At 48.9% G+C, this 57,671-nt stretch carries 51 protein-coding genes and 1 pseudogene (1 of these 52 running past the window's edge); 50 read left to right on the top strand and 2 right to left on the bottom strand.

The annotated features are described in order from the left end of the window. The 49 genes from PEL01S_RS26305 to PEL01S_RS26065 all read left to right on the top strand — a co-directional run. Positions 1–6, top strand: part of the annotated coding region (locus tag PEL01S_RS26305; protein WP_174807010.1) for an NADH-quinone oxidoreductase subunit C (this coding region is incomplete at its 5' end). Its footprint begins 468 nt before the window's first position; 6 of its 474 annotated nt are in view. 6 nt (positions 7–12) lie between these two features. Then, a complete protein-coding gene (locus PEL01S_RS26300; protein WP_063183376.1) occupies positions 13–1,116 on the top strand; it encodes an NADH-quinone oxidoreductase subunit D in 1,104 nt (367 codons plus the stop codon). Further along, positions 1,116–2,123, top strand: coding sequence for an NADH-quinone oxidoreductase subunit NuoH (gene nuoH, locus PEL01S_RS26295; RefSeq protein WP_063183373.1), 1,008 nt, complete (start codon positions 1,116–1,118; stop codon positions 2,121–2,123). The genes PEL01S_RS26300 and nuoH overlap by 1 nt, the downstream gene beginning before the upstream one ends. 45 nt (positions 2,124–2,168) lie before the next feature. Next, complete coding sequence (nuoI, locus tag PEL01S_RS26290) at positions 2,169–2,612, top strand: NADH-quinone oxidoreductase subunit NuoI (RefSeq protein ID WP_090672266.1); 444 nt, start codon at positions 2,169–2,171, stop codon at positions 2,610–2,612. Next, positions 2,612–3,139 (top strand): NADH-quinone oxidoreductase subunit J, encoded by a 528-nt coding sequence (locus PEL01S_RS26285; protein WP_063183367.1) that lies wholly within the window; start codon positions 2,612–2,614, stop codon positions 3,137–3,139. The genes nuoI and PEL01S_RS26285 overlap by 1 nt, the downstream gene beginning before the upstream one ends. Before the next feature lie 3 nt (positions 3,140–3,142). After that, positions 3,143–3,460 (top strand): NADH-quinone oxidoreductase subunit NuoK, encoded by a 318-nt coding sequence (gene nuoK / locus PEL01S_RS26280; RefSeq protein WP_010499416.1) that lies wholly within the window; start codon positions 3,143–3,145, stop codon positions 3,458–3,460. Between the two features lie 113 nt (positions 3,461–3,573). Beyond that, entirely contained in the window at positions 3,574–5,469 is a 1,896-nt protein-coding gene (nuoL, locus tag PEL01S_RS26275; RefSeq protein WP_127462359.1) for an NADH-quinone oxidoreductase subunit L, read from the top strand. Further along, a complete protein-coding gene (locus PEL01S_RS26270; protein WP_063183361.1) occupies positions 5,459–7,090 on the top strand; it encodes a complex I subunit 4 family protein in 1,632 nt (543 codons plus the stop codon). The genes nuoL and PEL01S_RS26270 overlap by 11 nt, the downstream gene beginning before the upstream one ends. A gap of 4 nt (positions 7,091–7,094) precedes the next feature. Next, positions 7,095–8,609 (top strand): NADH-quinone oxidoreductase subunit N, encoded by a 1,515-nt coding sequence (locus PEL01S_RS26265; protein ID WP_127462358.1) that lies wholly within the window; start codon positions 7,095–7,097, stop codon positions 8,607–8,609. Between the two features lie 202 nt (positions 8,610–8,811). Beyond that, complete coding sequence (locus PEL01S_RS26260; protein WP_127462357.1) at positions 8,812–11,331, top strand: S8 family serine peptidase; 2,520 nt, start codon at positions 8,812–8,814, stop codon at positions 11,329–11,331. A gap of 74 nt (positions 11,332–11,405) precedes the next feature. Beyond that, positions 11,406–11,657 carry a DUF1146 family protein gene (locus PEL01S_RS26255; RefSeq protein WP_010499421.1) on the top strand — a complete coding sequence of 84 codons (252 nt, stop codon included), beginning with the start codon at positions 11,406–11,408 and terminating at the stop codon, positions 11,655–11,657. Between the two features lie 145 nt (positions 11,658–11,802). Further along, the gene (gene murA, locus PEL01S_RS26250; protein ID WP_127462360.1) at positions 11,803–13,128 is read left to right on the top strand and encodes a UDP-N-acetylglucosamine 1-carboxyvinyltransferase; all 1,326 of its coding nucleotides are present in this window, start codon (positions 11,803–11,805) and stop codon (positions 13,126–13,128) included. A 169-nt stretch (positions 13,129–13,297) separates the two neighbouring features. Next, positions 13,298–14,353: a stage II sporulation protein D gene (spoIID, locus tag PEL01S_RS26245; protein ID WP_174807009.1), complete on the top strand. Its 1,056-nt coding sequence runs from the start codon at positions 13,298–13,300 to the stop codon at positions 14,351–14,353. Between the two features lie 67 nt (positions 14,354–14,420). Continuing rightward, on the top strand, positions 14,421–15,152 hold the full coding sequence (locus PEL01S_RS26240; RefSeq protein ID WP_010499425.1) for a M23 family metallopeptidase: 732 nt from the start codon (positions 14,421–14,423) through the stop codon (positions 15,150–15,152). A 194-nt stretch (positions 15,153–15,346) separates the two neighbouring features. Beyond that, positions 15,347–15,634 carry a sporulation transcriptional regulator SpoIIID gene (gene spoIIID / locus PEL01S_RS26235; protein ID WP_010499429.1) on the top strand — a complete coding sequence of 96 codons (288 nt, stop codon included), beginning with the start codon at positions 15,347–15,349 and terminating at the stop codon, positions 15,632–15,634. Positions 15,635–15,913: 279 nt separating this feature from the next. Next, positions 15,914–16,912 carry a rod shape-determining protein gene (locus PEL01S_RS26230; RefSeq protein ID WP_127462355.1) on the top strand — a complete coding sequence of 333 codons (999 nt, stop codon included), beginning with the start codon at positions 15,914–15,916 and terminating at the stop codon, positions 16,910–16,912. Between the two features lie 15 nt (positions 16,913–16,927). After that, complete coding sequence (locus PEL01S_RS26225; protein WP_127462354.1) at positions 16,928–17,821, top strand: flagellar hook-basal body protein; 894 nt, start codon at positions 16,928–16,930, stop codon at positions 17,819–17,821. A gap of 55 nt (positions 17,822–17,876) precedes the next feature. Beyond that, complete coding sequence (locus PEL01S_RS26220) at positions 17,877–18,752, top strand: flagellar hook-basal body protein (protein ID WP_127462353.1); 876 nt, start codon at positions 17,877–17,879, stop codon at positions 18,750–18,752. Beyond that, complete coding sequence (locus PEL01S_RS35610; protein WP_010499434.1) at positions 18,745–18,999, top strand: DNA-directed RNA polymerase subunit beta; 255 nt, start codon at positions 18,745–18,747, stop codon at positions 18,997–18,999. The genes PEL01S_RS26220 and PEL01S_RS35610 overlap by 8 nt, the downstream gene beginning before the upstream one ends. A 131-nt stretch (positions 19,000–19,130) precedes the next feature. Next, on the top strand, positions 19,131–19,652 hold the full coding sequence (locus PEL01S_RS26210) for a CDP-alcohol phosphatidyltransferase family protein (RefSeq protein ID WP_127462352.1): 522 nt from the start codon (positions 19,131–19,133) through the stop codon (positions 19,650–19,652). Between the two features lie 166 nt (positions 19,653–19,818). After that, the gene (gene fabZ / locus PEL01S_RS26205; RefSeq protein WP_127462351.1) at positions 19,819–20,241 is read left to right on the top strand and encodes a 3-hydroxyacyl-ACP dehydratase FabZ; all 423 of its coding nucleotides are present in this window, start codon (positions 19,819–19,821) and stop codon (positions 20,239–20,241) included. 57 nt (positions 20,242–20,298) lie between these two features. Then, on the top strand, positions 20,299–22,011 hold the full coding sequence (locus PEL01S_RS26200) for a phospho-sugar mutase (RefSeq protein ID WP_371860727.1): 1,713 nt from the start codon (positions 20,299–20,301) through the stop codon (positions 22,009–22,011). A 33-nt stretch (positions 22,012–22,044) separates the two neighbouring features. Continuing rightward, positions 22,045–24,090: a DUF5693 family protein gene (locus PEL01S_RS26195; protein ID WP_255320166.1), complete on the top strand. Its 2,046-nt coding sequence runs from the start codon at positions 22,045–22,047 to the stop codon at positions 24,088–24,090. Then, entirely contained in the window at positions 24,066–25,190 is a 1,125-nt protein-coding gene (csaB, locus tag PEL01S_RS26190) for a polysaccharide pyruvyl transferase CsaB (RefSeq protein WP_082867012.1), read from the top strand. Before PEL01S_RS26195 ends, csaB begins: the two co-directional genes overlap by 25 nt. A 220-nt stretch (positions 25,191–25,410) precedes the next feature. Continuing rightward, entirely contained in the window at positions 25,411–26,529 is a 1,119-nt protein-coding gene (locus PEL01S_RS26185) for a glycosyltransferase family 4 protein (RefSeq protein ID WP_063183333.1), read from the top strand. Between the two features lie 266 nt (positions 26,530–26,795). Next, complete coding sequence (locus PEL01S_RS26180; RefSeq protein WP_063183331.1) at positions 26,796–30,578, top strand: S-layer homology domain-containing protein; 3,783 nt, start codon at positions 26,796–26,798, stop codon at positions 30,576–30,578. A gap of 468 nt (positions 30,579–31,046) precedes the next feature. After that, a complete protein-coding gene (locus PEL01S_RS26175) occupies positions 31,047–34,226 on the top strand; it encodes an S-layer homology domain-containing protein (protein ID WP_127462348.1) in 3,180 nt (1,059 codons plus the stop codon). An 88-nt stretch (positions 34,227–34,314) separates the two neighbouring features. Further along, positions 34,315–34,908 (top strand): hypothetical protein, encoded by a 594-nt coding sequence (locus PEL01S_RS26170; protein WP_127462347.1) that lies wholly within the window; start codon positions 34,315–34,317, stop codon positions 34,906–34,908. Between the two features lie 88 nt (positions 34,909–34,996). After that, positions 34,997–35,266, top strand: coding sequence for an alpha/beta-type small acid-soluble spore protein (locus PEL01S_RS26165; protein WP_063183326.1), 270 nt, complete (start codon positions 34,997–34,999; stop codon positions 35,264–35,266). A 194-nt stretch (positions 35,267–35,460) separates the two neighbouring features. Continuing rightward, complete coding sequence (gene metK / locus PEL01S_RS26160) at positions 35,461–36,666, top strand: methionine adenosyltransferase (protein WP_063183324.1); 1,206 nt, start codon at positions 35,461–35,463, stop codon at positions 36,664–36,666. Positions 36,667–36,824: 158 nt separating this feature from the next. After that, positions 36,825–39,443: a stalk domain-containing protein gene (locus PEL01S_RS26155; RefSeq protein ID WP_127462346.1), complete on the top strand. Its 2,619-nt coding sequence runs from the start codon at positions 36,825–36,827 to the stop codon at positions 39,441–39,443. Between the two features lie 88 nt (positions 39,444–39,531). Further along, the gene (locus PEL01S_RS26150) at positions 39,532–40,686 is read left to right on the top strand and encodes a sensor histidine kinase (protein WP_063183320.1); all 1,155 of its coding nucleotides are present in this window, start codon (positions 39,532–39,534) and stop codon (positions 40,684–40,686) included. 5 nt (positions 40,687–40,691) lie between these two features. Further along, the gene (locus PEL01S_RS26145) at positions 40,692–41,417 is read left to right on the top strand and encodes a response regulator (protein WP_010499452.1); all 726 of its coding nucleotides are present in this window, start codon (positions 40,692–40,694) and stop codon (positions 41,415–41,417) included. A gap of 89 nt (positions 41,418–41,506) precedes the next feature. Continuing rightward, positions 41,507–41,905 carry a hypothetical protein gene (locus tag PEL01S_RS26140; protein ID WP_063183318.1) on the top strand — a complete coding sequence of 133 codons (399 nt, stop codon included), beginning with the start codon at positions 41,507–41,509 and terminating at the stop codon, positions 41,903–41,905. A 30-nt stretch (positions 41,906–41,935) separates the two neighbouring features. Then, entirely contained in the window at positions 41,936–43,798 is a 1,863-nt protein-coding gene (locus PEL01S_RS26135; RefSeq protein WP_127462345.1) for an ATP-dependent helicase ComFA, read from the top strand. A gap of 16 nt (positions 43,799–43,814) precedes the next feature. Next, entirely contained in the window at positions 43,815–44,594 is a 780-nt protein-coding gene (locus tag PEL01S_RS26130; protein ID WP_127462344.1) for a ComFC family protein, read from the top strand. A 110-nt stretch (positions 44,595–44,704) separates the two neighbouring features. Then, positions 44,705–45,130 (top strand): flagellar protein, encoded by a 426-nt coding sequence (locus tag PEL01S_RS26125; RefSeq protein ID WP_127462343.1) that lies wholly within the window; start codon positions 44,705–44,707, stop codon positions 45,128–45,130. A gap of 93 nt (positions 45,131–45,223) precedes the next feature. Continuing rightward, positions 45,224–45,487: a flagellar biosynthesis anti-sigma factor FlgM gene (flgM, locus tag PEL01S_RS26120; protein ID WP_108535292.1), complete on the top strand. Its 264-nt coding sequence runs from the start codon at positions 45,224–45,226 to the stop codon at positions 45,485–45,487. 20 nt (positions 45,488–45,507) lie between these two features. Then, entirely contained in the window at positions 45,508–46,008 is a 501-nt protein-coding gene (locus PEL01S_RS26115) for a flagellar protein FlgN (RefSeq protein ID WP_127462342.1), read from the top strand. A gap of 28 nt (positions 46,009–46,036) precedes the next feature. Beyond that, positions 46,037–47,650, top strand: a complete 1,614-nt coding sequence (gene flgK, locus PEL01S_RS26110; protein ID WP_127462341.1) for a flagellar hook-associated protein FlgK — start codon at positions 46,037–46,039, stop codon at positions 47,648–47,650. Positions 47,651–47,669: 19 nt separating this feature from the next. Further along, on the top strand, positions 47,670–48,566 hold the full coding sequence (flgL, locus tag PEL01S_RS26105) for a flagellar hook-associated protein FlgL (RefSeq protein ID WP_127462340.1): 897 nt from the start codon (positions 47,670–47,672) through the stop codon (positions 48,564–48,566). A gap of 18 nt (positions 48,567–48,584) precedes the next feature. Further along, positions 48,585–49,151 (top strand): DUF6470 family protein, encoded by a 567-nt coding sequence (locus tag PEL01S_RS26100; RefSeq protein WP_127462339.1) that lies wholly within the window; start codon positions 48,585–48,587, stop codon positions 49,149–49,151. 48 nt (positions 49,152–49,199) lie between these two features. Then, on the top strand, positions 49,200–49,631 hold the full coding sequence (fliW, locus tag PEL01S_RS26095; RefSeq protein WP_127462338.1) for a flagellar assembly protein FliW: 432 nt from the start codon (positions 49,200–49,202) through the stop codon (positions 49,629–49,631). Beyond that, complete coding sequence (locus PEL01S_RS26090) at positions 49,625–49,852, top strand: carbon storage regulator (RefSeq protein WP_127462337.1); 228 nt, start codon at positions 49,625–49,627, stop codon at positions 49,850–49,852. The genes fliW and PEL01S_RS26090 overlap by 7 nt, the downstream gene beginning before the upstream one ends. A gap of 141 nt (positions 49,853–49,993) precedes the next feature. Continuing rightward, positions 49,994–50,806 carry a flagellin N-terminal helical domain-containing protein gene (locus PEL01S_RS26085; protein ID WP_127462336.1) on the top strand — a complete coding sequence of 271 codons (813 nt, stop codon included), beginning with the start codon at positions 49,994–49,996 and terminating at the stop codon, positions 50,804–50,806. A 65-nt stretch (positions 50,807–50,871) separates the two neighbouring features. Further along, a complete protein-coding gene (locus tag PEL01S_RS26080; RefSeq protein WP_127462335.1) occupies positions 50,872–51,924 on the top strand; it encodes a glycosyltransferase in 1,053 nt (350 codons plus the stop codon). 69 nt (positions 51,925–51,993) lie between these two features. Continuing rightward, complete coding sequence (locus PEL01S_RS26075) at positions 51,994–52,374, top strand: flagellar protein FlaG (protein WP_127462334.1); 381 nt, start codon at positions 51,994–51,996, stop codon at positions 52,372–52,374. 6 nt (positions 52,375–52,380) lie between these two features. Continuing rightward, positions 52,381–52,773: a flagellar export chaperone FliS gene (gene fliS / locus PEL01S_RS26070; protein WP_127462333.1), complete on the top strand. Its 393-nt coding sequence runs from the start codon at positions 52,381–52,383 to the stop codon at positions 52,771–52,773. Next, a complete protein-coding gene (locus PEL01S_RS26065; RefSeq protein WP_163768276.1) occupies positions 52,719–53,138 on the top strand; it encodes a hypothetical protein in 420 nt (139 codons plus the stop codon). Before fliS ends, PEL01S_RS26065 begins: the two co-directional genes overlap by 55 nt. 104 nt (positions 53,139–53,242) lie before the next feature. Here PEL01S_RS26065 and fliD read toward each other — a convergent pair whose 3' ends face one another. Continuing rightward, positions 53,243–55,111, bottom strand: a complete 1,869-nt coding sequence (gene fliD / locus PEL01S_RS26060) for a flagellar filament capping protein FliD (RefSeq protein ID WP_127462331.1) — start codon at positions 55,109–55,111, stop codon at positions 53,243–53,245. A gap of 105 nt (positions 55,112–55,216) precedes the next feature. Continuing rightward, positions 55,217–57,151 (bottom strand): glycosyltransferase family 2 protein, encoded by a 1,935-nt coding sequence (locus tag PEL01S_RS26055; protein ID WP_163768271.1) that lies wholly within the window; start codon positions 57,149–57,151, stop codon positions 55,217–55,219. 240 nt (positions 57,152–57,391) lie between these two features. Between PEL01S_RS26055 and PEL01S_RS26050 the strand changes: the two are divergent. Next, a pseudogene (locus PEL01S_RS26050) lies at positions 57,392–57,671 on the top strand (glycosyltransferase family 2 protein); the annotation flags it as partial.

The following is a 57,671-nucleotide window of genomic DNA, read 5'->3' as shown; positions in this document are numbered from 1 at the left end:
GTGTGATGAAGTTTGGCCATTAGAACGGAAGAACTGCTGCTGAACGTAGGCCCGCAGCATCCGAGTACGCATGGAGTGTTTCGGATCGTCGTCAAGCTCGACGGCGAAATCATCACGGAAGCAATCCCGGTCATGGGATACCTGCACCGGGGAACGGAGAAGCTGGCCGAAAATTTAACCTACACCCAAATTATTCCTTATACCGACCGGCTGGACTATGTATCGGCGATGACGAACAATTACGTGCTTGTCAATGCCGTGGAGAAGCTCATGCAGTTGGAAATCCCGGAGCGCGCAGAATTTTTGCGATTGATCGTGATGGAACTCCAGCGGATCGCCAGCCATATGGTCTGGTGGGGCACGTATTTGCTTGATATCGGGGCGATGAGCCCGTTCTTGTTCGCGTTCCGCGACCGGGAGATTATTATCGATCTGTTCAACGAGCTATGCGGCGCCCGGCTGACGTACAACTATATGCGGGTCGGCGGGGTCAAGTGGGATGCGCCGGAAGGCTGGATTCAGAAGGTGCGCGAGTTTGTCCCTTACATGAGGGGCAAGCTGGACCAATATAACGATTTGGTGAGTGGGAACGAAATTTTTCTGGCCCGGATCAAGGGCGTCGGCAAATACGACGCGGAGACGGCTATTGCCTACGGGCTGAGCGGCGCAAATCTGCGCTGTACGGGGGTAAACTGGGACCTGCGGAAGGACCAGCCTTACAGCATTTACAATCGTTTCGATTTCGACGTCCCGGTAAGCACGGGCGGCGATTGCTACGCCAGATATTTGCTGCGGCTGGAGGAAATCACCCAATCGCTGCGCATTCTGGAGCAGGCGGTCGAGCAGTTCCCGGCGGAAGGCGAGATCATGGGCAAGGTGCCTCGTGTGCTTCGTCCCGCCGAAGGAGAGGTATATGCCGGTATCGAATCGCCGCGCGGCGAAATCGGCTGCCATATTATTTCCAAAGGAAAAGATAAGCCGTACCGCCTGAAATTCCGCAGACCGTCATTCGTCAATCTGCAAATCCTGCCGAAGCTGCTGGTCGGCGAAACGATGACGAACCTGATCACCATTCTCGGAGGCATCGATATCGTTGTCGGGGAGGTAGATAGCTGATGCCGGATTTATTGCAAGAGCCGTTAACATGGACGAATACGGCCATTTTTTTCGCATGGGGCGTCGTGCTGCTTTTGATCGTGCTTGGCTTTGTGACGTATGCGATCTACTTCGAGCGCAAGGTCATCGGCTGGATGCAGATGAGGATCGGTCCGAATCGCGTCGGCCCCCTTGGACTGCTGCAATCCGTCGCGGACGTATTCAAACTCTTGATCAAAGAAGACACGATTCCGAAAAAAGCCGAGCGCGAGCTCTTCATCCTCGCTCCGGTTATTACGTTTATTCCTGCGTTTACGGTCATTGCGGCCATTCCGTTCACAGACCGGCTGATCAGCAGCGACCTGAACGTCGGAGTGCTGTACTATGTCGCACTTTCCGGAATCTCCACCATCGGCATCGTGCTCGGCGGCTGGGCTTCCAATAACAAATATGCTCTGCTCGGCGGAATGCGCTCCGCTGCGCAGATGATCAGCTACGAAATTCCGCTGGTCATCTCCATCGTAGGCGTCGTGATGATGTCCGGCAGCATGAACCTTCGCACGATCGTGGAAGGACAGGCGGGCGGGTTCTGGCACTGGAACTTTTTGCCGCAAATTATCGGCTTTGCCGTGTTTGTCGTTGCTGCCGTTTCGGAGCTGAACCGGACGCCCTTCGACTTGCCTGAGGCCGAGTCGGAGCTGGTTGCAGGCTACCACGTCGAGTACAGCGGCTTCCGCTTTGCCTTTTTCATGCTTGCCGAATACGTCTATGTGTTCGCTATTGCCGGCTTGACGACGACCGTATTTTTGGGAGGATGGCAGGCACCGCTTCCGTTCCTCGATTTTATCCCGGGGATCATCTGGTTTTTGCTGAAGTTTGCGTTCATCGTATTCTTCCTGTTCTGGCTGCGCGCAACGATGCCCCGGATTCGGGTGGACCAGCTGATGGGACTCGGCTGGAAAGTACTGCTGCCGCTGGCGCTGGTTAATATTTTTGTAACGGCCATCTATATGGCGATTGCGATGTAACAAGGACCCGGCAGCCGGATGCCGAGGATGAAAGGGTGATTGACTATGAAGGGCATCATGAAGGGACTGGGCGTGACCTTTAAATCCATGACCCAGAAAAAAGTGACCTACGCTTATCCCGACGTTCCGCTTCAAATGCCGGACCGGTTCCGGGGCATCCAGCATTTTGACCCCGAGAAGTGCATTGTCTGCAACCAATGCGCGCGCATTTGCCCGACGGAGTGCATCAATTTGGTCGGTAAGCCGAACCCGGACCCCGAGAAAAAGGGAAAAGTGATCGATACGTACGATATTAACTTTGAAATTTGCATTTTGTGCGATCTGTGCACGGAAGTATGTCCGACCGAAGCGATCGTAATGACCAACAACTTCGAGCTGAGCACGTATAGCCGCGACGATTTGTTCAAAAACCTGCAATGGCTGAACGAGAACAATCACAACGTGCGCAAGGAGAACAACTCGGCGCTTCCGAAAGGCGGGGCGAAATAATGTTCGGAAATATCGTCGACTTTTTGTCCCGCGGCGAAAATATCGCATTTTTCATCTGTGCGCTGCTTGCCATCGGCGGGGCGATTTTCATGCTCAGCTTCACCAAAGTGGTCCACATGGTCGTGGCCGTGGCGCTGACGTTCATCAGCCTGGCCGGGCTGTACATCGTTCTCGAAGCGGAATTTGTGGCCGTCGTTCAGATCTTGATCTATGCGGGCGCCATCTCCATTCTGATGATTTTCGGGATCATGATGACCAAGCATACGAAGGAAGAGGAAGAAGAGCCGAAGCGGCCGTGGCATAACGGACTGTTGTTCGTCGGGGCAGCGGGACTGTTCGGCATCATCTTCTACGCGATCCAGAAATCGCAGCTTCCTTCCGGCGAATACCCGTCGATGCAGGACAATACGATGGAGATCGGGAAGTTGTTATTTTCCAACCATGTGATCCCGTTCGAGTTGATGTCGGTGCTACTGACGGTCGCTTTCATCGGTGCGATCATCGTGGCGAAGAGAGAGGAGGACTGAGGGATGGGAGCTACCGGGCTGGCTACGCCTTACTTGACGCTGGCAGCGATTCTATTCTGCATCGGATTGTATGGAGCGCTGTCGAAAAAGCATGCCGTTATCGTCTTGCTGTCTGTCGAGCTGATGCTCAACAGCGTCAACCTGAACCTCGTCGCTTTTTCCAAGCTGGGCGTCAACCCCGGATTAACCGGGCAAATTTTCTCGCTGTTTAATATTACGGTGGCCGCGGCGGAAGTGGCTGTCGGCATTGCGATACTGATTGCGCTGTACCGCAACAAAGGAACAACGGATGTCAACGAGATGGACTCGATGAAGCGATAGCGCAGCTTCCGCAAGCGCTTGTCCGGAGACCGGGAAGGGTTATCCGGACAAGAAATCAGAGATCGTGTTCTTAGGCAAGCTTGCGGCAATCTCTTGGAGGAGGACTTAAGCCCATGGTATCGGCTTATTCGCAATACGCTTGGCTCATCCCGTTGTTCCCTTTGCTGTCGTTTCTCATTTTAACGGCGGTGGGGCGCAGCTTGCGGGAGACGGGCGTTTATATCAGCATAGTGGCCGTGTTCGCATCGTTCGCGCTGTCCGTCCTTATTTTCTGGGAACGGATCGGCGGGAACGTTGAAGATTTCACGTGGAACAAATTGCAATGGCTCCATCTTGGCAACGTTACGTTGAACATGGGCTTCGAGGTTACGAATTTGAATGCGCTCATGCTGGTCATCGTGACTTTTGTCAGCTTGCTGGTCAATATTTATTCCAAAGGCTACATGCACGGGGACGAGCGAATTAATGTGTTTTTCGCTTATATCGCCCTGTTTACGTTCTCCATGCTCGGACTTGTGATCTCGGAGAACCTGGTACAGTTCTACATATTCTGGGAGCTGGTCGGCGTCTGTTCGTTCCTGCTCGTAGGTTTCTGGTATTTCAAGCCGGAAGCCCGGGCGGCCGCCAAGAAGGCGTTCATCGTCACCCGGATCGGCGACGTCGGGTTGTTTCTCGGCATTCTGCTGCTGTTCTGGGTTATGCCGAGCCATGCACTCGACTTTAGCTCGATTCATAATGCGCTGTCCGGCGGAAAAATTTCCGGCGATATGGCGACTTGGATCGCCATTCTGATCTTCGTCGGCGCCATCGGCAAATCCGGCCAATTCCCGCTGCACACGTGGCTACCGGATGCGATGGAAGGTCCGACGCCGATCAGTGCGCTGATCCATGCCGCGACCATGGTCGCCGCTGGTGTGTATCTCGTAGCGCGGACATTTGATATTTTCACGGCATCGCCCGTGGCTTTGACCGTGGTCGCTACGGTCGGGGCGTTTACGGCGATTTTCGCCGCCACGATTGGTACGGCGCAGAACGATATTAAACGGATCTTGGCTTATTCTACGGTCAGCCAGCTCGGCTATATGATGATGGCGCTGGGTATTGGCACGACCGTGGCGTATACGGCCGGCATTTTCCACTTGTTCACGCACGCGTTCTTCAAGGCGCTGCTGTTCCTCGGCGCAGGCAGCGTCATTCATGCGGTGCATACGCAGAACATTCATGAGATGGGCGGCGTCGGCAGCAAAATGAAAATTACGGCGTGGACGTTCGCCATCGGCGCGCTTGCGCTCAGCGGGATTGTGCCGCTGTCCGGCTTCTGGTCCAAGGATGCGATTCTTGCTGAAGCGTATAACACCGGACATACCGGATTGTTCTGGGTCGGGCTGATCGCAGCATTTTTTACGGCATTTTATATGTCGCGCCTGTTCTTTCTGGTGTTCATGGGCAAGTCCCGGCAAAAGGAAAATCACGGTCCGGTTCACGAATCTCCCGGCTCCATGACTTTCCCGCTTATCGTGCTGGCGGTTCTTGCCGTCGTGGCCGGCTTCGTCTTCACGCCGTTCAATCCGTGGCTTGGCTCGTGGCTGACCGGACATGCGGAAGAAGAGCATGCTTCCTGGTTCGTCATGGTGATGTCCAATGTCGTCGGTTTGCTCGGGATCGGACTGGGGTATCTCGTCTATCTCAAGCGCGTGATTTCGGCGGATGCCTTCACGGCTGGTGTGCCTTGGCTGTACCGGCTGCTTAACCGCAAGTATTACATCGATGAGCTATATCAAGCGATCATCGTGCGTCCGCTTCAGGGAATCGGGTCTTTGCTGCACCTGTTCGACGTCTACGTGGTCGATGGCGTTGTTCGTTTGGCCGCCTATACCGTAACCGGCCTCGGACGTCTCGGGTCCCGGATGCAGAACGGACAGGTACAATCGTACGGGCTGATCACGCTGCTCGGGCTGTTGATTTTGATGCTGGCCATTGCGGGAAGGAGGTTCATCGATGCCGGATAGTATTCCTATTTTATCGCTCATCGCTTTTTCGCCGCTCATCGGTGTGCTGATCCTGATGTTTATGCCTAAGACGCAGGGCCAGTGGATCAAAGCGACGGCGATTGTCGCGACGCTCATTCCGCTGGTGCTGTCCGCCTGGCTTTACGGGCAGTTCAACCATAATCTCGAAGGCATGCAGTTCAGAGAAGAGGTACCGTGGATACTCGTTCCGCTGAACAAAGAGACGCAGGGACTCAGTCAATTGACGGCTTACTTCTTCGAGTTCAAGTATACGATGGCTATTGACGGTCTTTCGCTGCCGCTCGTCTTATTGACCGCGATAGTCGCAACAATGGCTGCGCTGGCTTCGGTGTACATCAAGAAGCGTTGGAAATCGTATTTTATTTGGTTCCTGCTCCTCGAAACCGGCATGTTCGGCGTCTTTATGGCGCAGGATCTGTTCTTGTTCTTCGTCTTCTTCGAGCTGACGCTAATCCCGATGTTCTTCCTGATCGGCATTTGGGGATATATGGACCGGGAACGGGCGGCAAACAAGTTCTTAATCTATAACGGAATCGGTTCGGCGATTATGCTGATTGCTTTTCTCATCCTCGTCAGTACGGCGGGCTTCGGCCAAACGATGGGCGATAATGGCATCTCGATTCATTATTCCGGGGACATTAACGTGATTATGGAGCATCTCTTCCAGAGCGCAGATTCGTATGTGAATCAAGGCGATTTGGAGGGCAACCCGTTCTATTTGAGCGAAACGATGAAATGGGTGCTGTTCCTGATGATGCTCGTAGCCTTCGGCATCAAGCTGCCGATTTTCCCGTTCCATACGTGGATGCTGAAAGTACATACGGAAGCGCCGCCGTCGATCGTTATGATTCACTCCGGCATTTTGCTGAAAATGGGCGCTTACGGCTTGATCCGCTTCGGGATTCTGCTGTTCCCGCAGCAGGCGGTGCAGTGGGCTGCCGTACTGGCGATTCTCGGTGTGATCAACATCGTGTACGGTGCGATTCTGGCCTTCGTGCAAAAGGAGTTCAAGCTGGTTCTGGCCTACTCCAGTATTAGCCATATGGGCATCGTGCTGGTCGGCATTGCTGCGTTTAACCCGGCAGGTCTGGAAGGAGCCGTATTCCAGCTCGTCTCTCACGGTCTCATCTCGGCGCTGCTGTTCCTGCTTGTCGGGAGCATCTATGAGCGTACGCAGACGACGGAGCTTGACCAACTGGGCGGCTTGGCCAAATCGGTGCCGTTCATTTCCGGCATTCTGCTTGTAGCCGGGATGGCATCGCTCGGTCTGCCCGGATTGTCGGGCTTCATCGGCGAGTTCCTGGCCTTCCTGGGCTTGTTCGAAAAGTATAAGATCATTACCGCCGTCGGGGCGCTTGGGATCATTCTGGCTGCGGTCTACGTGCTTCGCGGGGTGCTCGGTATCACGTACGGACCGCAGAAGACGACGCTGCCGGAGATGCGGGACGCACGACTGATCGAAGCGATTCCGATGATTGCGCTTGTCGCTTTCATCGTGGTACTCGGGATTTACCCGGGCGTGCTGAGCAACCCGCTGCATCAAACCGTCAGCAGCTTCGATCAATTCATTCACAGCGTTTCTGCGAAGATAGGGGGTTAGACCGGTGGAACCGATACGTCTTGAGCTAAGTGATCTGGGTCTGCTGGCTCCGGAGCTGACGCTTGTCGCCGCCGCTGTGGTGTTGTCGCTGCTGGACCTGCTGCTGCCGCGTCAGATGAACCGGACCTGGCTGGGCTGGCTGTCGCTGGTGGGCATTATTATTGCTGCTGTATTTGCGGCCGGGCAGCTCAATCCTGCAGAACCGAAGCAGCTGCTGAACTTCAGCTACCGGGTCGACGATTTTGCGGCTATCCTGAAGCTGGTGCTGCTGGCAGGAGCCGGGCTGATTACGCTAATGAGCATTGGCTCGGTAAAAGAAGATGAAATTCCGCATATTGGCGAATTTTATTATTTGCTTCTGCCTGCCACGCTCGGCGGTATGATTATGGCTTCGTCCGGCGATCTGATCACCATCTTCGTCGGCTTGGAGCTGCTCAGTATCACCTCGTATATTTTGGTAGCCATGCGCAAAAAAGACAAGCGCTCGAACGAGGGAGCTTTCAAATACCTTGTGCTGGGCGGTGTATCGTCAGCCGTCATTTTGTACGGAATGTCCTTCTTGTACGGTATGACAGGCTCGACGGTGATCAAGGAAATTAACGCGGGACTCGGGCAAGCGTCTCATGGAATGCTCCCGCTCGTTTATTTAAGCTTTTTCCTGCTGCTTGCGGGCTTCGGCTTCAAAGTGGCGGCGGCGCCATTCCATATGTGGGCGCCGGATGTATACCAAGGAGCGCCGACGCCGGTTTCCGCATTTCTCGCGGTCGTGTCGAAGGCGGCGGCATTTGCGATTCTGTTCCGGTTCATATATAACGTCTATGCGATCGGGGATCTGATGAATCTTCCATTCCATAAGGACGTCCTGCTATCGCTAATGGTCGTGGCGGCCGCTGCAATGATCGTCGGTAACTTCGTTGCTCTGCGGCAAACGAACATGAAGCGGCTGCTGGCCTACTCCGGGATTGCCAACTCGGGCTACTTGATGGTGCCGATCGCGATTCAGTTCTCAATGATGCATTATTCGAATTTCGCCGAGTTCGCTTTTTACCTGATCGCCTATCTGTTCATGAACATCGGGATTTTCGCGGTGCTGATGATCATCGAACGCTCGACGGGCGACGACGAGATCAAAGGCTTGGCCGGCTTGTATTACCGGGCGCCGGGAACGGCTGTCGCGGCCGTGCTGCTGGTGTTGTCCTTGGCAGGGCTGCCGGTGTCCGGCGGCTTCTTCGGGAAGCTGTACATCTTGCTCGGCACGCTGCAAACGCAGCACTACTGGCTTGCGGCGGTCATGATCGGAACGAGCGTCGTTTCGTACTATTTCTACTTCGGCTTGATCCGCCAAATGTTCATGCGCAGTGAGGACGGAGTGCAGCCGATCCGCACGAGTGTTCCGCTTAGCATAACGATGTGGCTGTGCGTAGCCGCGAGCGTAGTGCTCGGATTGTTCCCGCACTGGGTGCTCGGCTACTTGGAGCGCATCTTCTCGCTTACGCAGGATTTGTTCATATTTAGCTAGTCCGGGTGGACGTATGGTTCCACTCGCCCATGCAAACCCCGCTTTTCCTTGACCGGAAAGGCGGGGTTTTTCGGCGTATATGTCTGAATGGTGAAAATTTGTTCTAAGGCTTTCAATTCCAGTTGCAGGGATTCGGCTTAAAGCTTAGAATGAGATAATGGGGTTAGGCTGAAGAAAATCATGATAAAGGATTCTGAATGCGATGAACAGCATACATCTTAAACATACAATATACTCATCATTCTTAGGCCTCACGATTTTCCTCACCAGCACCGGTACGGTTTATGCCTTGGATGCGGATGATCCGTTCTATCCTAAGCAGACTTACCTTAAGCAAATTCATATGAACGAAGCCTGGAATGTGACGCAGAGCAACAGCGGCATGATTATCGCGGTCGTCGATACCGGAGTGGATTTGGCGCATCCCGATTTGAAACCCAATTTGGTACCGGGCGTCAACTTGATTCATCCGAAACAGCAGCCTACGGATGACAACGGCCACGGCACCAACGTAGCGGGTGTCATAGGTGCTGTAGGAAATAACGACCGGGGCGTTGCCGGCATGCTGTGGAATGGCCGGATCATGCCGATCAAAGCGCTTGAAGCGGACGGGTCCGGCGGCGAGCAGAAGCTCGGCGAAGGGATTCGTTATGCCGTCGATCATGGCGCCAAGATTGTTGTTCTCTCGCTCGGCCTCAATAAATACTCCGCCTACATGAACGATATCGTACGGTACGCGGAGGAAAGAGACGTGCTGCTCGTAGCCGCTACAGGCAACGAAGGCAACCGCGTTAAATATCCGGCGGCGTATCCTACCGTCCTCGCGGTTGGCGGAGTGAATGCCAACGGTTCGGTAAACGAATTGTCCAACACGGGACCGGAGGTCGACGTGGTCGCGCCTTGGGATGTGTTCACGACGGCGATAGGCGGCTCGTACGAAGCGAAGGACGGGACGTCGATGGCTGCGCCCCAAGTCGCGGCTGCGGCCGCACTGTTGTGGGGACGGAATCCGGAGATGAAAGCGTATCAGATTCGTCAAAAGATCCGCCAAACCGCGGAGGACTTAACCGGAAAAGGCTGGAATCCGGGCACCGGCTACGGCTTACTTCGGGTAGACTGGTTGCTCAATGAGCCTTATTTGGCCGACATGTATGAACCGAACAACCGTAAGGATCAGGCCAAAGTGATCTCCGTCAGCAAAAAAATTACCGCGTCCTTCTCGGACGGTTCGGACAACGACTGGTATGCCACGGATGCTTCTTACGATGGAACCGTAAATGTTACGCTGGAGCTTGATAGCAGTTTATCGGTGAACGTCCAGCATACGGATGCTTCCGGCGTGCTGACGACCAAAACCGTGCAAGGAGGCCAGACGGTTCCGTTCAAAGTAACGAAGGGGCGCAGCTATTTTCAACTCCAGCTGAGCGACCGCAACCGCAAAGTGGACACACCTTACGGGCTCACGACTTCCTTTGATATTTACCGCGATCCGTACGAAGACAACGACCGCCAGTTCAAAGCATTCGTGCTGCCTTCCCGGAGCGTCAAGGTCAAGGGAACATTTCACCAATACAACGATGTGGACTGGTACGAATTTCCGGTTCAGCAAACCGGTTCGATGCGTATTCATGTGACGACCGATACGGCACGAATCGACCCGGTGCTTCTCGTGCAAAAGCAGGGAGAGAAGTCGGTGACGATCGACGAAGGAGACGACGGCGCAACGGAGTCGTACAACTTGCCCGAAGTGTTTCCCGGCACTTACTACATTCGGGTGACCAACGTGAAGGATTATACGAATCCGATTGTTGGCGAATATACGCTCGCGATCGAGTACGACGCGAAGCTGATCGATCCGAACGAACCGAACAACCGCTCTTATCAAGCGACCGCCATCTCGATGGATACTCCGTATAACGGTCTGATCGATAAGTCGGACGACGTGGATTGGTTCCAGTTCAAGGTAGACGAGGAAAGCTTCGTTCGGGTCGGACTTAGCGACATCCCTTCCGGCGTGAGCATGTATATGCATTTATACGACGGTTCGATGAATTCGATGGCGACTTCAATGAACAACGGCTCATCCGACTCGCAGGAGCTGTCCGGCCGCTTCAAGCCGGGGACGTACTATCTGAAGCTGACTGCAAACCGCCCGTTCGATAACCGCATGTATCAGCTGCTCGTTAACGCCAAGCCGCTGATCGGCGGCTATACCGATATTCGAGGGCATTGGGCGCAAAATGCGATCTTGAATTTGACGGGCAAACAGGTCATTAACGGATACGACAACTATACGTTCCAGCCCAACCGGCCGATCACCCGTGCCGAAGCGACGGCGGTTATCTCGCGGGCTTTCCGGCTGTCGAAGCAAAAAGCGATTAGCTACTCGGATTTGCCGGAGACGCATTGGGCTTACGATCATGTGGCCCGGGCGACACAGGCGGGTATTATCGAAGGTTACCCGGATCGTACATTTGCGCCGGACCAGCCGGTCACTCGCATGGAGATGACGGCGATGCTGGCACGCAGCATGAACATGACGGGCAAACGAAGAGGCGCTCTTCCGTTCACCGACGTGGATGAAGAGTACTGGGGCACCGGTCTGCTCAAGCAGATGAAAGCCGAAGGACTCATCGGCGGCTATGCAGACGGCTCGTTCCGGCCCGAGCAGCAGGCAACCCGGGCCGAATTCGTCCAGATGCTGATGGGGATTCTGAAATAAACCGGGTCCGGAAGCGGCTAACGTGGCTTTTTCCGGACTGGCGGAACATTTCGGTGAAAGCGGGGAATGCTTCCATGGATTATTTGGATCAAATGAGCGCGTCGATGGGTCTCAAAGGGATGATCAACATTGTGGTCGTCCTCGTATTCATCGGCGTCTCTTGGTGGGCTCTGCAGGAGCTGAAGCTGGAGATGATGCTGCGACGCCCCAAAAGCGCCCAGGCCAAAATGCTGCAAATCCTGCTCTCGATCGCGCTAGGGTATCAGATCGCCCGCTTCGTGATCGACTATTTGGAGTGGTCGACTTGGTTCTCCGGAATGTTCTGAAAAAACATTTTTTCGAATAACCGAGGAGAATGTTGTCAACAATGGTTAGTACAACCGTTAAAAAATCCGCTCGGGCCACGAATGGTATCGTGACCGGCTAAAGACTATGCAACCGCAAGCAGAAATTACGCGGAGGGGGATCATGATGAGCAAAATAATCGTCCGCGGCGGCAAAAAGCTATCCGGCAGGGTAAAAATAAACGGCGCGAAAAACGCTGTCCTGCCGATCATCGCAGCCTCGATCTTAGGAACGGATGGAGTCAGCGTCATTCACGACGCGCCTCCCCTGGATGACGTCCTTGTCATTAACAAGGTGCTTGAAAGTCTGGGAATCAAGATTGAATATAAACATGAAACGGTCCGTATCGATGCATCCAAAATCGATACGTGCGAGGCCTCCTATGATCTGGTAAGAAAAATGCGGGCGTCGTTTCTGGTCATGGGCCCGCTGTTAGCCCGTGTCGGCCAAGCGCGCATATCGCTGCCTGGGGGATGCGCTATCGGTACGCGTCCGATCGACCAGCATCTGAAAGGCTTCGAAGCAATGGGCGCAGAGATTGAACTCGGTCAAGGGTATATTGAAGCGAGGGTGAGCGGACGATTAAAAGGCGCTAAGGTATACCTCGATGTCGCCAGTGTAGGGGCGACGGAGAACATTATGATGGCCGCGGCGCTTGCCGAAGGCACGACCTTAATTGAGAATGCCGCCAAGGAGCCGGAGATCGTCGATCTGGCGAACTATCTTAACGCGATGGGCGCCAAAATCCGCGGAGCGGGTACGGGCATCATCCGCATCGACGGCGTATCGAAGCTCACCGGTGCAGTACATACGGTTATTCCCGACCGCATTGAAGCAGGTACATATATGATTGCCGCCGCCATCACGCACAGTGATTTGTACATCGAAGGAGCGATCGGCGACCATTTGCGTCCGGTCATTTCCAAGATGCAGGAGATGGGCGTGCAAATTCAAGAAGATGAGAACGGCCTCCGGGTGTATACGGATCGCCCTCTCCGTGCGGTAGATCTTAAAACGCTGCCTTATCCCGGCTTTCCTACCGACATGCAGTCGCAGATGATGGCTCTTCTGCTGATGGCGGACGGGACCAGCCTAGTTACCGAAACCGTGTTCGAGAACCGTTTTATGCATGTGGAGCAAATGCTGAACATGAATGCGCAGATTAAGGTGGAAGGCCGTACGGCGGTCGTCAGCGGCGGCAGCAAGCTCCAAGGGGCCAAGGTGTGCGCGACCGACCTGCGTGCCGGAGCGGCGCTTGTTTTGGCCGCGCTTGCGGCCGACGGCGATACGGAGATTACCGGTATTCACCACATTGACCGGGGCTATGTAAATATTGCCGAGAAGCTCAATGCACTGGGGGCGGATATTCGCCGGATTCCTGTCGAGATCGTCGAGACGGAAGAAGAGGAACAAGCGCTCCCGCTGTTCGCCGTGCAGCCAAGCCTCGCTTAACGCTTATAACTTCTATTCTCTTGGAACGGGAACCGACTCTTTCATTCGGAAAGGGCAGGTTCTCTTTCTTTTTGAGGTTCTATTCTATCTTTTCGGTTCATAAGATGGTGTTACCTGCAGCCGCAGCGCTTGATTATGGAGAGCCGACAAAAGATGGAGGAACCCGTTGATGAAGTACAAGCTGACCCGGACGCAACAATCTTGGATTCGCTGGCTGGCCGTATGGCTGACCAGCTTCACAGCTGTCGTCGTGCTGGTACCCGGCCTGCTCGTACGTACGGGGCCCGGAAAGGCGCCGGTGCCTGCGCCACCTGCAGCAGAGCAGCCGTCCGCAGCACGGCAGCAGGACGAACTGCTTATTCCCGTTTACCGGGCGAAGGAGAAGAGAACGGAAAGAATGGCCCTCGAGCAGTATGTGCGGGGAGTCGTCGCGGCGGAGATGCCTATCGAATTCGAGCCGGAAGCGCTCAAAGCCCAAGCGATGGCAGCACGCACCTATATCGTTCGAAGGCTGCTCGACGGCGACCAGAGCAATGTCCCGGATGCCAATGCGCTCGTGACGGATACGATCAGCCACCAGGCTTACGTCACCGATGAGGAGCTAAGGCGGCGCTGGGGCGACGATGTGTTCCTCTCCCACATGGACAAGCTGAAGCGGGCGATAGAGGAAACAAGAGATCTTGTACTAACCTTTCAAGGGAAGCCGATTGAAGCGAGCTTTTTCTCTACCAGCAACGGATATACGGAAAATTCGGAAGACTACTGGAATTTTACCGTTCCGTATTTGCGAAGCGTACCGAGCCCTTGGGATGCCAAGCTGTCGCCTCGCTATAAAGAGACGGTAGCTTTTACGTCCAAGGAGCTGCAAAGTAAGCTGGGGTTACCCGGCGCCGTGCCGGTATCGGCCGGGAGTCCTCTCGGCATCAAGGTGATAGAGAAGAGTCAAGGAAAACGGATCAAGAAGCTGTCTATAGTCGGAAAGCTATTTACCGGAAGAGAGGTTCGAGAGAAACTCGGATTGAATTCCAGCCAGTTTCAATGGACATGGAGCGGCGTAGAATGGCGGTTTACGACATTCGGCTACGGGCATGGCGTAGGGATGAGCCAATGGGGAGCCAATGGGATGGCGATGGAAGGACGCAAAGCGGAGGACATCGTTAAATACTATTATGCCGGCATAGCCATCGACCGGGCTTCCAATCTATTGAAAGGAAAAACTTTCTAACAAAATAGGTTTTCCCGCGTATAAATCTCGCGAACCTGGCAAGAATGGTTAGCGAGGTGATATACAAATGAGTGAACAAAAAAGAGATTTGGTCCAAGAAGAAGCTCCTAAATCTACCGAAGGAGCCCAAAGCGGCACATCGTCATCCTGGAAAAGATTGCTCGCCAAGAAGTGGGTATTTCCGGCAACGTACATGGCAGCTGCGGCAATCATCTTAACGTTAATGTGGTGGTACCAAGGGTCTGGCATCACGAAGCCTGACAAAAACGTCAGTCTTGATGCTACGAAATCCGGTACGGTCACAGGAAACGTCTCGGGTACCGATGCGGTAGCTACCAACGCGAAACAGGAAACGATGCAATGGCCGGTCAAAGAACGCAGCGAACTGGATGTCGTACTTCCTTTCTTCGATAACAAAGCGTCGAACGAAGTGCGGCAAGCCGCGATGGTCGAATACGGCGACACCTTCACCCCACATATGGGTATGGATTTCGCAAGACACGATAATCAAGTATTTGACGTATTGGCCGTCATGGGCGGTAAGGTCACGGCGGTACAGAAAGATCCGGTCGTCGGCAACTTGGTGGAAATTACGCACAGCAACGGACTTGTTTCGGTCTATCAAAGCTTAGCCGAAGTCAAGGTGGCCAAAGACGCCGAAGTGAAGAAGGGCGATGTCATCGCCAAGGCGGGACGCAACGAACTGGAAAAAGATCAAGGCACCCATTTGCATTTCGAATTGCGCCAAGGTCAAGGCGGCCCGGCGGTTAATCCGGAGCAATACCTCGGAGATCATTAATATCGGCGGATCGGCAGGCAGGGGATCGTTTCCTCTGCCTTTTTGTTTTTCGCGGAACGGATGTCTCTTGCGAAAAAACGCTTGTCCTTGAAATAATTGTTCGCTGCGGGCTTGTCAGCCTTCCGAAACAAAGAATATAAGCGTGCGCCCCTCATATAATGTACCAAACTAACTCGAGTAGGGAGGCGAGGGGAGTGCACGATTACATCAAAGAGCGAACCATTAAGATAGGCCGCTGCCTGGTGGAGACCAAGCATACGGTTCGCACCATAGCCAAGGAATTCGGCGTTTCCAAAAGCACGGTGCACAAAGACTTGACGGAACGTCTGCCGGAAATTAATCCGGAGCTTGCCAATCAGGTGAAGCATATTTTGGAATACCATAAGTCCATCCGTCACCTGCGCGGGGGAGAGGCCACCAAGATTAAATACCGGAAAACCCGCAACCCGAAGGCGCAAGAGAAGCTCGTTACCGTTAAGTAAACCGGCCCCGTTGCAGGGCGCGTTTCCAGCCGTACCGTGAGCTGTATTTCCCAACGCGGAGGTAGGCCTATAGCCCTTGGACGCAAACGGGCCTCCGCGCCGCTGACGGTACGCCCCTTCTCCCGAACCGGCCGGAGACGAAGCGATATTTGTCGAAAAATCGTTCAAAAAAAAGAGGAATTTTGAAATACATGGCGAATTTACCTAAGTAACGTATATAATAGAAGTGCCGCTTCTTTTACAATAAGGATGGACGGTTGGTTAGGGAGGATCATAGGAATGTTAAGCAAGGATATCGGCATAGATCTCGGGACTGCGAACGTCCTGATTCATGTGAAGGGTCGGGGCGTTGTCCTGGATGAACCGTCCGTCGTCGCCATCGAAAGCGATATAAAGCGAGTGCTGGCCGTGGGCGAAGAAGCGCGCCGCATGGTTGGCCGGACGCCCGGCAATATTGTGGCGATTCGTCCGCTGAGGGACGGCGTTATAGCCGACTTTGAAATTACGGAAATGATGCTGAAGTATTTTATCAATAAAGTCGGCGGGAAGAACTGGTACAGTCACCCCCGCATTTTGATCTGCGCTCCGACGAACATCACGTCTGTAGAGCAGAAGGCCATTCGGGAAGCGGCCGAACGGAGCGGGGCGCGCGAAGTATTTTTGGAAGAAGAGCCTAAGGCTGCGGCCATCGGCGCCGGAATGGATATTTTCCAACCGAGCGGCAACATGGTCGTAGATATCGGCGGAGGTACGACGGATGTGGCCGTATTGTCCATGGGCGATATCGTTACCTCCTCTTCTATTAAAATCGCAGGGGACAAGTTCGACTCTGCCATCATGAAATATATTAAAAGCAAGTACAAGCTTTTGATCGGCGAACGAACAAGCGAGGATATTAAAGTCCGCATCGGAACGGTGCATCCGGACGGCAAGCGCGAGACGATGGATATCCGCGGCAGAGATATGGTGAGCGGACTGCCGTTAACGGTGACCATCAATTCGCAGGAAATTCAAGAAGCGCTGTCGGAGCCGGTATCGTCTATCGTGGCGGCTGCCAAGAGCGTGTTGGAACGTACGCCTCCGGAGCTTTCGGCCGATATTATCGACCGCGGCGTTATTTTGACCGGCGGCGGCGCGATGCTGCACGGCATCGATCAATTGCTGGCGGACGAGCTTAAGGTGCCCATCCTGATTGCGGAAGATCCGATGCATTGCGTTGTAAAAGGAACCGGCATTATGTTGGACAACCTGGATAAAGTAACCAAGCGCAAATTTTAGGAGGGTAACCATTCGATGTTAAGAGGCCTGTATACCGCCGCTTCCGGCATGATCGCACAGCAGCGCAAGCACGATATCGTTACCAATAATATTGCCAACCTCAACACCCCCGGCTTTAAAAGCGGCAACGGAATTAACCGGTCGTTCCCGGAAATTCTCATTTCCCGGGTACGCAGCGGCAAGGACGAACCGGGTTCGGTGCCTGTCGGCCGGATTAATACGGGGGTTATGGCGGAGGAGAACGTTTCTCTGCATGCGCAAGGCGATATTCAGGAAACGAAGAACCCTTTTGACTTCGCCTTGATTTCGGATATTCAGGTGCCGGGAGCCCGCTTTGACAGCTCAGGCAAATACGTGGATCAGAATGGACAGCGGGTGATTCAGCCCCAAGCTTTCTTTACGATCTTGAACGCAGCCGGCGAACAGCGCTATTCCCTGAACGGCAAATTTTCGCTGGATGCCAACGGACGGCTGATCGATTCGGAAGGCCATTCGGTGTTAGGCCGCGGTGGACAACCTATCGTGCTAATGGATGCGGGGACGCCGGTCACGAATTTCCGTATGACCCGAGCGGGACAATTCACCAACGCAGAAGGCCAGCCGATATTGGATGCGAACGGACAACCGATGACGCTGCTTATTACCCGGGTGGAAGATCCGAACCAGTTGGTCCGCGAGGGCAACGGGCTGTACCGCTTAAATACCCAGGATCAAGGTGCGTTCCGGCCGATTGACGCTCAAGACCAGGTTGAAGTGCGGCAAGGCTATGTCGAGCGCTCCAACGTGGATTCCGGCCAGTCCATGGTCGATATGATGTCGGCTTTACGGGCTTATGAGGCTAACCAAAAGATGATTCAGTATTACGATAAAAGCATGGAAAAAGCAGCCAACGAAATCGGCCGCGTCTAATCCGCCTAGATATAGCTCGTCCAGCTGAGAAACACCCCTTACAGGAGGAGTTCACGTGAATCATTCGATGATCAATTCATCCGTTTCGATGCATGCGCTTCAGCAAAAGCTCGATCTGCTTGCAAACAATATGGCCAACGTCAACAATACGGGGTACAAGCGCCGGGAAGCTTCGTTTCAAGACGTGTTGACTAACGTGAAGCAGCAGCCCCGCGGTTTTCAAAAAGAAGGCCGGCTTACGCCGCTTGGCTACAACCAAGGGTGGGGGGCCAAGCTTGCAACAGCTCAATTGAATATGAGTCAAGGCTCGCTGAAGCCAACGAGCAACCCGCTTGACGTGGCAATTGAAGGGGCGGGACTGTTTGAAATATCAACCGCTTCCGTAGATGCAGCGGGCAATCCAGTTAGAGAAACCCGTTGGACGCGGGACGGTTCCTTCGAGCTGTCGCCTTCGGGCGATCCGCAAAACCCTGACGGTTTAGTTTTGACTACGAAGGACGGTCATTATGTGATGGGGGCCGATAACAACCCGCTTCGCGTGCCGAACAACCACCAGATACAAATTCAAGCGGATGGAACGATTCTGGCCCATGATGAAGCCGATCCTAATGCGGAGGCGGTTCCGGTCGGGCAAATTAAAATGGTGCGCGTGGTTCGTCCGCAGCTTTTGCAGCAGCTGGGCGATAATGTGTTCGGATTGCCTTCTGATATTACGGCACAGCAGCGGGACGACATCTTGGAACCCGTAACGGCCGGGAACAACACGGTAGACCCGATTACGGTGCGCCAAGGCTTTTTGGAGCAGTCAAACGTCAGTCTTGCAGACGAAATGTCCGAGCTCATCTTGGTTCAGCGGGCGTTTCAGTTGAATTCCCGCGCAGTAGCATCGTCCGATCAAATGATGAACTTGGCCAACAACTTGCGTGGCTAACGGCATTACGCAAAGCGAGGTAGGGAACTTGAGCGATAACCGAAAAAAGGCGCCTACAGAATCAAAAAGATGGAAAAAAGCGGTTTTTACGTTCCTGAAGTGGACGTGGATTCCGTTCACCGGCATAGTGGCGCTTTTAGTAGGGCTTGCGATCGGGTACGTTTATATAGGAAAACAAGATTATCATGAGGTTTTCAATTTAAATACGTGGCGTCATGTGTTCGATTTGATCTTTGCTGATACGTAGTGATAAACTCCCGGGTAAGGGAGTTTTATTTTTTTTCTGATAAAGGTATAATGTATGGATGGGAAGCGTTATAGAGAGAGAGAATCGAGCTGCGCCGATAACTCAAGCGGCTCAGAGGGGGACGCTATTTCGTGTGGAACTTGCCCAATGTACTGACCGTATGCCGCTTTGTTCTGATTCCCGTCTACCTCGTGGTATTTGGAGCAGGATATATCAAAAGCGCCTTTTTCGTCCTGCTTATTGCAGGGCTTACCGACGTACTGGACGGCTACATCGCACGGAAACGAAATTTGGTCACCGAGCTTGGCAGTATGTTGGACCCGCTCGCGGACAAGCTGATGATGATCACCGTCATCTTGTCGCTCGTTTTCTCCCAGATGATTTCATGGCAGGCTGCAGGCGCCATGTTTTTGCGGGATGCGGGCATGATCGTAGGATCAGCGATTTTTCATTTTCGGGGCAAAAAGACCGTTCCGGCGAATGCGATGGGTAAATTGACGACCGTCTTGTATTATGTTGCCATTCTGCTGATCGTTTTCGAACTTCCGTACGCTCATGCATATTTATGGTTTGTCATTGCCGTATCGTTCATTACGTCTATTATTTATATTCTTCAGTTCAAGCTGCTGAACAAACGTGGATTACATTCATAAGGGAACCCTCCTTGAAATAAAAAGAGCTCATGCCCGGATTCACCCACCGGCAAATCCGTACATAAGCTCCCTTATATCAACCTTCACTGCTGCAGCTCATGAAGGGACATTTGTATTGTAAGTTGAACCAGGCGTTTTTATACCCACCAAGAAAGGAGCATCTGCAATGTTAGATGCCACTCAAATTCAAAAGATTATTCCGCACCGTTACCCGTTTTTGTTGGTAGATCGTATATTGGAAACAGAGGTTGGTGTGAGAGCCGTCGGTATTAAAAACGTTACGATCAACGAACCGTTTTTCCAGGGGCATTTTCCGGAGTATCCTGTGATGCCGGGGGTATTAATTATTGAAGCTCTTGCGCAGGTTGGCGGCGTAGCTTTATTGCAAGTGGAAGCCAACCGCGGAAAAATCGGAATGCTTACGGGGGTCGACGATTTCCGATTCCGGGGTCAAGTTAAACCAGGGGATACGTTGACGTTAGAAGTTGTTATTACCCGAATGAAAGGCATCATCGGCAAAGGGCGGGCAACAGCCAAAGTCGAAGATAAAGTTGTCGCGGAAGGCGAAATTATGTTCGCTCTTCAGTGAGAAGGATACCGATCATAATTGACATAAATACATAAAATTTCGGGTAGAGGAGATGGAATGATGAATACGGGGAAGCATGTGCAGGAGCAATACGAGCTTTGGTTGAAGGATCCGGCGATTGACGAGAGCACCAAAGAAGAGCTTAAACAAATCGCAGGAGATCCCAAAGAAATCGAAGATCGGTTTTACCGCGATCTGGAATTTGGAACCGGGGGCCTGCGCGGCGTCATCGGAGCCGGCACGAACCGAATCAATGCGTATACGGTAGCCCGTGCCACCCAAGGGCTCGCGCAGTTCATGCTTGCTTCCGGCAAAGCATCGCTTTCCGCGGTGATTGCCTATGATTCCCGGAACCAGTCACCCGAATTCGCCCTTGAAGCGGCTAAGGTGCTGGCAGGCAACGGAATCAAAGCGTATGTGTTCGAATCGCTTCGTCCGACGCCGGAGCTCTCGTTCGCCGTTCGACATTTGAAGGCCGATGCCGGTATCGTTATTACGGCGAGCCACAATCCGCCCGAATATAATGGATACAAAGTATACGGAAACGATGGCGGACAGCTTGTTCCGGAGCAAGCCGAGCAAGTCATCGCTGAGATCCGCGGAGTGCAGTCGTTTGCTGACGTGAAAAGAAAGTCGCGTGCGGAAGCCGAGAATGCCGGCTTGTTGCAATGGATCGGCACGGCGGTGGATGCCGAATACATTCGTGCGGTCACGGCTATCAGTCGCAACCCGGAGCTGGTAAAGCAGACGAGCGATAACTTCCGCATCGTGTTCACACCGCTGCATGGAGCAGGCAATTTATCCGTGCGTGCGGCATTGGCCGGCATCGGCTTCGATCAGGTGCAGGTGGTTGCCGAGCAGGAACAGCCGGACGCTAACTTCTCCACCGTCAAGTCGCCGAATCCGGAGGAACGGGAAGCGTTCGCTTTGGCGATTAACGAAGCCAAGAAAACGGACGCCGACATCATTATCGGAACGGACCCGGATTGCGACCGGATGGGCGCGGTTGTGAAGGATGCGAACGGCGAATATTTCGTGCTGACGGGCAATCAGTCCGGCGCGATTATGGTCGATTATCTGCTTAGCAGCCGTAAGGAGCGCGGTGAGCTTTCAGCTAACGGAGTCGTGATCAAAACGATCGTCACCAGCGAGATGGGTGCGGTCATTGCCGAGCATTATGGGGCTAAAGTATTGAATACGCTGACAGGTTTTAAATATATCGGCGAAAAAATGACACAGTTCGAGCGGACCGGAGAAGCCGAATTTTTGTTCGGCTACGAAGAAAGCTACGGATATCTCGCCGGCAACTATGCCCGCGATAAGGATGCGGTGATCGCGTCGATGCTGATCTGCGAAGCTGCAGCTTATTACAAAAGCCAAGGCAAAACCTTGTACGATGTTCTGCAGGAATTGTATGCGCGTCACGGCTACTTCTTGGAAAAGCTTGAATCGCGCACGCTCAAGGGCAAAGACGGCGTCGAGAAAATTCAAAGCATCATGAGCGATTGGCGCAGCGCTCCGCCGGAAGAGCTTAACGGATTGCGGATCGTTAAGGTCGAGGACTTCTCTCAAGGATTGTACGGACTTCCGTCGGAAAACGTCCTAAAATATACGCTTGAAGACGATTCTTGGTTCTGTCTCCGCCCGTCGGGCACGGAGCCGAAGATCAAAGTATACTTTGCCGTTAGAGGCACCTCCGCGCAGGCCGCTTCCGAAGCGATCGAACAACTGGTGCAGACTGTTATGTCCCGCGTGGACAATCACAACTAACTTTGGGAGTGGGCAGTGTTGAAGGGAACGTACATGAAATGGAACCAACGGTCGCTTAAATGGTTGTGGTGGCTGGTTATCCTTGGGATGCTGGCTGCCATCCCCGTAGCGTTCGAGCGAAATGAGACGGAGCAGAAAACGGGGCGAAAGGTAGAGTTCGTCTTCGATTACCGCAATTTGCTGGAAATATCCGATTTGCAAACGGACCCCCGCAAATTCGTATTGGAGCAGTTGGACGAGATGAAGCAGCATGGGATTCAATCCATGGCTGTCTATGAAGCGACTCTCAATGAGCTGAAGCTGAGCCGTCGCATCGAGCTGTTTACATCGCATGAAGCGTCCGCTTTGACCCAGACGCCCATTTCGCCGAATGAAAACTTTACGTATCTTTTGTTTGCGGAGAAAGAATCCGAGCAGCAGCTTCAGCCGATGATTCAACAGGCTTTTGCCGAGTTGAATGTAAAAACAAGAGCATGGAGCTACAAAAATCAGCCGGGCATGATCATCGAGATGTCGATGGAAGACGCACTTTTGAAAACGATGGACCCGGATCCGATCACCTTACAGCTGCTTAAGGAAAAAGGATACACGATTGTCATCCGGCTATCCAACCGCCGGGCTTTTGACGAAGCCCGCATGGATGAGCTGTTGGGAAAACTGCAGGCTCTTGGGGTTAAGCGAATGATTATTGACGGCGAAACCGTGCCGGGATTCGTGAGTGATAAGGATTTGCATAATCTCGAATCGATGGCCGAGCTCATGAAAAAGCATCAAATCGGTTTGGCTTCGACCGAAGCGCTGTACCAAAAGACGCCGCCGCGCGGCTTCAACACCATTTCAAAGAAGATCGATTACAACGTGGTCCGTCTTCACCCGCTCACGGAATCCGACTCCCAGAAGCTGACGGAGAATATTACTCCGCAAGAGCTGAAGGGCCGCATTCAAGATTATGCGGACCGGTTTTTGCTGGCGGTGAAGGATCGGAACATCCGGATGATCTTCCTGCATGCCAAAGCGGTCAAAAGTACGGATAAAGGAAAAATCGTTCATCCGCTCGATTCCATTTATTTAACGTTGAAGGGTCCGGATGGGGTTATTCCTCAGATTCATAAGATCGGCTATCAGACGGGTCCGGCTACGGCGTTTGTGCCAGTGCATTCAGGATGGCAGCCGGTGGCCAAGACACTGCTGTCGATTGGTGCCATCGCTTTAATTGCGCTGACGATCTCTTACTTCGTCCCTGAGCTTGCGCTAGCTGTATTTTTGCTCGGATTAGTTGGCTCTGCAGGGATGTATGTCTGGAACAATAGTTTATTTTCGCAAGCGTTGGCGCTTTGCGCAGGAACATGTGCGCCGACTCTCGCCATGATGTTTGCGATCCGGACAGCGCGGAATAAGCTAAACCGCAACGATGGGAAGAGATGGCTGTTCGCTGCGATACTTCTTCTGAGGACCAGTCTTCTTTCGTTAATCGGTGCTCTATTTATCGTAGGGCTGCTGAATCAAATCACGTATTCTTTGGTTCTAGAGCAATTCCGCGGCGTCGGCATCCTGCATGCGGCTCCGATCGCACTAGCGGTTCTGTACTGGCTGTTGTTCAGCGATGAAACTTCTTATCGGGATAAAGTTCGGCGAATTCAAGGCTTCCTTCACGCGAATATTCGTGTTCTGTGGGTCATTGTCGCAGTAGTCGTCGCGGCAGCAGGCTATTACTACATTTCGCGTACCGGCAACGAGGGGCAGGCATCGTCGTTCGAACGATATTTCCGGTCCTTCCTGGAAAATACGCTCGGCGTGCGGCCGCGGACGAAAGAGTTCTTGATCTCTCATCCGCTGTTCCTACTGGGAGCTTACTTGTGCTATAAGTACCGGAGCGCGCTTCTGCTTGTTCTGATCGGCGTGATTGGTCAAGCTTCGGTTGTAGATACGTTCGCGCATCTGCATACACCGCTCGTCATTTCGTCGATCCGCGTCGTCTACGGCTTGGCTTTCGGCCTGTTGATCGGAGCAGTCTTAATTGTGCTATGGGAAATTATTGCAAGGAGTTGGCAGCGTTGGGTACCCCGGTTAAGCGAATAGTATTGTCCGGTTACTACGGATTCCATAACAGCGGCGACGAGGCCGTGCTGCAATCGATTTTGCTGGCTTTGAAGGAACAAGGAGAACGACAGGGCGTAACATACGTCCCTGTCGTTCTGTCCATAAATCCGGAAGAAACGGCCCGAACCTACGGCGTTGAAGCCGCTCACCGGATGCGCCCTGCCGAAGTATGGCGGACGCTGCGCGGAGCCGATGGGCTCATAAGCGGCGGCGGCAGTTTGCTGCAGGATGAAACGGGAACCAAAACGATCCCGTATTACATTGGAATTATCCGGCTTGCACAATGGCTTCGAAAGCCTGTATTTATTTATTCTCAAGGCATCGGTCCGGTACACCGGCCGTTTTTCTACGGATGGATCCGTTCGGCTTTCAATCGATGTGCGTTTATTTCGGTTAGAGATGACGAATCGAAAGCGTTGCTGGGGCGAATGGGTGTTCCAGCAGACCGGGTCGAAGTGGTGCCGGATCCGGTAATGGGGTTATCGCTTCGCGAGCAAAGGTCGCCCAAAGGGGATACCCTTACGAAGCCTGTTATTGGGGTATCCGTCCGATTCTGGAACGAAGATCGTTTGGAGCTCCGGGCTGTTGCCGATGCGCTTAAGCATGTATTGGAGCAATCGGATGCGCACATTCGTTTCCTGCCGTTTCATTTGCCATCCGACGAGCAAGCTTCCTTGTATGTGATGGAACATATGGGGGAACTCTACAAAGAGCGGATGAGCATAGCCCCTCCGATTGACCACCCGCAGGATATGCTGGCGGAAGTTGCTTCCTGCCGGGTGTTGGTCGGAATGCGTCTTCACTCCTTAATTTATGCGGCCGGTCAATTCGTCCCTATGGTTGGCGTGTCGTACGATCCGAAGATCGACCAATTTTTGAACCGTCTTGGGATTAAAGCCGCTTGCAGTACCCAAAAGCCCGATGCGAATGCGCTAGCCGAAGAAACTTTGCGGCTCTGGAACGGCGTGGAAGCATGGAAACGGGAGAAACAGCCTGCCATTGAAAGGCTGAAAGTCGAAGCCGGACGTCCGGCGGAACGAATCGTTGCTTATTTTGCCGGTCGATTTAAAGGGAATTAATAAGGCTGCGCTATGCAATGAAAATGTGCTTGTTTTGCCGTAATTCGCAGTGAAAGTGAATCGTAGAGAGGAAAATGTGCGGAAACCTGATAATCCCTATGAAAACCACCTGAAAACCGCCCAAATTGCCTAAATTCATGATGGTATTTCAGAAGCCGTCAAGGTATAATTTGAAGTGTTTGAGGTTTTGTCATAGAAAAAAGGGGCTGTGAAAACACACATGAACTTGTTATACGGTATCGGCTTTGTTGCTGCTTTACTGATCGCATTGCTGATGACACCGCTGGTAAAACGCTTTGCTTTTTGGGTTGGTGCCGTAGATGCACCGAATCATCGCAAAGTACATAGCCGGATCATGCCGCGACTCGGCGGGTTAGCTATTTTTATTGCATTCATCGCAGCTTATTTTGTTGTTTCTCCTGCTATAAATACATTAAAGACGGATGTTGTATTTGGTCTGCTGGTAGGTGGGGCGATTGTCGTATTGATCGGCGCCCTGGACGACCGGTTTGACCTGTCACCCAAAATCAAATTGCTCGGTCAAATTTTGGCTGCTAGTGTAGTGGTCTATTCCGGGGCTGTGATCGATTTGGTCAACCTGCCCTTCGGCGACGGTGCCGTTTCTTTAACATGGCTTGCCGTTCCACTGACGATCTTCTGGATCGTGGGGGTGACTAATGCCATTAACCTGATCGACGGCTTGGACGGCTTGTCCGCCGGGGTATCGGGGATTGCAACGACGACGATTCTGGTATTGGCCCTGATGATGGGGAACGTTACCGTCGCACTGCTGTGTGTCGTACTGCTTGGCTCAATCGCCGGATTTTTGTTCTACAATTTTCATCCGGCCAAAATTTTTATGGGCGACTCGGGGGCTCTGTTCCTTGGGTTTTGTCTGGCTACGCTGTCCGTGCTCGGATTTAAGCAGGCGACCGTCGTATCCTTGCTGGTACCCATCATGATCTTAGGGGTCCCGTTATCCGATACGTTCTTCGCCATTATGCGCCGGTGGGTCAATAACTTGCCGATCTCGGCCGCGGATAAAAGCCACTTGCATCACTGTCTGCTTCAGCTTGGTTTCAGCCACCGGACAACGGTACTTATTATATACGGAATTGCCATTTTCTTCGGCTCGTCCGCCGTGCTGCTTTCCTTCATGTCAGAGCAGGATGCGCTATGGGGCGCCGTGCTATTGATTGCCATTCTGGTCTTTGTCCTGGTGCTTGGCGCGGAAGCGATCGGCATCATCAGCAAAACCAAAAAACCAGTGCTTCACTTTTTAAATAAAATCCGTGTGAAAACGATGCAGCTCAGCACTCGTTCCCGGATGTCGAAATGATAATTTTAGCATCAAGTGTGACATCTATAACACGATAATAGGCATTAATAATCCCAGACCTTGATTGGTTTGGGATTTTTTGTTGCGCTGCTTGCAAATTTCCCTAAAAAAACGATGACTTTCGGCCGATATGTAAAGTACAACTATTTTTTTGGCGAATGATGTCAAATCTTTGCCGGTTTCAGGCGGGGGAGGTTGTTTTTTAACCGGATTGTTTTGAATCGTTAATTTGCCTACCATTTTTATTACATAAGGAGGTTCTTCTCTTGAAACGACTTACCAATCGTGCCGTCAGCTTTGCGGTCATCGTTGCCCTGCTGGTGTCGATGATCGTACCGTTCTCCGCGATGGCCGCCGGCGGTTCGCTGATGAAAGTCAAAGGATACAGTACGGCAGCGGCAACACCGACTCCGGTCACCAGCGAGACGGTCAATATTACCGTCGAAATCGATAATATCGACGATGCTCAGATCTCTTCTATTTATTATGAGATTGAGAACGTGACGACCAGCCCCGGAAGCCCGGTGGAGAACAAATCCAACAAGGGCATGAAGACGGGCCCGTATGAAGTGACTTTCAACAGCGTCAAGCTGTCTGCAGGTACGAACAAAATTACGTTTACGATGGGAGACGTCACCAAGATTTCTTCACAGCCTGCCTACCTGACATTTACGCCGACAACGAACATTACGGACCTGAAGTTTAACGACGTGCCGATCGACGACGGTCAGATGTATCCGAAGGACCCGACGCAAACGGCGTATGTCATTACCGGTAAATCGCCGAACGCAACGACAGTTCAAGGCTACTTGCTCGGCCAAGCTAATCCGATCACGGCGTTCCGCAGCAACAATGGCGACTTTACGTTCATTCCGAACCGGAACACGGATTTCAACATGCAAGCCGGGGACAACATTTTTAAAATTGTCGCCAGCAACAACACAAATACGTACAACACGACTAAAAAGTTCATTTTCAACAATGGCAAGCCGTTTTTGTTTAACGGTGCACTAGATACTGGTTCCGGGAAACAGATGCTGGTAAACGATCCGTTTCCGCAATTGAATCAAACGACAGCGAACCTGACGGGTAAAATGAAGGTTGATCTGGCTCCAGGATCTTCTACGGTTACGCAGTATGTGTATGCAGATATCACCGTAGTAGGTGGTAGCCCGGCAACCCAACGGGTATACTTCTCGGGCACCACGCCGGCTCCGCTTGTAGAAATCCCGGCAGAGTCGACCTCGACTTATAAAGTATTTGACTTGGGTTCTATTCCGCTGACTCTTCCGACGAATCGGAATCAGACGCTTATCGTGACGTTCTATACGGGCAGCGGCTTGGTAGGCCAAGCGCCGCAGCAGACGTTTACGTTCAATTATTTTGATCCGGCTGCACCTTATGTAACGAAAGTAACCAAGGATCTTGGCACGGACCCGCTAACGAATCAACCGGTTGAAGTCGCCTTAAATCAAAATGGCGATAACGAAATCAGTGAGCTGCCATCTACGTTCTATATTTATACGACCGGTGTTGATCCGGCGGGAAATGTTAAGGCGTTCATCGGCGGTGACACCACCGGTATTGCAGCAACTTATGTTGGACCCGACGGTACGCAGCAAAAATGGAAGGTACAAGTAAATGGCATTCGTGATGGAAGAGCCATCATGTCTGTAGTACCGAATGGTGTGACCAACGGTAAGCTGGACTTCCCATTAGTTATTACGAGTACGCCGTATATCATTCCGGTGAACTTCTATAATAATATGGTCATCAAAAACGCCGCATTGGAGACGCCTTATTGTACTCCGGGTACAGGCGGTACGCCTTGCTTGCAGGCGAAAATCATGAACTTGCCTGAGGCGGAGTATGCCAATGTCGAGGTGTCCGTTAACGGTTATGTAACCAAGCTAGTTGCAGGAGATTTCCGCGACACCAATGCCAAATCGACTTTTATGTTGGATGTAAGTAAAGCCGACACCCGTTGGCTGCCTAACGACAACAAAGACTTGCTCAACGAAGGGCGTAACACGGTAAAAATCAATCTGCGTTTGAATGGTGCTGTTGTAACGACAGTACAGTATGAGATCTTTAAGTTTACGTTGCCGACTCCTGCATTTGTAGGAGACATCTTGCCAAGTCCGCTGGAGAAATTCACCAAGGCGCAAACACCGGATAAATACGCAACGAATGCAAACAGCGTATCTTTCGTGGGCAACTTCGTGAATGCAGACAGCATCAAAATGACCGTCCGCAAAAAAGACGCTCTGGGTAACCCGGTTGTTACTTTCGATGCCCGTGATAGCGGAAACGGATGGAATTATCCTGCTGCTCCGGCCAACGGCCAGCAAAACTATCTGAATAGCGTCGGGGCTGGGGCTATCAATACAGCAAGCATTCCTCTTCCTTTTACAGGGGATGTCGTCTTCGAATTTATGGTTTCCAACAAAACGGGAATCACCGAAACCCGGAGCATTACGATTTCCCGTGAACCGGTACCTTACCGCGTTATCGAACCGATTCTTGTGAGGAGCGGCAAGGATGATGTGGCTACGATTAACGGGAACTTCGTAGATATCAAATTGGAAGCTGAGAACGCGGATAGCGTAAGCTTCGGTAAAGACGCTAATGTACTCAGCAAGATCGACCCATCCGATAACAAACCTTATTTCTACTACCGCTATGAGAACTTGAAGGCGGGCCGCAACACAATTAGCTTTACCGTGAACCGCGGCAAAGACAGCTCCAAAGGCAGCTTTGTGGTGAATAACGTGAATACGGCGGTAGAAGGCGCACAAATGCTGATGCCGCTGCAAAACAAATATAAGCTCTTCGAGGGAGAGCTGGAGCTCAGCTTCCCGACTAACACGAAGCTTATGCGCAACGAACCGACAGCAACGAATCAGTACTTGACGGGAGACCGCAAGCTGTTGTTCGGTCTTGCCAATGTGAAGGACGGCCGTGTCAACAAAGCCTATAATACGGACTACAGCGCATCGTTCTTCCTGCAAGAGCCGACAGGCAAGTTCCGTCCGGCTAGTAAGCTGTTCTGGATCAACGCCGGTGCTGTTGGCCAAGACGATTATTTGGACAAGGACAAGCTGAAAGAAGCTCTTACAGGCTCTGGACGCGACCCGTATAACATTGATGTAAACAACGCAAACGTAAGATTTTACCAGAAGAATAATGAGAATGACCTGAAGAACTCTTTTGTACCGACCAAGCGCGGCGAGCTGACGCTGAAGTATGACGATTCGATCAGACAGGACTCTTGGAAGTATGTCACCGTGTATCAAATGGATATTTATGAAGATTACCGAGGCATGACGACCTTGGCTTGGAAGAACATCGGCGGTGAAGTCGATCCGAAGAAAAATACGATCACCGTTCCGATCGATCATTTCGGTTATTTCCAAGTCATGTACATGTACGACAGCTTCAACGATATTACGAGCCACGAGTGGGGCCGTGATACGCTTGATACGCTTTATTCCAAAGGGTTTATGCTCAATAAACTGCAGTCGCTCTTTGTGCCGAACGAATCGATTACGCGCGGCGAGTTTGCTACGCTGCTTGTAAAAGCTTTCGATCTTCCGCTTCAGTATTCCGGCAACCTGACGTTCAGCGACGTGCAGAAGTTTGCAAGTACCAATCCGTTGTACGATTATAAGTACATCGAGACAGCGGCACGGGTTGGCATCGCACGCGGTAATGCCGGTGGCCGGTTCAAGCCGGACGAGGCCATTACGCGCCAGGATGCGGCCGTCATGATTGCGAGAGCGGCAGAGCTGAAAGTGAATTCGGACAGCAATAAGTCTCTTGATGCGCTTCAAAAGCAATTTACCGATGCGAAAGATATCGACATTTATGCTTTGCCTGCAGTTGAGGCTGTGTACAAAGCCAAATTCATCGAGGGCATCGAGAACGTTCTTCTTTCCGGTCAGAAGAAGAAGACGTATCGTTTCGACCCGCTTCAAAACTTCACGCGTGTTCAAGCTGCTGCCGTTATGGAGCGCATCTTGAAGCAGCAAAAGAAATTCCCGAAATAAGATGACTGACAAACCGTCAACCGTGGGTTGGCGGTTTGTTCTCTAATTTTAGGTGGTTTCCGCTCAATATTGGAAAATTATTAATGATGACGTATGCGAGTAGGTCGTTGTATACTACCTTTTGTGAGCGCTCGACACAATACATAATTGATAGACGCTCTTGATGTACTTGTTTCAAAGCGGTCTCAAAAAAACCAAAAAAAGTTTTTTCAAAGAGCGCAACTTTTCGAAACAACGTGCGTTTAATACATTGAAACAAACAGAAAGCAAGACAAAGAGCTGTGAACTTGGATAAATTTCACAAAATATACTCTTTACCTTGCTAGCATGTCAGTGTATAATGTTAGGTGGCATGCGATTCTATCCTTAAACTTCCTATTGGTTTACTAGTTTCTGCAATTTATACATTGCAGACATCTTCAATAAAAACTCATTTTGCTCAACTCTGGGAAGGGGGTGAATCGGCTAATGAGGGAATCGAGCTATAATTTTTCTACACAGAACTCTCAACAACCGAAAGATATTCGAGGAGGAGAAAAAAAGGTTATGAAGAAAAGTTTATCTGCAATCCTGTCCCTGGCTATGGCATTCTCCATGTTTTCTTCCGTAGCACTGGGTGCAGACGCTAAGAAATCTTCCGCTGATTTCACAGATCTGAAAGATCTGGATGCAGCTACAAAAGCAAAGTTTGACGAAATGATCGGTGCTGGCATTTTCGACGGCGTTAAAGAAGGTACATTTGGTCTGAAAGACAAAATGAACCGTGCGCAATTCGCGAAAGTAGCAGCTTTGGTCTTCAACTTGAAAGTTGACACTTCCCTGAAAACTTCCAGCTTCTCCGATGTAAAATCCGACGATCCGGCTAACGGATACGCTCTGCCTTACATCGAAGCTGTTAAAGCTGCTGGCATCACGGACGGTTACGCTCCTGGCCAATTCAACCCAGCTGGCGACGTCACGAAAGAGCAACTCGCTACTTTCTTGATCCGCGGTCTGAACAAAGACTCCGAAGGCAAAAACAAAACCGGCGTGAGCGACAAAACTGTTTCCGACTGGGCTAAAGGCTATGTTGCACTGGCACTCGAACTGAAATTGCTGAGCAACGGCACTGACGGCACATTCGGCGGTACTTCGGCAGCAACTCGCGACCTGTTGGTAACAAGCTCCTACGAAGCTAAGCAACAATACGCTAACAGCAACAAACCGGCTAAAGCTTCCATCAAAGAAGCTAAAGCAGTTGACTACAACAAAGTCCAAGTTACTCTGGACAGAGATGTAGATACTGCAAAAGCTACTGTTTCCTTGAAAAAAGGTACAGCTGACGTTGCAACTGACCTCAAATGGTCTGACGACAAAAAAGTTGCTACGCTGACGCTGAAAGACGGTACGAAAATTACTGAAGGCACATACAGCGTAACGCTTGGTGGCTTGGATGCTTCCGCAGTTGACAAAACTACGGCTGAATTCAAAGCTGAGAACGAAAGACTTGAAAAAATCGAGTTCGTAACAGCTAACGATACTGTTGCAAAATCGAAAAAAGTTCGCGTTCAATTCAAACCAACCAACCAATATGGCCAAAACGTTTCGTTCCCTGCCGGTAACTTCACAGTTAACGCGACAGTGCCGAACAACTCTGCATCTTTGACTAAAGATGTTGACACTGGCAAGTTCTATGTTGTTATGAATACGGATGATAGCGGCTTGATCTCCAACAATAGCCAAATTTCCGTTAACATTTGGGACAACGACACCAAAAAGTCTGCTGTTAAAGTATTCAAAGTGGGCGACTTCCCTTACCTCGCTAAAGTAGAATTGGGAGACGTTAAATACCCAACCGGTAAAAGCGCACTCCAAAGCTCTGGCGACAAAGCTGTCGTTAAATTGACTCAATACGATCAATACGGCGGCGAGCTCACAATTGATTCCGGAACAGCAAGCAACAAAATCGCTGATCCAAGCGCCTACATTACTCCAAAAGGAAATGTTCCTTACGAGTCTAACTTGAAATATGAGTTCAACGACGAGAATGGTGATGGCGTAAAAGACCTCGTTGTTAAACTTGACGGTAAAGTAACTAGCACCGGAGTTTTCACGGTATCCGTATTCGGTGGGGGTTCTACAGCAACTGCTGACATTAAACTCAGCGCAAGCAAAATTGCTGCTAAAGTTGAACTCGGCGAATTTAGCGGTTCTCTTGCAGTAGGCGATAAAGACAAGTACATCGAATTGATCGGATACGATGCTGAAGGCAATAAGTTGTCTGCTGATGACATTGTAGATAACGTGAAAGACAAACGCTTCAACATTTCCGTATCGGGACCAGTTAACTTCGGTAAATCCGACAACGTACCTGCTTCTATGCTTGATGCAGATGGTAAAGTTGTTATCACCGGCGATCAAAAAGGTAAAATTCACATCAGCGAAGTAACGGCAAAAGGCAACGGCCAAATTTACGTTAACGTATTTACGAATGGCGTAAACAGCCAAGCTAGCAAAAGCTTCAGCACAGTTGATGCCCGTTATCCGTCCACGATCAAAACGATCACAGACGCAACTACTAAGGCAGTTGCTGGCGGTGAAACGAAACCTAAATTCCAACTCATTGATAACTACAACGAACTTATCAAGGAATTTGATAAACCTATCAACGAAAACAACAGCAATGGTACTGTAACTTACGACGTTTATGCTACAGTGATTGGTGACAGCAACTTTAAGGTTAGCGTTGATGGTTATGGACAATTGCCTACAAATGGCGGTGCAAGTCTTACTGTTAAGCAATTCTCCGACAAAGAGGTTAAAATTGAAACAGCAAACGTTGCAACCGGTAAAGAAGTCGAAGTTAAATTTGCTCTTCGTAAGAAGAAAACCGATGGAACTATCATCGATAGCAGCGTAGCTTCTGTTACTAAGAAAGTTCAAGTTGTTGACGGTGCTAGCGAAAACCTCAAATATAACTTGAACGATCTGGGCAGCATCTTCAATACGTTGGATGACGGTATGTACAAAGATGTTGTTGGAGTACAAAGCAACCCTGTGACAAGTAAACTTGCGAAAGAACTTGTTGTTGAAGCTACAGACAGCGCTGGAAATAAAGTTGCATTCCCGAAACAAATTAAGAGCGTTACTTCCGAGGTATATGAATACGTTCGTTACGGCGTAGACGGCGGAAAAGCTTACGTTATCGGTAAGAAAACTGGTACTTCCAATGTAACTGTACGCTTTAAAGATGGTAAAGGTAACGACAATACAGTAACTGGCCAAGTAACTGTTAAGAACGAGCCTAACAAAGTTGAGAGCATTGAAGCTGGAAAATCGAGCAAAACATTCTCCAGATCGGGTGCAAATACAACCGCGGATAAGCTCTCCGATGCTTTGGTAAATGGCAATTATAAAGTTTACAAACTGATGGGCGATCTCACTGTTAAAAACCAATACGGTAATGAGTTCAAAAACGAAAAAATTGCAGATTACAACGATAAGTTGCTGCAGTTGGATTACATCATTACCGATGTTGCCATGAATAATAACGGCACTGTGAGCTTGGATGGTGAGAACGTAACGATCAACGGTACTGGTTCCTTCACGTTGAAAGTAACTGCACCTAACGGCAAATCTGCCACAACTACAATTGTTATCACTGACTAATCCTAACGGATTTAAAAAAAGAAGACCCTACGGGTCTTCTTTTTTTATCAAGACCCACTAAATACATATATCCAAAGCAGGTGAACTCATGAAATCAAAAATTACTATTGTTACTGTGGTGCTCATTCTTCTTTTCTCAACCTTCGTTTACGCCGATTCCAACAATACATCGACCCAGCCTGGTTCTGTAGACGATCCGATCATCACCAAAAGCTACTTCGAACAAAACATTGCCAAGCAAGTAGCGGATGAATTCGCTAAACAAAGTGTAAACGAAGAAAAAATCAAGCAACTCATCGCGGCTCAGCTGGCCAAGCAAGGTGGCGGGAATGGGACTTCCCCTTCCACAGATTCTGGTACTGGCAATAACGCTGTCCCTAATTCCGGCCTCACTGTCGTTAAGCTTCAGCAAGGACAAACGCTTTACGGCGGAGCGGGCACCGAATTCATTGTCCGAACCGGTAAAGTTGTAGCGGTAAGCTCTGACGATAACGGAATTCCAGACGTTACATCTGGTAAAGATATTGCTGCGGGAGCAACGGTTGAGCTTAACCACTTGCTCATCGTTCCACGAGAGGGCCGAGGCGTTAAACCTGACGCCAAGAACAAGCAGGAAATTTACGTTATGGTTCGCGGCAGCTACTTGATTATTAATGCCGATGGAACGAAAGCTTCATCATAATTTTACCCATTGCACCAATCATTCATACGTTTGGGGTTCACCTCAGGAGGGATAATAGCATTACATCCTACTTGAGGAGGTATCCCTTATGTCGAAAAGCAACAAGAAAGTGGTACCGGAAAGCGGAAAAGCGCTGGATATTTTAAAATACGAGATCGCTGCTGAGCTGGGGCTTCCAGTTGGCAAGCAGTTGGCTAACGCTAATGTTGAATTTGCTACCGAGCTCGGTTCGATCCCTTCTACTTCGATTAAAGAAGATTATTGGGGGCATATTGCTTCCCGAGATGCTGGTGCCGTAGGGGGAACAATTACAGCAAGATTAATCAAAAAGGCTGAAGAAATGATGCTGAGCTTATAAAAGAGAAGACAATTATCAACAGGAATGTTAATTTTACGCGATCTCATCATATTTTATTGACAGCCTTCTACAAATCCAGTAACATACAATAAGAAGGTAGCAGCTAAAGGAACCTTTTCCACCCGGAAAAGGTTGATTTTTTGTATGTGGACTTCAGCCTTTATCCATAATAAAAGCAGTAGGAGGTTGTTTTCATGTCCAATTCTGTGGGCCGCCGTTTGTTTACCTCGGAGTCTGTAACTGAGGGGCATCCGGATAAAATTTGTGACCAAATTTCCGACTCGGTTCTTGACGCATTTTTGGCGAATGACCCGAATGCTCGCGTAGCTTGCGAAGTTTCCGTAGCTACCGGTCTGGTTCTTGTCATCGGCGAAATTACAAGCCAATCGGAATATGTCGATATTCAATCCATTGCACGTCAAACCATTAAAGATATCGGCTACACTCGTGCGAAATACGGTTTTGACTCCCAAACTTGCGCCGTGCTGGTTTCCTTGAACGAGCAGTCGCCTGACATCGCTCAAGGCGTTAACAAAGCGCTTGAAGCTCGTGAAGGCCAAATGACGGATGATCAAATCGAAGCGATCGGTGCCGGAGACCAAGGCATGATGTTCGGCTTTGCAGTTAACGAGACGCCTGAACTGATGCCGCTGCCGATTTCGCTGTCCCACCAGCTGGCACGCCGCTTGTCGGAAGTGCGTAAGAACGGTACGCTTGCTTACCTCCGTCCAGATGGTAAAACGCAAGTAACCGTAGAATACGAAGGTTCCAAGCCGGTTCGCGTCGATACGATTGTTGTCTCTACGCAGCATGCCGAAGAAATTTCGTTGGAGCAGATCCAAGCCGACATTAAAGAACACGTTATCAAGCCGATCGTTCCGGCGGCATTGATCGACGACAATACCAAGTACTTTATCAATCCGACAGGCCGTTTCGTTATCGGCGGACCGCAAGGTGACGCTGGGTTGACAGGCCGTAAAATCATCGTTGATACGTACGGTGGATACGCACGTCATGGCGGCGGCGCGTTCTCCGGTAAAGATCCGACGAAAGTTGACCGTTCCGGCGCTTATGCTGCTCGTTACGTTGCTAAAAACATCGTAGCTGCAGGTCTTGCCGACAAATGTGAAGTCCAACTCGCTTATGCGATTGGCGTTGCCAAGCCGGTATCGATTTCTGTCGATACGTTTGGGACAGGCAAAGTAAGCGAAGAGAAGCTGGTCGAAATCGTTCGTAAAAACTTTGACCTGCGTCCAGCTGGCATTATTAAAATGCTCGACCTGCGTCGTCCGATTTACAAGCAAACGGCAGCTTACGGTCATTTTGGCCGCACTGACATTGATTTGCCTTGGGAGCGTACGGATAAAGCGGAGCAGCTGAAAGCTGACGCGCAAGCTTAATATTTTTTCCAGATCTGTCTAAGCAAGACGGTCCGTTCTTTTCGCGGATCGTCTTTTTGCATTTTTGTCGATTTTTATAACCCGCGATTATCGTAACTTTTTGGATAGTCACTGAGTCTATATAAAAGGAGAGTGGAAAACGAGAGGAGAACAGAAACGTGATTGTGCAAAAGAAATGGCGAAAATTGTCGGGTGCCGTTTTGGCCGTGTCGTTGCTGCTGTCTACATGGTCGGTACCGTATAGGGCAGAAGCAGCGGATTCGGCTCCGACAGTCGTAAGCCAAGAAATTTTGACGACCGGAGCCGTGTTGAAAAAATATGTATGGCAGTTTACGAGAAGCAAAAAAGACGTCAAAGTCAATGCGAATGTCGTAGAAGTCGATTTGACGAACCCATATGTCAAGCTGGATGTCATGACAGGGACAGAGAACCAGTTTACGCGCAAGCAAAGCGTGCTGGGTATGGCCACGGAAACGAAAGCTGTCGCAGGGGTGAACGGCGACTTTTATAACACCCAGGCGGAAGGTGTCCCGATGGGACCGGAGATTGCCAACGGGCAGCTGATGGCAACGCCGCCGTATTTGCCGGGCTTCTACTCGTTTGCACTGGACAAGGACAACAAGCCTATTGTGGACCTATTTACGTTTAAAGGCTCTATTATTGCAAAAGACGGACAGAGCTACGCGCTTGGCGGAATCAACAAAACATACTATTGGTTTGAGCCCGGCGGCGAGCATAGCCATATCGACGGTTTGTTCATGTATACGAACGCTTGGGGACAAGTGGACCGTTCCAATGACGGCGTAACCGTTCCTACGGAAATTTTGGTTCAGAACGGTATCGTTAAAGAAATTGCAGATAACGGCATTATTAAAATGATTGCTCCGAAAGACGGGTACATATTGCGCGCATCGGGCAAAGCTGCCGATTTTATCCGAGCTCATGTTAAAGTAGGCGATCCGCTGAAGGCAGACTATCAAATCCTGCCGCAGGACCCGAATAAGAAGTATGATGCGAGTACGTTCAAAATGATGATCGGCGGTCATACGATTTTGGTAGATGAAGGCAAGCCATCCGAATTTTCGCGCCCGGTGGACGATCTGTGCTGCACGCGTTCGCGGACGGCGCTCGGCTATTCCAAGGACCAGAAGACGGCCTATGTCATTACAGCGGACTACAGCGGCGACAGCAAGGGCTTATCGATGAAAGAGCTGCAGCAGTTCATGATTCAAGTTGGCGTATGGAAAGGGCTTAACCTTGACGGAGGCGGTTCCACGCAGATGGTAGCCCGGCCGCTGGGCGAAATGACGCCGGTGCTTGTGAATAAGACCGAAACCGGAATTCAGCGGAAAGTTGTGAATGGGGTGGGGGTATTCTCGACCGCGCCGCAGGGCGAAGTGAAGGAACTGTTTATTCAGGCGCCAAGCGTGCTGTTTGTCGGCGAGCAGGCTCCGCTTCGTTTTAAAGCCTACGACGTCTTTTACAACCCGGTGGTCGACACCGATAAAATTACAGCACAATGGAGCGTAGCCGACAATAAGGGTACGTTCAAAGATAACGTATTTACGCCGAACCAACCGGGAATAAGCAAAGTAACGGCGGTATCGGGTCAAGGCACCTCGACGGCAGATGTCGAAGTCGTGGGCCGGAATCAGCTGACCAGCATGAAAATTACGTCTGACAACCTCGCGCTGTCCGAAGGCGAAACGTACAAGCTGCCGGTCGTTGCAACGACAAAATCGGGCAAGACGAGAGAAATTCCGCCGGAGCTCATTCAATGGGAAGTGCTTGGTATCCAAGGCGAAGTGACGAATGGTATGCTGAAAGTAACAAGCTTAGCGGGAAGCACGGGTGCGCAATTGATCGCGCGATACGACGGCTTCAGCACGACGACGACGATTCCAGTCGGCATTGATAAAGTATGGTACGATCTGGACAAAGAGGCCGTCATGACGATGCCGGATGCGAAGCCGCAAGAAGTGACTTCTTCCGTCTACATCGTTCCAGACACGAACGGCAACAAATATTTGGAGCTTAATTACGACTTCACGCAAGGAAAAGGCACCAAATGGGCTTATGCGACGATGGATACCCGCATTCTCATTGAAGGCGAGCCGCAATATATGAAAATGAGAGTCAATGGCGACGAGAGCCTGAACTGGCTGCGTGCGGAGCTGCTTGACAATGCCGGTAAAATTCATTATGTTGATTTCGCAAGAAATATTAACTGGAAGGGTTGGAAACAAATTACTGCCGATCTGACGGACTTGAAGCTGAGCTATCCGATTCGCGTCAAGAGCGTCTATGTTGTAAATGAGGAAATCGGACAGGACGAACGGGCGGCCAAAGGTAAAATCGGTATCGACGATATTACGTTTACATACCGCGGCGCGGTGCAGCAGCCGTCGAATAATTCCGTTCAGCTGACAGTGAACAAAAAGGCCGTGACCGTTAACGGCAAAGCAATGACACTGGAACAAGCTCCGGTTATCACGGAGGGCAACACGCTTATTCCGATCCGTTTTGTGACTGATGCTCTGGGTGGAAAGGTAAACTGGGACCCGAACGAGCGTAAAGTGACGATCCTTCGCGGCGGTAAAATGATCGATCTATGGATCGATAATAAAGACATGATTATAAACGGGCAGCGGATTACGGCCGAAGTGCCACCGGTCATTATGAAAGATTTGACGATGGTGCCACTGCGTATTTTGTCCGAGAACCTGGGCTGGAAAGTGACCTGGGATGGAAAAACCCAGCAAATCACCCTGCAATAATTAGTACTATAAGCTCTCACAATCTTCCGAAAATATGGTACTATATTGCTAGTACGTCCGAGAAAAATGGCGAAGGAGCTTTGTCCGGATGCAAGTCGACGTTTTTGACCGCGTCATCAGAAATGCCATTGATGTCATGGAAAACAGCAAGTACCAAATTTTTGAGATCTGTGAGAGCGTCCGGGCTGAGCGCGAAGCGCTGAACAAGGAATTGCAGTCGGTGATTGAGGAAACGAGCCGAACGATCGATACGGTGGATCGATTCGAGGTGGAGTATCGACGCTCCCGTGTTCGTTTGACCGAAGTGAGCCGCGATTTCAAGCGCTTCAATGAGGAAGATATTCGGGCAGCTTATGAGGCGGCCACCCAACTGCAAGCCCAGTTAGCCATTCACCGGGAAAAAGAATTGCATTTGAAAGCACGACGGGACGACCTGCAGAAACGGTTGAAAAATGTCGACAAACAGCTGGAGCGGGCAGAGTCTTTAGTCTCTCAATTCAATGTAGTTCTTGAGTACTTATCCGGCGATCTCAATCAAGTGACACGTCTTCTGGAATCGGCCAAAAACCGGCAGCTGCTGGGTCTTAAGATCATTTTGGCGCAGGAAGAGGAACGAAAGAGAATTGCCCGGGAAATTCACGACGGCCTTGCGCAAAACATGGCAAACATGGTCCTTCGCACCGAAATTACCGAGCGCATGTTGGCCAAGCAGGCCTATAATGCCGTAAAAGATGAACTGAATGATTTGAAAACGGGTGTCCGGGGCGGGATTGAAGAGGTTCGCAAGATCATTTTCAATCTTCGTCCCATGGCGCTTGACGACCTCGGATTAGTCCCCACCTTGCGTAAGTTTGTGCAGGATTACGAGGAGAGAACGAAGATTCGTACCAAAATCGAGCTGGTCGGAAAAGAAGTCCGCCTGCCATCTGGTATGGAAGTCGCGGTATACCGCTTGGTACAGGAAGCGTTCTCTAACGTCCTCAAGCACGCGGAAGCCTCCCATGTCTCACTGGAGCTTACGTTCCAGCAGCAGATGATTAAAATAACCGTATCCGATAATGGCGTTGGTTTCAGCACCGACAATATCGACAAGAAGATTGCACGCGGCAGTCATTACGGCTTAATGGGCATGCGTGAGCGCGTAGAGCTGCTCGAGGGGCGAATGGACATCGAATCGGCGCCAGGGGCGGGAACAAAACTATCCATGGTCATCCCGATCAAGTCAGAATCCAAGGAGGAGTAATCAATATGGACATTATGGGCAGCGCCAAACGCCCGATTAAGCTGGTTTTAGCAGATGATCACCAGCTGTTTCGCGAGGGGGTCAAACGAATTTTAAATATGGAGAGCGACTTGGAAGTCGTCGGCGAATGCGGCGATGGCATTCAGGTACTGGAGCTCTGTAATACCTTGAACCCGGACATCGTCTTGATGGACATTAACATGCCTATAGAGAACGGTGTCGTAGCGACAGAGAAATTAAAGGATATTTTTCCGGATATTAAAGTGATTATTCTTTCGATTCATGACGATGAGAGCTACGTCTTCGAGACGCTTCGTAAAGGAGCTTCCGGTTATCTGTTAAAAGACATGGAAGCGGAATCTTTAATTAACGCGATTCGTTCGGTCGTGGCTGGACATGCCTACATTCATCCGAAAGTGACTGGAAAGCTCATCAACCAGCTTCGTCGTATGACATATTTGGACGAGCAGGGCGTAGCCGGTTCCGGCGCGGCGTCGAAAGAAGCAGGCGTGAAGTACGTGCATATGGACAATAGCCCGCTCACCCGTCGGGAAGCGGAAGTGCTTCGCTTAATGGCCGAAGGCAAAAGCAACAAAATGATCGGCGAGTTTCTGTATATTAGTGAGAAAACGGTTAAAAACCACGTCAGCAGCATTTTGCAGAAGATGGAAGTTGACGACCGGACACAAGCGGTTATTATCGCGATTAAGAATGGCTGGGTAACACTGTAAGCGGTTCTCGATAGCTGTCCTTTCTTCAAGCTTGGCAGGAACCATCTCCCTTCACTTGGCATATACTGCTCTTAAGGGAGGGAGCCGCTATGATGTTAGGCTTGGCTTGGATTATCGGTTGCTACGCCGCAGGGGTAGCCATCATCCATTGGCTCCATTGGCAGTGGAGGCGATACGGAAAGCCCCGAACGACACATTATGTGCTGCAAACTTACAATAATCAGTTGCAGGTGGAGTGGTATCTTCGCTCGCTGTATTTTTTTTCATGGATGAAGGGCAAGGCGATATCGGTGACGCTGGCGGATGAAGGTTCGACGGACGACACGTTGGACATTGCCCGAAGGTTAAGTCTGGAACATCAGTTGAGCATCTGTACGATTGCGGAACGGGACTTGGAAGAATGGGCCCTGAAGCATGCAGATGAACAGGTGGTTGTGGTCCGGCTTAACCAAAACGAAGGTTTGGAAACCGCTTTCAAATACATGTAAGCATAAAAAATAATTCGAACTAGGTGATTCATGAAAGCTTTCGTATATGCTGTAATGATGATAGACGGTTGTTCCTGGCACGTTTCCTTGGATATGCGGGCCGACCGGGATTACTGGACGGATCAAGCCGGTGGCCGCTTCAAGCTGCGTGTGTTGGAACCCGCCTTATCGTTCGGACAAGCCTGTGAAATCAAGCGCAAGCTGAAAGCATCTTCGTCCTCGTCAGATATGCTGGAAAGCTTACGAACAGCAGCACGTGAGATTGGCCTTGGTTCGGAGGCTGTGGCAGATTGGAAGCTTTGGGAGTGGACGGGAACGGCGGAGGGGCTGTCCGACGAAGCCAGACACTTCGCATATAGGACGATCGATGCGATGTGCCTATCCCTGAAAGGCCGGTACTTGCTTATGGAAGAGTTTATGGGTCTGATGCAGCATGAAGGAAGTCAAGCCGTTACCGAATCGCCGGCATACTTTCTACAGCTTGCTTGGATTCAGGGCAGGGTCGAGCTGGAAGCCGGGGTGGAATTAGATCGAAGCGAAGGCAGGCGGTGGTCCTTGCTGCCCCAGGCATGGAAAGGGAAGTGCAAGCGCTGCGGAAGCCAAGGAATGTTCGGAGGACAGGCGGGCATTGAGGCATCGCCGGTTCGTTGGACGCATTGTGCGCATTGCGGCGGTCCGTGCGCTTATTGCGAAGCCTGTTTGACCATGGGAAGGTCGCGGTACTGTACCCCGATCGTTCGGGTGATCGGCAGTCCTGACATGAATAGTAGGGCGACGGCGGATGAAGACATGGAGATTTACTTGCAACCGTGGGGGCTTAGCGACGTGCAGGCGGAAGCGTCGGGTTCGGCGTTGCAATTTTTGAAAGCAAATAAGTCCCTTTCAAGGGAAAAGGCACAGAGCCCTACTGCGCCGCGGTTCCTAATTTGGGCAGTAACGGGTGCCGGGAAGACGGAAATGATTTTTCCGATGGTTCAATATACGTTGGCCAAGGGAGGCCGGGTCGCCATTGCTACTCCGCGCCGCGATGTGGTCTTGGAGCTGAAGCCAAGATTGGAGAAAGCTTTTCCGCACACGAAGGTTGTCACGTTATATGGCGGAAGCGAGCAGCGATGGGAGCAAGGCGAGCTAACCTTAGCGACAACGCATCAATTGATGCGATTTCGGCAGGCGTTTGATCTGGTCATTGTCGACGAAATCGATGCGTATCCGTACCATAACAATCCGATGCTGCTCTATGCAGCCGAGCAGGTATGCGCCCCGGGCGGAGCGTACATTCTGCTGTCGGCGACGCCGCCGGAGGAACTGCAGCGTGCTGTAAAACGTAATCGGCTGCCGCATGCTCGAGTAGCAGCAAGATACCATCGTTACCCGCTGCCTGAGCCATCGCTTCTCGCGTGTCCTTCTTTGCGGCAAATGATGGCCAAGAACGGGCTGAACGGCAAGCTTAAGGGACATTTGACCTCCTCGTTGGAGAGGGGAGCGCAAGTTTTCGTCTTCGTCCCGAAAATCGCCATGGTCGAGCCGTTCGTGGCTTTGCTTCGGCAATCGTTTCCTACCGTCAACGTTCAAGGCACTTCTTCCAAAGACGCCGACCGCTCGCAAAAGGTCACCGATTTTCGTGCAACCTCGATTCGTATGCTAGTCACCACGACCATCTTGGAGCGGGGAGTGACGATTCCGAAGTCGGATGTATTTATTGTCGATGCCGATTCCCCGGTGTTCGATTCGGCGGCGCTGGTGCAAATGGCGGGACGAGCGGGAAGATCCGCGCAAGATCCCCGAGGGCGTGTATATTTTGCGGCCAAAGAAAAAACACGCTCTCAAGCGCATGCCAGGCGACAAATTGCTGAAATGAACGTCATCGCACGAAAAAAAGGATATATCGACTGAAAAGGGAGCGCGTACGATGAGTTGGACCGAACAAGCCGGAAGGTGGATGCGTCGGCTTCTGAGCGGGGCAGAATCACTGCTAGCTTCCAAAATGGAGCCTTGTGTCGCCTGCGGCGCGGCGAACGACGGTACTCGCAAGCTGTCGGTTTGCCGGCGCTGCTGGGAAGCGATCCCGTGGATCCACGAAGTCTGCTGCGTCAAGTGCGGTCGTTACGAAGCTTGTCCTGACTGCCCCCGGCGAACCGATACGTACTATGACCAAAACCGCAGCGCTGTTCGTTATGACGAACGAATGAAGGAATGGCTCGGACAGTATAAATACCGGGGCCAAGAGTCGCTGCGCAGCGTACTCGGCCCGATGCTGCTGCACGCCTATCATCTGCATCGGCAAGGGCCGTCCGGCGGCGCGGATTTCGGGAAGCCTGCCTCCGAGTTCATCTCTTACGTGCCCCTGAGCGAGCAACGATATGCCGAACGCGGGTTCAACCAGGCTGGGCAGCTGGCTTCCGATCTTGGAAGGCTGACGGGCTTGCCTGTTCTTCCGCTGCTGCTGCGAACGAGACATACGGACAAACAAAGCTTCAAAGGAAGAATGGAACGTTTGGACGATCTCCAAGGCGTGTTTGCTCTGGAACCGGGAGCTGCTTCCCAAGTGGCGGCAGCATGTAGACAAGGGCGGGTACGGGTTTATTTGATCGACGACGTGTATACGACCGGAAGCACGCTAAACGAATGCTCGAGAGCTATAAAGACGACCCTCCCTCTAGAGGTGTGCGGCATTAGTTGGGCCAGATAAGTTCGTTTGCGGCAAACGTCCAATTTTCGACAAAAAATGAAGTGCAAACTTCGATCATTTCAGCTATATTAGGAGTAATAGGCCTTGCTCTTGAGAGGAGTAGAATTAACATGAGTCTGAATGTAGCAAACTGCGACCGCTGCGGAAAAATATACATGAAAAACAATTACGGCTTGTGTCCGAACTGCCTTCGGGAAATGGAGAGGCAGTATGAGACGTGTTTAAAATATTTACGCGAGAACCGCGCCTGCTCGATCCAAGAATTAAGCGATGCGACCGAAGTGCCGGTTAAACAAATCGTGAAGTTTATTCGCGAAGGACGCATTTCGATTAAAAGTAATCCAAATATGACTTACGAATGCGACGTATGCGGAGCGCAGATCCGTGAGCACAACATGTGCGATGCCTGCCGGGCGCGGTTGACGAAGGAAGCGCGCAACATGGCCGAAGACGAACAGCGTAAAAAGCAGAATGCCGAGCAAGAGAAGCATGCCTCATTTCTTATCAAAGACCGCTTGCAGGATCGAACAAAATAACGAATTACATCTAAACTTTTAAAATCCGCCCACCGATAAAAGTAATAACGCTGAATCGGTGGGTTTATTATGTAGTTAATCGAGGTGAGTTTGATGAAAATTAATGGAACGAACCAGGTAGGTGCCGTGAATCAATACAAGAAGAATCAGGAAGCGCAGCAGGCATTTGCCACAGGGAAAAAGCAAAAGCAAAAAGACCAGGTTGAGATATCCAGCGAAGCCAAAGAACTTCTAGGAACGGAGGCAGCAGGAGCCAGCCGTGAGAAACTGGAAGAGCTCAAGCAATCTGTAAGATCCGGGACATACGCAGTCGATGCGCGCAAGCTGGCCGAAAAAATTTTCCCGTTTTTGAAATAACTTTTTGAAGGTGGAGAGCCATGTCTTTTGAAGCCGTGTTGCAGACCATGTCCGAACTGAACGATGTACATCTCACCTTGTTGGAGCTGGCGGAGCAGAAAAAGCATGCGCTTATCCACAATCAAGTGGAGCAGCTGACGCAAATCGTAACGAAAGAAAACAAGCTGCTCAAGCGAATCGGGGAATTGGACCTGCGGCGGGTGGATGCGATCGGTAATTTCTTAATTGAAAAAGGATACAAACCGAATCCGCGGGTGACGGTCAGCGACTTGACCAAGATTATTTTTAACGCCGAGGAGAAGCGAATCTTGGTCGATTCTCAGAAACAGTTGCTGGCTACCATCCGAAAGCTGCGGGAGCACAATGAGCTAAATCAACAGATGATCGAGCAGTCGCTCGCGTTTATTAATTATTCGATAGATATCATGTCTGGTTCTGACGGAGATGAGCTGATCTATTCCAATCCGAATCAGACTACTCCAGGATCGAATCGAAGAGGATTATTTGACGCCAAGGCATAATCTGATGCTGCGAAGGAGATGAGAGTCCATGCGTTCCACCTTTACCGGTATAGAAATATCTAAACGTGCTTTATTCACGCAGCAAGCTGCTCTTACCACAACAGGACATAACATATCGAATGCAAATACAGCGGGCTATTCCCGCCAAGTAGTAAATATGGTCGCTTCCAAACCGCTCGAATATCCGGGGATGATGCGTAGTAATGTCCCGGGGCAGATGGGACAAGGCGTAGAATTCACTTCAATTACGCGAATCCGCGAGAAGTTCTTGGACGACCAGTTTCGCAACGAAAATAAACAGTTTGGGAATTACTCTATTCAAAGTGATACGCTGGATAAGCTCCAAGCGATTGTAAACGAGCCTACGGATACAGGCATACGTTCCGTATTGGATAAGTTCTGGAAGTCGTGGACAGATCTTGCCAAGGACCCGGAAAACGTATCGGGACGCAAGCTTGTCCGGGAAAATGCAAATGCATTGGCGGATGCTTTTAACGCAACCAGCAAGCAATTGAGCGATTTAAGTAATGATTTGACCAGTAATATTGATGTCAAAGCAAATCAAATCAATTCATTGACAACGACCATTTCGTCTTTGAATAACGAAATTTTCCGAATCGAAGGACTCGGAGATGATGCTAATGATTTGCGGGACCAGCGCGACTTATTGACGGATCAATTGTCCAAAATCGTAAATATTTCTGTTGTTGAAACTCCGCAAGGATATACCATTAACATGGGGAATACCAACTTGGTGACAGGCCAAACCTCGACCGCGGTTAGCGCAGCTACACTCGCGACTGCTATGAACAGTGGAGATTTAAATAGCGGTGAGGTTTATGGCATGATCCTCTCTAGAGATCGCTACGTTGCCGATTATCAGCAACAGTTGGATACGCTTGCGAACTCCATCGCCAACGGCCAAGTTCAGATCACAATTCCAGCGGGGTCTGTAATTCCTGACGGTTCGGTATTGATGGTACCCACGAATAATCCGACAGGTCCGGCGTATACTCCGGTGACTTATTCGGGTCCTATAGCCAACCGTACATTGGCTTCGGATTTGACGGTTATGGTTCCAGGGATCAACGGTTTACATAAGCTGGGCTATACTTTTGCCACACCTGCTGCTAAAGGAGTAGATTTCTTTACGGCTAAGACGGGAGCTACGGTTACGGCAGCTACTTTCCAGCTCAATCCGGTCATTGCGAACGATCCAAATTATATTGCCACTTCCATGAGAACGACGGGGACAGCCCCGAACGAAACGACAGTCAAAGGTAACAACACGTTAGCCCTGTTGATTTCACAGCTGAAAGATTCGAAGTTTACTTTTAACAATGGAGGAACCACAAACGGCGCGCCGTCGATTATGAATGGTACTCTGGATGATTACTTCCGCTCCATTGTCGGTCAATTGGGGGTTCAAGCGCAGACCGCTTCCCGCCAAACAGATAATCAAAAGGCTTTGGTTGATCAAATCGAGGATAGACGACAGTCGGTAAGTGGAGTTTCACTTGACGAAGAAATGTCCAACATGATTAAGTTTCAACATGCCTACGGCGCTGCGTCTAGATTTATGACAACTTTTGACCAGGTCCTTGATAAATTGATTAATAGCACCGGAGTAGTCGGAAGATAATAACTGGGAGGTTAAGGATATGCCATTACGTGTTACTCAAAGCATGATGCATTCTCAGGTTCTTGGGAATATCACAAATAACTTAAGGCGAATGAGTACAAACCAAGATATATTATCAACCAGTAGAAAAATCAATCAACCTTCCGATGACCCGGTAGGTATCACTTATGCATTGCGTTACCGCAGCGAATTGTCTATGAATGAGCAGTATCAGAAAAATGTGGATATGGCTAAGTCTTTTTTGGATCATACGGATACGGTGATGGGCCAAATCGGAGAGTTGCTGCAAAGAGCGAAGGAGCTGACAACGCAGGGGGTAAATGGGACTAACCCACAATCTGCGATGGATGCAATTGCTCAAGAAATGGGTCAAATTTATGAGCAGGCGGTTACGCTTGGAAATGACCAAATGAACGGAAAGTATATTTTTAACGGGCAGTTTACTGATAAGCAGCCTTATACGAGTGCTAATGCGTCAAGTGAGCAGACGGATACCAAACTCATTAATTTTCAATTCGGTGCAGGAATCACGCTTCCCATTAATGTCACTGGGGAACAAACGTTCGGATCTCCCTCCGAAGATGATAATATGTTTGCTGTTTTAAAAGGGCTGCAAAACGCCTTTGCTTCAGGGAATCAAACGCAAGCGAAAGTTTTGATGGATAAATTGGATACACGTCTTGTCAAATTTTTGGATATGCGCGCCGAGGTAGGGGCCAGGGTAAATCGTGTTGATTTAATTGATAATCGATTAGGTGATTTAACTCAAAATTTAACCTCATTGGATAGTAAAGTGGAAGATGCGGATATTGCTAAAACGATAACCGACCTGAAGCAGGAAGAAAACATATATCAAGCTTCTCTGTCTGTGGGCGCCAAAATTGTACAGCCGAGTTTACTTGATTACCTAAGATAAGGATAGGAGAGGTGTTCTATGGATTTACTTCGCCTTTCCATCCGACAAGCCTTTGGGCAAATCGGCATTCAAACGCAGAATGCGACAACCGATATACGGTCTCCTATGGGACAATTGTCCATTGAGCAGCAGCCGGCCCAAATGGACTTTCATTCGGAGCCCGGCGAATTGAGCATTGATTCTTCAGCCGCATGGTCGGCTCTTGGGTCGGGTCCACATTTGGAATGGTTGAACTCTATTTACAGTCAACTTCCCAACATTGCCCTACAGGGCATAGCCAAAATCGTTGAAAATGGAAACCGTATGGCTCAAATTCACAATCCGCGGAATGCATTTGCAGAAATTGCCCAAAACGCTTTTTCTGATGATAGTCCGATTGAGTATGTCGGTCCGGCTTCGAATATGAACGTTAAAGTTCACTATGAAGCGCGGCCGGCAGTGACCAACATTGAACCGGGCAAAGTGAATATTGAATATACACCGATGAAGCCCGAGGTGCAATATAATCCCGGACGCGTGGAAATTTATATGAAGCAAATGAATTGGATTGACATTCAGGTTACGAATTATGACTGGTATAAATAAGAATGCTATAGCTAATGCTATAGCATTGCTTTTTATCGGGAGGTATTTATGCTGACAATACTACATGACAAGTCAATCTCGTTTCAAGGCAGTGTGCTTGGTTTTGAAGCATATGATCGATTTAGTTTCTCAATAGTCGATGATAATAATGTGTACGGTTACTTGAAGAGTGAGAACGACGAAAACATCGGATTTCTTGTTGTTAATCCTTTTATGATTTATCCGGAATATTCGTTTGAATTGGAGGATCATACTAAGGAAATATTAGATATTAAATCTGAAGAGGAAGTTGCGGTTGTTGGTATTGTCACAATTAAAAAACCGTTTAAGGCATCGACCGTCAATTTATTGGCTCCTCTCATCATTAATATCACCAATGGAAGGGGAAGGCAAATCGTTCTTCCGCCCAAAAGCAACTTTGAAACGAAAGAGCCGATTTTTAGACAACTGCCTGCAGAAAGCGGGGAGAAAGGATGCTAATTCTCACTAGAAAAAAAGGCCAGTCAATTATAATAAATAATAATATCGAGATCATTATATCGGCAGTAGACGGTGATCAGATTAAGCTCGGTATTGTTGCCCCTCCTGAGGTGAATATTCTCAGAAAGGAAGTATTGCTGGCAGTTCAGCAAAGCAATCGAGAAGCCGCAGAATCGAATGTGGATCTTGCAGAGTTAAAAAAGCTTACCCGTACAGATTAAACTATATTATCAAAAAAAATTCGAGGAATTACAAAAAAAACTCTAAACATATCGAATGGTTCTTCCGATATAACTAATGTAAGGCTAAAAGCCTACTCCACATGGAAGTGGAAATCTCAAACATTCAGGGAGGAACAAGAAATGATTATCAACCACAATCTTAACGCAATGAACGCACACCGTAACCTGCAATTCAACAACATCCAACAAGGTAAATCCAGCGAGAAGTTGTCTTCCGGTTACCGTATTAACCGTGCTGCTGACGATGCTGCAGGCCTCTCGATCTCCGAGAAAATGCGCGCGCAAATCAAATCCTTGAGCCAAGCACAACGCAACGCTCAAGACGGCGTATCCTTGGTTCAAACGGCTGAGGGTGCAATGAACGAAGTTTCCGACATGCTGACTCGCATGAAGGAATTGGCTACGCAAGCATCGAACGGTACGTACAACGCTTCCGACCTCGATGCACTGAACAAAGAGTATGGCAAACTGAAAACAGCCATCACTGACATTGCTAACAACACGAAATTTAACGGTATTGACTTGTTGAAAGATGGCGCTAGCGCTGTTGATATTCAAACTGGAGATTCTTCTGGCGTCCAAGTTAGCGTTGCATTGGATACAGTGAAATTGAATAGTGTTGTCGGTTCTTTAGGCGATATCACTAGCCAAGCTAATGCAAAAGCTCAATTGGGTGCTGTAGATACGGCTATCAACACCGTTAACACAGCTCGTTCCGAACTGGGTGCTACTCAAAACCAATTGGAGCATGTATTCAACAACTTGGGTGCAACTACCGAGAACTTGCAAGCTGCTGAGTCCCGTATTCGTGATACAGATATGGCTAAAGAAATGATGACTTACACCAAGTTCAACATTCTGCAGCAAGCAGCTCAATCCATGTTGGCACAAGCAAACCAAGCTCCTCAAGGCGTTCTTCAATTGCTTCGCTAATAAGGCATTTTGGAAGAAGCCCATTGTATTCAATGGGCTTCTTTTTTATAGACAGGGGTGACAGCGTGCTTGTAAGTGTTTGTATGATTGTACGTAATGAAGAGGCACATTTGGAACGTGCTTTACAGAGTATTCCTGCTTCTTTTGAGAAGATCGTTGTTGACACAGGATCTGCGGATAGAACGGTTGAAATAGCCAAAGAAAATTTAGCAACAGTGAGTACTTTCCAATGGAACAATGACTTTTCCGCGGCAAGAAACCATTCCATTTCTTTGGCAAAAGGACGGTATATTCTTGTCCTTGATGCGGATGAAGTTTTAGCGAGTGATACCGAACAGCAAATTCAACTTTTTCTAAACCGATATCCTAATATAGCCGGTACGATAAATATCGAAAATATCATTAAGGATGAACGGCATAAACATCGAATGGTTCGTTTTTTTCCTAATCGTAAAGAATTCTATTTCTATGGAACAGTTCATGAAACCGTTTATTATAATGGAAAACCTGCGGATTTTGAAAGTACAGAAGTAACGATATATCACTATGGTTACAACGAAGAAATGTACTCTAGCGGCTCGAAAACCGAACGGTATTTAGAACAATACCAGCAGCATTTGCTGTTATACCCAGAAGACGGTTATATGCTTTATCAGCTTGGAAAGCTCTATTATTCGATCGGTGAATGGTACCAGGCTTTGGACGCCTTTGAGCGCTGCTTGCAAATTAACGAACAGAATAAACTATATTACCCTGTTATGCTAGTTATGCTTGGTTATGTATTGAAGGAATTGGGTCAAAGTAAGATGGCTGAAGAGTTGCTTGAGCCCTTTGCGTATATATATACCGATTTTCCAGATTTACAGTTTATTTTAGGACTGCTAGCTATGGAAACCGGGAAAATCAAAAATGTAGAAAATTATTTTTTGAGAGCTCTTCAAATGGGGGAGACATCTAAATACTCTTCCGTTAAGGGAGTAGGGAGCTTTAAAGCAGCCTACAATTTAGGGGTTTACTATGAAATAACCGGCAATAAACTGAATGCAATGAAATATTATACTCAAGCTGCTTCATCGCATTATCGGCCGGCGGAGGAAAGAATACTAAAAATGAACTAAGATCTTTAAAATTTGCCTAACAAACACGATATATATTATATAAACATTTTTATAGGGAGGGTAGAAAATATGTCCATTCAATCGGCAAACTTGAATTCAAATGGACTGATCCATAATCAAACTGTAAGTACGGAATCTATTACTAGTATGTCTTCAGCGCAAGTAGCGCCTGTACCACAATCATCAGTTGAGCTTATGCATAAAGAAAAGTTTGAATTGTCTATTTCGGAAGAAGCACTTGTGAAAGCGATCGAGCGTGCGAATAAAACCTTAGCTGGTATTCCGACTCATGTGCAGTATAGTATTCACAAACCGAGTGGGGATATTTTGGTTAAAGTTATTAACACGGAAACGAAGGAAGTTATACGTGAAATACCACCTGAAAAATTGCTGGATCTCATAGATAAACTGCAAGAGCTTAACGGACGTATAATTGATGAAAAGAGGTAACCAAGGATGAACAATCAAGCGCAGAATTTGTATCTCAAAACCCAAGTGAATACAGCTCATCCAGGGGAACTTACCTTAATGCTGTTTAATGGTTGTATCAAATTCACTAAGCAGGCAGGCGAATGTATCCAGCAAAAAAATTATGAAGGAAAAAACAATAATATAAAAAGAGCTATTGACATCATTGATGAACTGATGATTACTTTAAAAATGGAGTACGAAATCTCGCAAAATTTGTTCAGCCTTTATCAATTTATGAAAGACCGTCTAATAAAAGCAAACATTAAGCTGGAAGTTGAAAATATTCAACTGGTTCTCGATATGATGACAGAACTTAGGGATACATGGGTTCAGGCATTAAAGGAAGTGAAGTCGGGCAATACTCAGGTAACCGTATGATGGGGATGATTTCGATCGAACAGTTGTTTCAAAACATGAAGGAAGTATCTCAGCAATTAATTAACCTGGAAATAACCGAAGAAAACGTCCCTCTATTGGAAGAGCTTCAATTGAAGCAAAACTCTCTCCGAGCGTCGGTAGATGAGTTATTTGATCGCAATCCCCAAAACCCGTTACCCCATAATTTAATTAAGCTGCTTCAAGAATGCTTAGAACTGGAGCAAATTTTTATGGCTAAGCTACAGTCTCACTATGCAGAGTTTGCTTTCCAGATCCAAAGCTTTAAAAATGCAAGCATGGCCAATCAACGCTATCAAAGCTATTATGCTCAGACAGAGGGTTATTTTGTAGATGAACAAAAATGAAGTAGATATATAGCGGGTTGAGGGCGGAGTTTTCCCTCAGCCTATTTTATTTGGCGCACAAAAAAGAACCGTATAGAAAGTATCTACACGATTCTTTGCGAGTTTTAACCAAGTTTACTTTGTAACCAGGATATTGTTGAATTACTATTAGCAATTGCAGTGTCCATTCTAGAGAACATTTTATAATAATAGTCTTCCTTTTTAGTTAGCTTATTTTTCCAGTCCCCCATTTTTAGGTTTAAGGAATTAATCTGCTCTCCGAGTGTAAACGAAACATTATCAAAGGTATTGGTTTGATTCCCGGCAGTTTTCATAATATTCGTAATCATATTCGTTGCCGATTCATACATTTGCTGCATAATACCCTTATCGCTCGGAGTGTCGGAAGCCGATACTTTTGTAAACAGATTAATGACGGCTTGCGGATCTTTAGCGATAGCGTCTTTAAGTGCGGTTTGATCGATTTGGAGTTTGCCGTTATTAGCATAGTCTTTAAGAACGAACGGTTTGGTTGTGATACCGATTTTAAACAAAGCGTTAGTTTCTTCGGGGAGATCTGAAACTGTAGAATAGACGGTTTCACGCAAGCTATCCCGAATTTTAGCCAAATGTATATCCCCAGCAAGCAAGCCACTTTTTGCTTTTAGTTCCCAATTTTTAATTTCGTCATCTTTCATAGAGTCTTTTTGATCGCTTGTAAGAGGCTGATAACTGCGATATTTGGGTTCGTTCAGTAGAGTACTCAAGCTACCTAACAAATCGTTATATGCTTTGGCAAAGTCATTAATAATATTGAACGTAGCATCGTTATCGGGGCTGGCATTAACTGTAACGCCGTTAGCATCCGTAACATTACGAAGACTATAGTTTATCCCATTGTTGGTAAACGAGTTTGATGTATATTCTGTTCCAATGCCGTCAATTACAACTTTGGCATTCTGACCCGGAGTATAGTTTTCGTATTTACTTGGATCACCAGCTTGGGGAACTAAACCTAACTTAAAATTCTTCAGGAAATTGGTGGAGTCGTTGGAAAACTCAACCGTAGCATTTGCGCCTGTATTTTTAGTATTGATCGTGATTCGATCGGCAATCGAATCATACGACATCGTTACGCCAGCGGCAGAGTTATTTACTTTATCTATAATCGAACTTAGAGAATCCGAGTTGGGATCTACGCTAATCGTCTGGCCGTTAATTGTGAAGGTGCCCGCGTTAAAGTTTACTCCGCCTTGAATCTTGCTTGTTTGGGAGGATAATTTGGCGCTCACGTCAAACTTGTATGCTTGTCCATCCGTCAAACCTAGTTTGGTTAGTCCTCCATTGTTAGCAATGGAATTGACGATAAGCTGAGGTTCAAATCCGGAAGATCCCGCTGGAGAAAGACTCAATACATTTGTCGTTTTATCCAACTGAACTTTAATCTGGTTAGCCCCAAAGGCACTATCAACAGCTTTTTGTATTGCATCGCCAAAATCTTGGCTGTCTTTAGGGATATTATTCGTGTAGGAACCATTTGGAATGGTAATCGTCTTAGATACACCATTCAGAGTGATTCTGAACTGGTTATTGGTTCCGTCAATATTGTAATCCGTTACTGGTCCGCTGGAAGCTAACCCCGCATTCGAAATTTGTGCCGAACTATGAAGACTTCCGGTTTGAGCCAGGCTGTTAACAACAATTTTTCTTGTTGCTGTAATCGCATTTGTAGTTGCAGCCGTTACACTAACCAGTGACTCGTTAGAAGAAGTTGCTTTCGTTTTTCCCCACCCACTTCCAAAACGAAGAGTGGAGATCGAGTCGCGAAATGCGGACAGTTTGACATTAATATCGCGATACGCTTGAGTTTTCCATGTCAAAGATTGTTGTTTCTGACTGAGTTTATTTAACGGTGCTCTTTCGGCTGTCATGAGCTTTGTAACCAGACCTTCAATATCCATACCCGATCCAATTCCTGATACCCTTGTTACCATAACTCTGTTCCCTCCCAATGAATTACAATTTGTTATTACATGTCATATCTTTATTATCGAATAATTATATCTGATACTTTAGAGATAATCTTATTTATCCTGTCCTTAACTAATAGGGATGCTTCTGTAGCCGGGAAAGTAATTGTCGAATTGTTTTTTATACTTTTGATTAAGGTCGGCATCGGTACAATGCTCTAGCCAGATTCCATAAAATGGCATATGCTCCGGTTCTAATTCTATAGCTTGGGCAAGAAAACGGAGACCTTCCTGTGGATCACCCTCATAAAGATGTAACATGGCCAAATTAATATAGCCAACAACATCTAATTCGTTATTATCAATCAAAATCGAGTAATACTCCACGGCCATCTCTACATAATTTTGTTTGTAAAAATAGTGCCCAAGCTTGTTGATGAGAGAAGGCGTTATACAACGTTTAACAAGCAGATCATACGCTTCAAAGGACTGAATATTAAACAAATCCGTCAGTATTATGTAAAGCAAATCTTCTTCGTTAGAGAGGTCGCTAGCTGAATCATCCAGGAGAATTTTCCCTAAAGCGTGAAGCTTAGTGATTTCCGGATCATCGCTCTCGTGAAGAGGGTCAAGGAATGATATGTCGTTCCATGTTAATGCACTCAATAAAGCCAATTTTTGTGTCTCATAAGATTCAGTTGAGAAGTTAGTTTTCTCAGCCAAGCTTGCAAATTCGCTTCGATCCTTCATTATGAGATTATAAAGAAGCAAATCTGAGTTTGAAAGCTGGATTTCGTTTTCAGTGCAAAGGTTGTAGTAAAATTGACACAAGGCAGGATGTCCCAGATGAAGGAAAGTTTGATACAGCAATAGGCAATTGAATTTTTGTTTTTTGGGATACAATTTTTCTAGAAATGAAATAATATCTGTGTCACTTTCCCTCTGTACCAATAAATGAACTAGCTGATGTAAGGAATAATACTGCTTAGGATCAATGTTTAATATTTTCGTTAGAGCGAACACTGTCTTAGGTAAGTTACGTTGCCTATAATAAATTTCAACTAATTTTCGATAAGGCATAAGTTTTCCGTATTCCAAATGAATCAACCAATATTTTTGATCACCTGCTTCATTTTCTTCCGCTAGTTGAATGCTCTTTTCCATTAAACTTTGCGATTTTTGGTAATACCCAAATGTATCAAATAGAAATCCTTTAATAGTGTGGAAGTCGGAATAGTTAGGGTATTTTTTTAGACATTCCTCAGTGATTTGGAAAGCTTCCTTATATCTGTTTAATTTATCATATATACGTATCATCCGATCAAAACAATGAGGAAGCCAATTATTATTGTCTTTACATTTACGCAACGCTTTTTCATAGTAGTATAACGCTTTTCGAAGATCATTTGCATGAAAATATTCATTTGCCAGTGTAAAAAAGTCGTAGGGTGTACTTAGTTGATTTTTTCGTTTCAGTTCTTCGAAAATCTGGAGGTTTCGCGTTGATTTATTCTTTGCGGTACTTGTTTCGTTGGTATATCCAGAGTGATAGATATAAAACGAATGATTCATATGATCGATTTCTTTGTCTGGACTTACTACTTGCTCATGGATGGCTCCTTGGAAGAAAAGATTATGATAATTTGAAAAAATACGCACTGAATTTGATTCTACTAGGCCAGTGCTATCCATTTCTGTAGACCCAACGATATTTAAAATAGGAAGTAAAATACCTGTAGGCTGCGATAAGTGATCCAGCTGGCCTAGGAATTGTCTAAGTTCGCTATTTAACTCCTTTTCAACATATTCATCAGCATCAAGCCAAAGAATCCATCGTCCGGTAGCTTGACGAATTGACTCGTTGCGGGCCGCAGCAAAGTCGTTGATCCATTTAAAATCATAGACCATTTGTGTGTATTTAAAAGCGATCTCTTTCGTGGAGTCCGTTGAACCAGTATCTACAATAATTATTTCATCTGCAAGTCCACTAACACTTTCTAAACACCTTTGTAACGTTTTTTCTTCGTTTTTGACTATCATGCATAATGATATTAATTTGTCCATGGTTCCTCCTAAAAGAACGTATATCTCTTTTATCGACAAATGATGGGTTTTTCTAAATAAAAACAGCTTCATTTGCTCTTTTAAATTGTCGATATACCAAATAATCGATCAAAATAGGAATATGCTGGATAAGTAGTGAGAGGTTACTACTAGCTGTATTTGATATAAATGTGAAGCTATATCGTATTAGCAGGAAAGATTCAACGTTTTCAAAAATGCCTGAAAGGGATGATTCTAATTATGTCTACTGTCTCATTAGTTATGATTGTAAAAAATGAGGAAAAATCGCTTTCACGTTGCTTACAAAGCGTAAAACAGATGGTCGATGAGATTATCATTGCAGACACAGGCTCTCAAGACTTAACGAAGGAGATTGCACTCCGCTACGGAGCCAAAGTATACGACTTTGAATAGATAGATGATTTTGCTGCAGCTCGAAATTTTGCACTAGAACATGCAACAGGGGATAGGATATTAGCGCTTGATGCGGATGAATATCTTGAACAAGATTATAAATCTA

It is taken from the genome of Paenibacillus elgii NBRC 100335, assembly GCF_004000865.1.
Classification (GTDB): domain Bacteria; phylum Bacillota; class Bacilli; order Paenibacillales; family NBRC-103111; genus Paenibacillus_G; species Paenibacillus_G elgii.
This window is presented reverse-complemented; position numbering and strand designations above follow the sequence as displayed.

What these genes read in the sequence shown, in the direction of transcription:
- nuoH (WP_063183373.1), top strand. Translation starts at nt 1,116, where the DNA reads ATGCCGGATTTATTGCAAGAGCCGTTAACATGGACGAATACGGCCATT.
- nuoI (WP_090672266.1), top strand. Translation starts at nt 2,169, where the DNA reads ATGAAGGGCATCATGAAGGGACTGGGCGTGACCTTTAAATCCATGACC.
- PEL01S_RS26285 (WP_063183367.1), top strand. Translation starts at nt 2,612, where the DNA reads ATGTTCGGAAATATCGTCGACTTTTTGTCCCGCGGCGAAAATATCGCA.
- nuoK (WP_010499416.1), top strand. Translation starts at nt 3,143, where the DNA reads ATGGGAGCTACCGGGCTGGCTACGCCTTACTTGACGCTGGCAGCGATT.
- nuoL (WP_127462359.1), top strand. Translation starts at nt 3,574, where the DNA reads ATGGTATCGGCTTATTCGCAATACGCTTGGCTCATCCCGTTGTTCCCT.
- PEL01S_RS26270 (WP_063183361.1), top strand. Translation starts at nt 5,459, where the DNA reads ATGCCGGATAGTATTCCTATTTTATCGCTCATCGCTTTTTCGCCGCTC.
- PEL01S_RS26260 (WP_127462357.1), top strand. Translation starts at nt 8,812, where the DNA reads ATGAACAGCATACATCTTAAACATACAATATACTCATCATTCTTAGGC.
- PEL01S_RS26255 (WP_010499421.1), top strand. Translation starts at nt 11,406, where the DNA reads ATGGATTATTTGGATCAAATGAGCGCGTCGATGGGTCTCAAAGGGATG.
- murA (WP_127462360.1), top strand. Translation starts at nt 11,803, where the DNA reads ATGAGCAAAATAATCGTCCGCGGCGGCAAAAAGCTATCCGGCAGGGTA.
- spoIID (WP_174807009.1), top strand. Translation starts at nt 13,298, where the DNA reads ATGAAGTACAAGCTGACCCGGACGCAACAATCTTGGATTCGCTGGCTG.
- PEL01S_RS26240 (WP_010499425.1), top strand. Translation starts at nt 14,421, where the DNA reads ATGAGTGAACAAAAAAGAGATTTGGTCCAAGAAGAAGCTCCTAAATCT.
- PEL01S_RS26230 (WP_127462355.1), top strand. Translation starts at nt 15,914, where the DNA reads ATGTTAAGCAAGGATATCGGCATAGATCTCGGGACTGCGAACGTCCTG.
- PEL01S_RS26225 (WP_127462354.1), top strand. Translation starts at nt 16,928, where the DNA reads ATGTTAAGAGGCCTGTATACCGCCGCTTCCGGCATGATCGCACAGCAG.
- fabZ (WP_127462351.1), top strand. Translation starts at nt 19,819, where the DNA reads ATGTTAGATGCCACTCAAATTCAAAAGATTATTCCGCACCGTTACCCG.
- PEL01S_RS26200 (WP_371860727.1), top strand. Translation starts at nt 20,299, where the DNA reads ATGATGAATACGGGGAAGCATGTGCAGGAGCAATACGAGCTTTGGTTG.
- PEL01S_RS26195 (WP_255320166.1), top strand. Translation starts at nt 22,045, where the DNA reads ATGAAATGGAACCAACGGTCGCTTAAATGGTTGTGGTGGCTGGTTATC.
- PEL01S_RS26185 (WP_063183333.1), top strand. Translation starts at nt 25,411, where the DNA reads ATGAACTTGTTATACGGTATCGGCTTTGTTGCTGCTTTACTGATCGCA.
- PEL01S_RS26175 (WP_127462348.1), top strand. Translation starts at nt 31,047, where the DNA reads ATGAGGGAATCGAGCTATAATTTTTCTACACAGAACTCTCAACAACCG.
- PEL01S_RS26170 (WP_127462347.1), top strand. Translation starts at nt 34,315, where the DNA reads ATGAAATCAAAAATTACTATTGTTACTGTGGTGCTCATTCTTCTTTTC.
- PEL01S_RS26165 (WP_063183326.1), top strand. Translation starts at nt 34,997, where the DNA reads ATGTCGAAAAGCAACAAGAAAGTGGTACCGGAAAGCGGAAAAGCGCTG.
- metK (WP_063183324.1), top strand. Translation starts at nt 35,461, where the DNA reads ATGTCCAATTCTGTGGGCCGCCGTTTGTTTACCTCGGAGTCTGTAACT.
- PEL01S_RS26150 (WP_063183320.1), top strand. Translation starts at nt 39,532, where the DNA reads ATGCAAGTCGACGTTTTTGACCGCGTCATCAGAAATGCCATTGATGTC.
- PEL01S_RS26145 (WP_010499452.1), top strand. Translation starts at nt 40,692, where the DNA reads ATGGACATTATGGGCAGCGCCAAACGCCCGATTAAGCTGGTTTTAGCA.
- PEL01S_RS26140 (WP_063183318.1), top strand. Translation starts at nt 41,507, where the DNA reads ATGATGTTAGGCTTGGCTTGGATTATCGGTTGCTACGCCGCAGGGGTA.
- PEL01S_RS26135 (WP_127462345.1), top strand. Translation starts at nt 41,936, where the DNA reads ATGAAAGCTTTCGTATATGCTGTAATGATGATAGACGGTTGTTCCTGG.
- PEL01S_RS26130 (WP_127462344.1), top strand. Translation starts at nt 43,815, where the DNA reads ATGAGTTGGACCGAACAAGCCGGAAGGTGGATGCGTCGGCTTCTGAGC.
- PEL01S_RS26125 (WP_127462343.1), top strand. Translation starts at nt 44,705, where the DNA reads ATGAGTCTGAATGTAGCAAACTGCGACCGCTGCGGAAAAATATACATG.
- flgM (WP_108535292.1), top strand. Translation starts at nt 45,224, where the DNA reads ATGAAAATTAATGGAACGAACCAGGTAGGTGCCGTGAATCAATACAAG.
- PEL01S_RS26115 (WP_127462342.1), top strand. Translation starts at nt 45,508, where the DNA reads ATGTCTTTTGAAGCCGTGTTGCAGACCATGTCCGAACTGAACGATGTA.
- flgK (WP_127462341.1), top strand. Translation starts at nt 46,037, where the DNA reads ATGCGTTCCACCTTTACCGGTATAGAAATATCTAAACGTGCTTTATTC.
- flgL (WP_127462340.1), top strand. Translation starts at nt 47,670, where the DNA reads ATGCCATTACGTGTTACTCAAAGCATGATGCATTCTCAGGTTCTTGGG.
- PEL01S_RS26100 (WP_127462339.1), top strand. Translation starts at nt 48,585, where the DNA reads ATGGATTTACTTCGCCTTTCCATCCGACAAGCCTTTGGGCAAATCGGC.
- fliW (WP_127462338.1), top strand. Translation starts at nt 49,200, where the DNA reads ATGCTGACAATACTACATGACAAGTCAATCTCGTTTCAAGGCAGTGTG.
- PEL01S_RS26090 (WP_127462337.1), top strand. Translation starts at nt 49,625, where the DNA reads ATGCTAATTCTCACTAGAAAAAAAGGCCAGTCAATTATAATAAATAAT.
- PEL01S_RS26085 (WP_127462336.1), top strand. Translation starts at nt 49,994, where the DNA reads ATGATTATCAACCACAATCTTAACGCAATGAACGCACACCGTAACCTG.
- PEL01S_RS26075 (WP_127462334.1), top strand. Translation starts at nt 51,994, where the DNA reads ATGTCCATTCAATCGGCAAACTTGAATTCAAATGGACTGATCCATAAT.
- fliS (WP_127462333.1), top strand. Translation starts at nt 52,381, where the DNA reads ATGAACAATCAAGCGCAGAATTTGTATCTCAAAACCCAAGTGAATACA.
- PEL01S_RS26065 (WP_163768276.1), top strand. Translation starts at nt 52,719, where the DNA reads ATGGGTTCAGGCATTAAAGGAAGTGAAGTCGGGCAATACTCAGGTAAC.
- fliD (WP_127462331.1), bottom strand. Translation starts at nt 55,111, where the DNA reads ATGGTAACAAGGGTATCAGGAATTGGATCGGGTATGGATATTGAAGGT.
- PEL01S_RS26055 (WP_163768271.1), bottom strand. Translation starts at nt 57,151, where the DNA reads ATGGACAAATTAATATCATTATGCATGATAGTCAAAAACGAAGAAAAA.